Source organism: Burkholderia sp. 4M9327F10 (assembly GCF_005503145.1).
In the GTDB taxonomy this organism is placed as follows: Bacteria; Pseudomonadota; Gammaproteobacteria; order Burkholderiales; family Burkholderiaceae; genus Paraburkholderia.
Window position 1 is genome coordinate 1 of the sequence record NZ_SCNV01000059.1, and the last position, 52,006, is coordinate 52,006.

Annotated in this window: 45 protein-coding genes and 2 pseudogenes; 20 read left to right on the forward strand and 27 right to left on the reverse strand. The window is 63.0% G+C overall.

All coding sequences use genetic code 11. The features are described from left to right. The 9 genes and pseudogenes from FFS45_RS33780 to FFS45_RS33820 form a co-directional block, all read right to left on the reverse strand. Positions 1-488 (reverse strand): annotated as a pseudogene (locus FFS45_RS33780) (hypothetical protein); the annotation flags it as partial. Between the two features lie 551 nt (positions 489-1,039). Then, on the reverse strand, positions 1,040-3,193 hold the full coding sequence (locus FFS45_RS33785) for an ABC transporter ATP-binding protein (RefSeq protein WP_137958980.1): 2,154 nt from the start codon (positions 3,191-3,193) through the stop codon (positions 1,040-1,042). Further along, positions 3,190-4,053, reverse strand: a complete 864-nt coding sequence (locus tag FFS45_RS33790) for an ABC transporter permease (RefSeq protein WP_137958981.1) — start codon at positions 4,051-4,053, stop codon at positions 3,190-3,192. The genes FFS45_RS33785 and FFS45_RS33790 overlap by 4 nt, the downstream gene beginning before the upstream one ends. Next, on the reverse strand, positions 4,050-5,060 hold the full coding sequence (locus FFS45_RS33795) for an ABC transporter permease (RefSeq protein WP_137958982.1): 1,011 nt from the start codon (positions 5,058-5,060) through the stop codon (positions 4,050-4,052). The genes FFS45_RS33790 and FFS45_RS33795 overlap by 4 nt, the downstream gene beginning before the upstream one ends. A gap of 37 nt (positions 5,061-5,097) precedes the next feature. Continuing rightward, positions 5,098-6,762, reverse strand: coding sequence for an ABC transporter substrate-binding protein (locus FFS45_RS33800; RefSeq protein ID WP_137958983.1), 1,665 nt, complete (start codon positions 6,760-6,762; stop codon positions 5,098-5,100). A 372-nt stretch (positions 6,763-7,134) separates the two neighbouring features. Continuing rightward, complete coding sequence (gene fusA, locus FFS45_RS33805) at positions 7,135-9,240, reverse strand: elongation factor G (protein ID WP_137958984.1); 2,106 nt, start codon at positions 9,238-9,240, stop codon at positions 7,135-7,137. 249 nt (positions 9,241-9,489) lie between these two features. Further along, a complete protein-coding gene (locus tag FFS45_RS33810) occupies positions 9,490-9,996 on the reverse strand; it encodes a DUF192 domain-containing protein (RefSeq protein WP_137958985.1) in 507 nt (168 codons plus the stop codon). A gap of 157 nt (positions 9,997-10,153) precedes the next feature. Next, complete coding sequence (locus FFS45_RS33815; protein WP_137958986.1) at positions 10,154-10,348, reverse strand: hypothetical protein; 195 nt, start codon at positions 10,346-10,348, stop codon at positions 10,154-10,156. A gap of 383 nt (positions 10,349-10,731) precedes the next feature. Further along, entirely contained in the window at positions 10,732-11,337 is a 606-nt protein-coding gene (locus FFS45_RS33820) for a pseudouridine synthase (RefSeq protein ID WP_171029828.1), read from the reverse strand. A gap of 353 nt (positions 11,338-11,690) precedes the next feature. Between FFS45_RS33820 and icd the strand changes: the two genes are divergently transcribed. From icd to FFS45_RS33840, 4 genes are all read left to right on the forward strand, one after another. After that, entirely contained in the window at positions 11,691-12,947 is a 1,257-nt protein-coding gene (gene icd / locus FFS45_RS33825) for an NADP-dependent isocitrate dehydrogenase (protein WP_137958988.1), read from the forward strand. 497 nt (positions 12,948-13,444) lie between these two features. Next, positions 13,445-14,251 (forward strand): hypothetical protein, encoded by an 807-nt coding sequence (locus FFS45_RS33830; protein WP_137958989.1) that lies wholly within the window; start codon positions 13,445-13,447, stop codon positions 14,249-14,251. Between the two features lie 78 nt (positions 14,252-14,329). Further along, the gene (locus FFS45_RS33835; RefSeq protein WP_137958990.1) at positions 14,330-14,692 is read left to right on the forward strand and encodes a hypothetical protein; all 363 of its coding nucleotides are present in this window, start codon (positions 14,330-14,332) and stop codon (positions 14,690-14,692) included. A 149-nt stretch (positions 14,693-14,841) separates the two neighbouring features. Then, positions 14,842-16,575, forward strand: a complete 1,734-nt coding sequence (locus tag FFS45_RS33840) for a multicopper oxidase family protein (protein ID WP_137958991.1) — start codon at positions 14,842-14,844, stop codon at positions 16,573-16,575. Positions 16,576-16,737: 162 nt separating this feature from the next. On the opposite strand, the gene cspD is transcribed toward FFS45_RS33840, so the two are convergent. Then, positions 16,738-16,944 carry a cold shock domain-containing protein CspD gene (gene cspD / locus FFS45_RS33845; RefSeq protein WP_017776809.1) on the reverse strand — a complete coding sequence of 69 codons (207 nt, stop codon included), beginning with the start codon at positions 16,942-16,944 and terminating at the stop codon, positions 16,738-16,740. Positions 16,945-17,524: 580 nt separating this feature from the next. Here cspD and clpS point away from each other — a divergent pair. Both clpS and clpA read left to right on the forward strand, forming a co-directional pair. Continuing rightward, entirely contained in the window at positions 17,525-17,839 is a 315-nt protein-coding gene (gene clpS, locus FFS45_RS33850) for an ATP-dependent Clp protease adapter ClpS (RefSeq protein ID WP_074300583.1), read from the forward strand. Further along, complete coding sequence (gene clpA, locus FFS45_RS33855) at positions 17,836-20,133, forward strand: ATP-dependent Clp protease ATP-binding subunit ClpA (RefSeq protein ID WP_137958992.1); 2,298 nt, start codon at positions 17,836-17,838, stop codon at positions 20,131-20,133. Before clpS ends, clpA begins: the two co-directional genes overlap by 4 nt. Positions 20,134-20,260: 127 nt before the next feature. Here clpA and dut read toward each other — a convergent pair whose 3' ends face one another. The 6 genes from dut to FFS45_RS33885 all read right to left on the reverse strand — a co-directional run bounded on the left by dut (position 20,261) and on the right by FFS45_RS33885 (position 27,596). After that, entirely contained in the window at positions 20,261-20,707 is a 447-nt protein-coding gene (dut, locus tag FFS45_RS33860; protein ID WP_137958993.1) for a dUTP diphosphatase, read from the reverse strand. A gap of 62 nt (positions 20,708-20,769) precedes the next feature. Further along, positions 20,770-21,771, reverse strand: coding sequence for an LLM class flavin-dependent oxidoreductase (locus FFS45_RS33865; RefSeq protein WP_137958994.1), 1,002 nt, complete (start codon positions 21,769-21,771; stop codon positions 20,770-20,772). Between the two features lie 63 nt (positions 21,772-21,834). Beyond that, positions 21,835-23,049 carry a bifunctional phosphopantothenoylcysteine decarboxylase/phosphopantothenate--cysteine ligase CoaBC gene (coaBC, locus tag FFS45_RS33870; RefSeq protein WP_137958995.1) on the reverse strand — a complete coding sequence of 405 codons (1,215 nt, stop codon included), beginning with the start codon at positions 23,047-23,049 and terminating at the stop codon, positions 21,835-21,837. A 38-nt stretch (positions 23,050-23,087) separates the two neighbouring features. Then, positions 23,088-23,588 (reverse strand): signal peptidase II, encoded by a 501-nt coding sequence (gene lspA / locus FFS45_RS33875; RefSeq protein ID WP_137958996.1) that lies wholly within the window; start codon positions 23,586-23,588, stop codon positions 23,088-23,090. After that, entirely contained in the window at positions 23,588-26,425 is a 2,838-nt protein-coding gene (gene ileS / locus FFS45_RS33880) for an isoleucine--tRNA ligase (RefSeq protein ID WP_137958997.1), read from the reverse strand. Before ileS ends, lspA begins: the two co-directional genes overlap by 1 nt. Positions 26,426-26,600: 175 nt before the next feature. Next, entirely contained in the window at positions 26,601-27,596 is a 996-nt protein-coding gene (locus tag FFS45_RS33885) for a bifunctional riboflavin kinase/FAD synthetase (RefSeq protein ID WP_137958998.1), read from the reverse strand. A gap of 164 nt (positions 27,597-27,760) precedes the next feature. On the opposite strand from FFS45_RS33885, the gene purN reads away from it, so the two are divergent. From purN to nadC, 6 genes are all read left to right on the forward strand, one after another. Then, positions 27,761-28,426, forward strand: a complete 666-nt coding sequence (purN, locus tag FFS45_RS33890) for a phosphoribosylglycinamide formyltransferase (RefSeq protein ID WP_137958999.1) — start codon at positions 27,761-27,763, stop codon at positions 28,424-28,426. After that, complete coding sequence (locus tag FFS45_RS33895; RefSeq protein WP_137959000.1) at positions 28,423-29,682, forward strand: RsmB/NOP family class I SAM-dependent RNA methyltransferase; 1,260 nt, start codon at positions 28,423-28,425, stop codon at positions 29,680-29,682. Before purN ends, FFS45_RS33895 begins: the two co-directional genes overlap by 4 nt. Before the next feature lie 89 nt (positions 29,683-29,771). Continuing rightward, positions 29,772-31,124, forward strand: coding sequence for a mechanosensitive ion channel domain-containing protein (locus FFS45_RS33900; protein ID WP_137959018.1), 1,353 nt, complete (start codon positions 29,772-29,774; stop codon positions 31,122-31,124). A 283-nt stretch (positions 31,125-31,407) separates the two neighbouring features. After that, on the forward strand, positions 31,408-32,604 hold the full coding sequence (locus tag FFS45_RS33905; RefSeq protein WP_137959001.1) for an acyl-CoA desaturase: 1,197 nt from the start codon (positions 31,408-31,410) through the stop codon (positions 32,602-32,604). Between the two features lie 171 nt (positions 32,605-32,775). Continuing rightward, positions 32,776-33,915 carry a quinolinate synthase NadA gene (gene nadA / locus FFS45_RS33910; RefSeq protein WP_137959002.1) on the forward strand — a complete coding sequence of 380 codons (1,140 nt, stop codon included), beginning with the start codon at positions 32,776-32,778 and terminating at the stop codon, positions 33,913-33,915. After that, positions 33,915-34,835, forward strand: a complete 921-nt coding sequence (nadC, locus tag FFS45_RS33915; RefSeq protein ID WP_137959003.1) for a carboxylating nicotinate-nucleotide diphosphorylase — start codon at positions 33,915-33,917, stop codon at positions 34,833-34,835. The genes nadA and nadC overlap by 1 nt, the downstream gene beginning before the upstream one ends. Before the next feature lie 34 nt (positions 34,836-34,869). Here the strand turns inward: nadC and nadB are convergent, their stop codons facing one another. The 4 genes from nadB to radC form a co-directional block, all read right to left on the reverse strand. Beyond that, the gene (nadB, locus tag FFS45_RS33920; RefSeq protein WP_137959004.1) at positions 34,870-36,468 is read right to left on the reverse strand and encodes an L-aspartate oxidase; all 1,599 of its coding nucleotides are present in this window, start codon (positions 36,466-36,468) and stop codon (positions 34,870-34,872) included. Between the two features lie 216 nt (positions 36,469-36,684). Then, entirely contained in the window at positions 36,685-36,852 is a 168-nt protein-coding gene (rpmG, locus tag FFS45_RS33925; protein WP_137959005.1) for a 50S ribosomal protein L33, read from the reverse strand. A gap of 10 nt (positions 36,853-36,862) precedes the next feature. Beyond that, positions 36,863-37,096 carry a 50S ribosomal protein L28 gene (gene rpmB, locus FFS45_RS33930; RefSeq protein WP_007180631.1) on the reverse strand — a complete coding sequence of 78 codons (234 nt, stop codon included), beginning with the start codon at positions 37,094-37,096 and terminating at the stop codon, positions 36,863-36,865. A 263-nt stretch (positions 37,097-37,359) separates the two neighbouring features. Beyond that, positions 37,360-38,169 carry a DNA repair protein RadC gene (gene radC, locus FFS45_RS33935; protein WP_249363034.1) on the reverse strand — a complete coding sequence of 270 codons (810 nt, stop codon included), beginning with the start codon at positions 38,167-38,169 and terminating at the stop codon, positions 37,360-37,362. 189 nt (positions 38,170-38,358) lie between these two features. On the opposite strand from radC, the gene FFS45_RS33940 reads away from it, so the two are divergent. From FFS45_RS33940 to FFS45_RS33970, 7 genes are all read left to right on the forward strand, one after another. Continuing rightward, positions 38,359-38,814, forward strand: coding sequence for a peptidylprolyl isomerase (locus tag FFS45_RS33940; protein ID WP_137959006.1), 456 nt, complete (start codon positions 38,359-38,361; stop codon positions 38,812-38,814). A gap of 2 nt (positions 38,815-38,816) precedes the next feature. Beyond that, on the forward strand, positions 38,817-39,776 hold the full coding sequence (ispH, locus tag FFS45_RS33945) for a 4-hydroxy-3-methylbut-2-enyl diphosphate reductase (RefSeq protein ID WP_137959007.1): 960 nt from the start codon (positions 38,817-38,819) through the stop codon (positions 39,774-39,776). A 541-nt stretch (positions 39,777-40,317) separates the two neighbouring features. Continuing rightward, the gene (locus tag FFS45_RS33950) at positions 40,318-41,247 is read left to right on the forward strand and encodes a hypothetical protein (RefSeq protein WP_137959020.1); all 930 of its coding nucleotides are present in this window, start codon (positions 40,318-40,320) and stop codon (positions 41,245-41,247) included. A gap of 229 nt (positions 41,248-41,476) precedes the next feature. Beyond that, positions 41,477-42,427 (forward strand): branched-chain amino acid ABC transporter permease, encoded by a 951-nt coding sequence (locus FFS45_RS33955; RefSeq protein WP_137959008.1) that lies wholly within the window; start codon positions 41,477-41,479, stop codon positions 42,425-42,427. 12 nt (positions 42,428-42,439) lie between these two features. Then, entirely contained in the window at positions 42,440-43,609 is a 1,170-nt protein-coding gene (locus tag FFS45_RS33960; protein ID WP_137959009.1) for an ABC transporter ATP-binding protein, read from the forward strand. Positions 43,610-43,635: 26 nt separating this feature from the next. Then, positions 43,636-44,412: an ABC transporter ATP-binding protein gene (locus FFS45_RS33965; protein WP_137959010.1), complete on the forward strand. Its 777-nt coding sequence runs from the start codon at positions 43,636-43,638 to the stop codon at positions 44,410-44,412. After that, positions 44,412-45,128, forward strand: a complete 717-nt coding sequence (locus FFS45_RS33970; RefSeq protein ID WP_137959011.1) for an ABC transporter ATP-binding protein — start codon at positions 44,412-44,414, stop codon at positions 45,126-45,128. Before FFS45_RS33965 ends, FFS45_RS33970 begins: the two co-directional genes overlap by 1 nt. Before the next feature lie 180 nt (positions 45,129-45,308). Here FFS45_RS33970 and FFS45_RS33975 read toward each other — a convergent pair whose 3' ends face one another. From FFS45_RS33975 to FFS45_RS33985, 3 genes are all read right to left on the reverse strand, one after another. After that, positions 45,309-45,809 (reverse strand): GNAT family acetyltransferase, encoded by a 501-nt coding sequence (locus FFS45_RS33975; RefSeq protein WP_137959021.1) that lies wholly within the window; start codon positions 45,807-45,809, stop codon positions 45,309-45,311. A gap of 22 nt (positions 45,810-45,831) precedes the next feature. Continuing rightward, positions 45,832-47,016: an acetylornithine transaminase gene (locus tag FFS45_RS33980; protein ID WP_137959012.1), complete on the reverse strand. Its 1,185-nt coding sequence runs from the start codon at positions 47,014-47,016 to the stop codon at positions 45,832-45,834. Between the two features lie 316 nt (positions 47,017-47,332). Continuing rightward, positions 47,333-48,364: a CDP-6-deoxy-delta-3,4-glucoseen reductase gene (locus FFS45_RS33985; protein WP_137959013.1), complete on the reverse strand. Its 1,032-nt coding sequence runs from the start codon at positions 48,362-48,364 to the stop codon at positions 47,333-47,335. Positions 48,365-48,431: 67 nt separating this feature from the next. Between FFS45_RS33985 and FFS45_RS33990 the strand changes: the two genes are divergently transcribed. Beyond that, positions 48,432-49,490 carry an NAD-dependent epimerase/dehydratase family protein gene (locus tag FFS45_RS33990; protein ID WP_137959014.1) on the forward strand — a complete coding sequence of 353 codons (1,059 nt, stop codon included), beginning with the start codon at positions 48,432-48,434 and terminating at the stop codon, positions 49,488-49,490. A gap of 67 nt (positions 49,491-49,557) precedes the next feature. Here the strand turns inward: FFS45_RS33990 and FFS45_RS33995 are convergent, their stop codons facing one another. From FFS45_RS33995 to FFS45_RS34010, 4 genes and pseudogenes are all read right to left on the reverse strand, one after another. Beyond that, positions 49,558-49,746, reverse strand: a complete 189-nt coding sequence (locus FFS45_RS33995) for a hypothetical protein (protein ID WP_137959015.1) — start codon at positions 49,744-49,746, stop codon at positions 49,558-49,560. Positions 49,747-49,947: 201 nt separating this feature from the next. After that, a complete protein-coding gene (locus FFS45_RS34000) occupies positions 49,948-50,652 on the reverse strand; it encodes a 16S rRNA pseudouridine(516) synthase (RefSeq protein ID WP_137959016.1) in 705 nt (234 codons plus the stop codon). 110 nt (positions 50,653-50,762) lie between these two features. Continuing rightward, on the reverse strand, positions 50,763-51,584 hold the full coding sequence (locus FFS45_RS34005; RefSeq protein ID WP_137959017.1) for a glycine betaine/L-proline ABC transporter ATP-binding protein: 822 nt from the start codon (positions 51,582-51,584) through the stop codon (positions 50,763-50,765). 116 nt (positions 51,585-51,700) lie between these two features. Next, positions 51,701-52,006, reverse strand: a pseudogene (locus FFS45_RS34010) (proline/glycine betaine ABC transporter permease); the annotation flags it as partial.

Genomic DNA, 52,006 nt, shown 5'->3' on the forward strand with positions numbered 1-52,006 from the left:
CCACTACCGCCACCTTTACCACCCGCGTTCGAGCCGCCACCACCGGCACTGGCCCCACCTCCGCCACTGTCCGATCCGGTGCCGGCATTCGCTCCCGTACTGCTCGGTCCGGCTCCACCGCTGGCGTTTGCTCCCGCGCTCGAAACCCCCGGGCCGCTAGCGCCGCCGCGCGGGTGCTGCACGCAGTTGCCTGATTGGTCGCCGCGGCACTCGCGGTTCGGATTCTGGAAGATCGCAGCCACGTCGTCAGCCGCCGTCGCTGCATAAGCCTCAGGGCTCGTTGCCGACTCGTCGTCCTGCGCGAGCTGGGTTGTCGCGGGCGCGCCGCTGGCGGGCAACGGAGCGCCCGCTGCAACCGCCAGTCTCACGACGTCATCGGCAGGCGCCGCATAGACTCCATGCGTCACCAGCAATCCCGTGCCAGCAGCCATCACAGCAAGCCCTCTGGCAATCCCGTAGTAGTACTGATCTAATCTTGTGGTTTTCATTACTTCTCTCCCGCGGAAACGTCAGCGCCTCGTCGCCAGCGTCTCTCAAGCTGAGCCTTGCGCAATGGACCTGTCGAGCTGCGGGTCTCATCGCTTCCCCGAATTCGCTCTGCGCAGCGCATGCCGACAAATAACGCACGCGATGCGCGCCGAACGCTGTCACCGTTCCGCCGATCCTTCGTGGCTCCGGCTCGTGTGATTGATTCCCCCTCCCTCACGCGAGATGGCCGATGCGCCGGTCGCCCGCGCGTCGGTGGCGCGTGATGTCGACGCTGCGCTGTGGGCCGTACCGATCCATTTGTATGGAGGTCAGCGCGACAGTGCGCACGCGGCTGGATCGTTCATCGCGGGCCGGATACCGCTTCTTCTATAGCGATATCCATGCCATTGCCCGCAAAGGCCCGTCTGATGTGGCATCTGTGTGACGGTCCTGCTGCGCAGTGCGGAGAATCGACTGAAAACGTTTCGCTCGTGAAACGCGCCCTATGAGTCGGCGCGGGGACGGCGTGGGATCGGCACAGGGCCCGCCCGCGCAAGGCCTCGATGCGCGATCAGGCCTCGTGCGGCGCGTCGCCGGCGGTTTCGTTGTGAGCAGCGCCGTTCGCACCCTGCAGCGTGCGCAGGTCTTCAATGGGAATGTGGCAGCGGATCTGGTGACGCGCTCCCGCCGCAGCGAATGGCGGGTCCTGCTCTTCGCAGATAGCGCCGAGCTTGCGCGGGCAACGCGTATGGAACACGCAGCCTGAAGGCGGCGAGGCTGCACTCGGCATTTCGCCGGAGAGGCGGATCCGTTCGCCTTGGGCAGGCGCACCGAGCGCAGGCGCCGAAGACAATAGCGCCTCGGTGTAGGGGTGATGCGGGCCGTCGAAGACAGCGCCAGCCGGACCGACTTCGAGCAGGCGCCCGAGATACAGCACGGCGATGCGATCGGACAGGTAGCGCACCACGTGCAGGTCATGCGAGATGAACACGTAGCTCACGCCGCGTTCGCGCTGCAGGTCGGCGAGCAGGTTGAGGATTGACGCCTGCACCGAGACGTCGAGCGCGGAGGTCGGTTCGTCGCAGACCACCACGCGCGGTTCGCCGGCGAACGCGCGGGCTATCGCGACGCGCTGCTTGAGACCACCTGACAATTGCCGGGTGCGGGCGCCAAGATAGCGATCCGGCAAGCGCACGGCGGTCGTGAGCGCCGCGAGCCGCTCGTCCTGCGCGGCGCCGCGCAACGCCGCGAGCCGTGACAGCGCGCGGCCGATCAGCCGTTTCACGGAATGGGCACGGTTGAGCGCCGAGTCCGGGTTCTGGAACACGATCTGCAGCGACTTGACCTGCTCGCCGTTGCGGCTCGTCACGCGCGCCGGCAGCGGTGTGCCGTCGAGTTCGAGGATACTGCCGGCATCCGGTGAGAGCAGGCCGAGCATCAGCTTGGCGAGCGTCGTCTTGCCGCTGCCCGACTCGCCGACGAGGCCGAGGGTTTCGCCGCTCGCCAGATCGAGCGAGACGTCGTCGACGGCCCGCAGTGCGACGCCCGCGACGTGGAAGGTCTTCGAGACCCGTTCGGCACGCAGCACGTGCGCGCCCGGCGCTGCACCGCTCGCCGCATCCACCGGCACAGAGGCCGTGCCGTCAAGGCCGCGCGGCGCCGGCGCCTCGGTGCTGGTGCGCGGCAGCTCCATAGCCCGCTCGTGATAGTGGCAGCGCGACATCTGATCGCCGTGCGCGCCTGCGACCCGATGCGGCGGCGGCGCCTCACGGCGGCAGCGTTCGTCGGCGAGACGGCAGCGGTCTGCGTAGATGCAGCCCTGGGTCAGCGAGCCGGGGGCGGGCAATTGTCCCGCGATGGTATCGAGCCGCTCGCGTTCCTTGCTGCGCCCGGGGCTCGGCAGGCAGCGCAGCAGGCCGACCGTGTACGGATGACGCGGCCGCGCGAACACGTCTTGCGTTGCGCCTTCTTCCACCAGCCTGCCTGCATACAGCACGCCGACGCGCTCGCACATGCGCCCGATGACCGCGAGGTTGTGGCTAATGAAGAGCACGGCGGTGCCGAGCTCCTTGCGCAACTGCGCGACCAGGTCCAGCACTTCGGCTTCCACTGTGGCGTCGAGACCGGTGGTGGGCTCGTCGAGAATCAGCAGGGCAGGGTTCGAGGCGAGCGCCATGGCGATCACCACCCGTTGCTGCATGCCGCCTGACAATTGATGCGGATAACTATCCATCACCCGCTCAGGGGCCGAAATGCGCACACGCCGCAGCATCTCCAGCGTGCGCGCCAGCGCCTCGCTGCGGCTGGCGCCGGCCGCTTCGAAGGCTTCCGCCACCTGGCGCGCGATCGTCATGGACGGATTGAGCGCGCGTCCCGGGTCCTGGTAGACCATCGAAATCGCGGTGGCGCGCATCGTGCGCAACGCGTCGGCGTCGAGCGCCTGCACGTCCTGTCCGGCTATCAGGATCTTGCCGGCCTTTGCCTTGCCGTTGCGCGGCAGGTAGCGCAGGATCGCCATCGCCACGGTCGACTTGCCGCAGCCGGATTCGCCAACGAGGCCATACGCCTCGCCACGCCGCACGCGAAATGACACGTCATGCAAGACCTCGCGGTCGCGGCCGCGAATCCGGTAGGTGACAGTGAGGCCGACGAGCGTCAGTGCGTCGGTGCGGTCGCTCTTCGAAACGTCGAAGGCGGGGAACGAGGCGGGAGGAGGGCCGTTCATCGGTCGAGCACGCCCTGGATGCTATCGGCGATCAGGTTCACACCCACTACCAGCGAAGCGATCGCGGCGGCGTCGAACACCACGGTCCACCACGCGCCGCCCGCCATCAGCGTATACGACTCGGACAGCGCCAGCCCCCAGTCTGCCGACGGCGGCTGGATGCCAAAGCCGAGGAACGACAGCGTCGCCACCGCGAAGATCGCATAGCCGAGACGCACAGTGGCTTCGACGATGATGGGCGGCAGCACGTTCGGCAGGATCTCGGCAAACATGATGTACGGTGCGCGTTCGCCGCGCAGTTGCGCCGCGGCGACGTAGTCGAGATGGCGTTCGGCGAACACGGCGGCACGCACGGTGCGCGCCGTGATGGGTGTGAAGGTGATGCCGATCACCAGAATCACCGTGAAATTCGATGCGCCCACGGCAGCCAGCGCGAGCAGGGCGACGATCACGAGCGGCAGCGCGAGAACCGCGTCGATGGCGCGTCCGACCACGTTGTCGACCCAGCCTTCGAAGTAGCCGACCACGAGGCCGAGAGCGGTGCCTGCCACAGTGCCGAGCAGCGTGGCGAGCGGTGCAATCGTGAGAATGTCGCGTGCCCCGACGATCACGCGCGAGAACACGTCGCGGCCCAACTGATCGGTGCCGAACCAGTGCGTGTGGTCGGGCGGTGTCAGCGAATTGAGCGGGTCGGACGCGTAAGCATCGAGCGGCGCGATCCACGTTCCGGCAATCGCACAGATCACCCACCAGACGACGATCACCGTGCCCACCACGAAGGTGGGCGAGCGCAGCAATACACGCAACTGATCGAAGCGCGGTTCGTGCGTTTCGCGGGCGGCAGGAATAATCGTGCTCATTCGCCGCTCCTCACACGCAGGCGCGGATTGAGCAGCACTTGTAGCGCGTCGGCCGCGAGATTGGCTACCGTGTACACGACGCCGATCGTCAGCACGCCGGCTTCGAGCATCGGAAAGTCCTTCGCCTTGGCGGCGTTATAGATCAGCGAGCCAATACCCTGATAGTGAAACAGTGTCTCCACCACCACGAGACCGCCAATCATGTACCCGAGTTGGGTTGCCGCAACCGTAATGGTGGGCAGTAGCGCATTGCGCAACACGTGGCGCCAGATCACCACATGTTGCGGCAAGCCCTTGAGAATGGCGGTGCGCGTGTAATCGGCGTCGAGCGCTTCAACGGTGCCGGCGCGCGCCATGCGGGCGATGTAGCCGAAGAACACCAGCACGAGCGGCAGCACCGGCAGGATCAGATGCCTGAGCTGTTCGAACACGCTGGCGTCGGGCGGGTACGACGCTTCGATCGGCAGCCAGCGCAACCACACACCGAAGATCAGGATCAGTGCGATCGAGGAAACGAATTCGGGCACCACCGTCGCCGACAAGCCGGCGATGCTGATGGTGCGGTCGAGCCAGCGCCCGGCGTGCATGGCGGCCCATACGCCGCCCGCGATACCGAGCGGCACCACGACAATGAAGGCGAGCATGCCGAGCTTCGCCGAATGCGCCAGCGCGTCGGCGATAAACGGTCCAACGGGTTCCCGGTACGCGTACGACAGGCCCATATCGCCGCGCACGAAATGCGCGATCCATTCGACGTATTGGGTCAACAGCGGCCGGTCCGCGCCGAGCTGATGACTGAGCGCGGCAACGGCACGCGCGTCCGCGAGCGGCCCGAGAATCGAGCGGCCGATGTCGCCCGGCAGCAACTGGCCGCCTGCGAACACGATCACCGAGAGCAGCCACAACGTAATCAACGAGAGCGCGAAACGGGTCGCAAGAAACCGCGCGACCCGTCCCGCGTTACCGTTGGCAACGCGAGGGGTGGCGGGCGTGAGCGCGGTGGACATGGGCGGCCTGTTGCGGCGGACGATTCGGCGCTGAGGCTCAAGCGCTGAGCGTGACCTTATCGAAATACAACTGCGCCAGCGCGGTAAACCGCATGCCGTTGACACCCGCACGCATGGCGATCAGTTGATCGTAGAAGAACGGAATGATCACCGGCGTCTCGTCGAGCAACAGTGTCTGGATCTGGCCGGACAGCTTGCGCTGCGACGTGAGATCGACCGCGGCGACAAACTGCGCGACCAGTTGATCGTATTGCGGATTCTTGAAGTGCGCTGCGTTCCACGTGCCGTCGCTCGTCAACGGCGCATTCAGGAACACGTTCGGCACGCCGCGATGGCCGTAGTCGGTGATGCCGAGCGGCGAGTCGAGCCAGTCCGACTTGCCGGGCGTGCCCGCGCCGTAGTACAGCGACTGGCTCTCCACTTTCAGATTCACCCGCACGCCGATGGCCTTCGCCGCGTTCTGCACGACGACGGCGAGATCGGGGATCTCCATGTACTTTTCGGTGGTGAGCGTCACGTCAAAGCCGTTCGGGACACCCGCCTGGGCGAGCAGTTGCTTCGCTTTCGCAATGTCGATCTTGCGTTGCGCCACACCCGCATCGGAGGACGGAAACACCGGTGCGAACGGGCTGTCGTTGCCGAGTTGCGCCTTGCCGTGAAACAGGCCGCGCACGATCACGTCGCGGTCGAGCGACAGCGCCATGGCCTGGCGCACGCGCTTGTCCTTGAACAGCGGATTGTCGTTGCGCATGTGGATCTGGCGGTGCGCGCTCGACTTCACGGCCTTCGCCTTGAACTCGGGGTTGTTCAGGATGCCTGCGCCGCCCTGTACCGTGAAGGTGCCCATGACGTCGGCCTGGTGTCCCTGCAGTGCGAGGATCTGGGCTGGCTCGTCGGCGTAGAACGAGAATTCCAGGCGCTGCGGCAAGGCCTTTTCGCCCCAATAGTCTGGATTGCGTACGAATGAGGCGCCCACCTTCGGCGTGTACTTTTCGAGCTTGAACGGCCCGGTGCCGATAAAGCTCTTTTCGTAGTTGCCCGCGTAGTTTGCCGGCAGCAGGATGGCGTTGTAATTGTCCGAGGAAACGTAGTACGGGAAGTTGCCGTTCGGCGCATCGAGATGGAACGCGACCGTGTGATCGTCGATGGCCTGGGTGCCGCCCTTGGACAGCACGCCCTTTAGCACCGATAGCGCCGCCGAGCCGCTCGCGGGATCGGCGAGGCGATCGAAGGTGGCGACCACGTCCTTGGCCGTGAAGGGTTGGCCGTCGTTGAACTTCACGTTCGGGCGCAACTTGAAGGTCCAGACGTCGCCCTTGTCATTGGGCTTCCACGACAGAGCGAGGGCCGGCTTTAGCTGCAGACGCTCGCCGTCGTCGTCGATCAGGAATTCGCCGGTCTGCACCAGCATCGTAATGCCGCCGGCGTCGGTGATGGTGAGCGGGTCAATCGCGCCGGCCGGCGTCAGGTGGGCGACGCGGACGGTTGCATTCGCCGCGCCGGCTGTACCTTGCGCACGCGCTTGCGGCGGGGCGAACAGGCCGCCGCCGGCAAGCGACAGGCCGATCACGCTGGCGTAGCGCAGCAGTTCGCGGCGCGACAGGCGGCCTGCGAGGAATTCGTCGAGCGCGTGATTGCCATACTGATCGGCATTGCGCCGTGCCGTTTCGAGCGCGAGGAGTCGGTCCGCGGGAGTTTTCATCGATGGGGTGTCCAGTCCGTTCTGATGGGTGCCGCGCGGCTCGCGCGCAGCAGGGGCGACGGTATTGCGATGACGAAAAGCGGTTTCAGTGTAAGCGATTGACCGCCGATTCGGAACGTCTGGGGCGGTCATGGCCCGGCCAGGCGCGTTTAAAAGGGTCAACATGTATCGCGCTGACAACGTTGCGCGCCCGGCCGCCTGGGGCAAGGCCGCGGCCGTATAACTGTTGCCGATGCGGAGGCAGAAGAACTGCTGCCACGACGGCATCTTTACCGGTTTGCGGCCGGCTGCGGCGGAGAAGCCGGACGAAAAAAAGCCCGTCCAGTCTGGACGGGCCTTGCTTTCGTGCGATCCCGCGCGAACCTTCCGCGCTTACTTCTGCTTGGCGTTGATCACGGCTTCGGCGACGTTGGACGGCGTTTCAGCGTAGTGCTTGAACTCCATCGTGTAGGTCGCGCGGCCCTGGGTCGCCGAACGCAGCGAGGTGGAATAGCCGAACATCTCCGCGAGCGGCACTTCGGCGCGTACCAGCTTGCCGCCGCCACCGGCGATGTCTTCCATGCCCTGCACCATGCCGCGACGGCTCGACAGGTCGCCCATCACGTTGCCCATGAAGTCTTCCGGCGTTTCCACTTCGACCGCCATCATCGGCTCGAGCAGCACCGGCTTGGCGCGGCGCATGGCTTCCTTGAAGGCCATCGAACCGGCCATGCGGAACGCGTTTTCGTTCGAGTCCACGTCGTGGTACGAACCGAAGGTCAGCGTCACCTTCACGTCCACCACCGGATAGCCGGCCAGCACGCCTGCCTTCAGCGTTTCCACAATGCCCTTGTCGACGGCCGGGATGAACTCGCGCGGAATCACGCCGCCCTTGATGGCGTCGACGAATTCGTAGCCCTTGCCCTGTTCCGACGGTTCCAGCGTGATTACCGCATGGCCGTACTGGCCGCGGCCGCCCGACTGCTTGACGAACTTGCCTTCGACGTCCTCGACCTTGTTGCGCACCGTTTCGCGGTAGGCCACCTGCGGCTTGCCGACGGTGGCCTCGACGCCGAACTCGCGCTTCATGCGGTCGACCAGGATTTCCAGGTGCAGCTCGCCCATCCCGGAGATGATGGTCTGGCCGGATTCTTCATCCGTTTGCACGCGGAACGACGGGTCTTCCTGAGCGAGACGATTGAGCGCAATGCCCATCTTTTCCTGGTCGACCTTGGTCTTCGGCTCGACGGCCTGCGAGATCACCGGCTCGGGGAAGATCATTCGCTCGAGAATGATCACGTGGGCCGGGTCGCACAGCGTGTCGCCCGTGGTGGCTTCCTTCAGGCCGACTGCCGCGGCGATGTCGCCCGCGTAGACTTCCTTGATTTCCTTGCGCTCGTTCGCATGCATCTGCAGGATCCGGCCGAGGCGCTCCTTCTTTTCCTTGACCGCGTTGTAGACGGTGTCGCCCGAATTCACCACGCCCGAATACACGCGGAAGAAGATCAACTGGCCGACGAACGGGTCGGTCATGATCTTGAAGGCGAGTGCCGAGAACGGATCGTCGTCGCGCGGGTGGCGCTCGATTTCCTTGTCCTGCTCGTCGTGCCCCGTGATGGCGGGCACGTCGACCGGCGACGGCAGATAGTCGATCACCGCGTCGAGCATGGCCTGCACGCCCTTGTTCTTGAACGCGCTGCCGCACAGCATCGGCACGATTTCGTTGGCGATGGTGCGCGTGCGCAGGCCGGCCTTGATTTCCTCTTCGGTCAGCACATGGCCGTGCAGGTACTTGTCGAGCAGTTCCTCGCTGGCTTCGGCAGCCGACTCGACCATCTTGTCGTGCCATTCTTTGGCCGTGTCCGCGAGTTCGGCAGGAATGTCCTGGTACTCGAACTTGATGCCCTGGCTCTCGTCGTCCCAGACGATGGCCTTCATCTTGACGAGATCCACCACACCCTGGAAATGATCCTCGGCGCCAATCGGAATCTGGATCGGCACGGCCACGCCTTTCAGGCGATCGCCGATCTGCCGTTGCACGCGGAAGAAGTCCGCGCCCACGCGGTCCATCTTGTTGACGAACGCAATGCGCGGCACCTTGTACTTGTTCGCCTGGCGCCACACGGTTTCGGACTGCGGCTGCACGCCGCCGACCGAGTCGTACACCATGCAGGCGCCGTCGAGCACGCGCATCGAGCGCTCGACTTCAATCGTGAAGTCGACGTGGCCCGGGGTGTCGATGATGTTGATACGGTGTTCCGGATAGTTGCCGGCCATGCCTTTCCAGAAAGCAGTCGTGGCAGCCGATGTGATCGTGATGCCGCGCTCCTGCTCCTGCTCCATCCAGTCCATCGTCGCCGCACCGTCGTGAACTTCACCGATCTTGTGAGTCACGCCGGTGTAGAACAGGATGCGTTCGGTGGTGGTGGTTTTGCCGGCATCGATGTGAGCGCTAATGCCGATATTCCGGTAACGCTCGATGGGAGTCTTGCGGGGCACGTGAATCTCCTTGGAGTGGCTCGCCGGTGAAGGGTGCCGCGCGACGCGCGACGCCGCCCGGACGATCTCGGTGCTGCTGTGAGACTATAAATATAGCGCTTGGCACCCGCTTTTGCAGGAATCTTGCTAACGCCCCGACATATGCAAAAAAGCCGGTGACCCTGGCAAGGCACCGGCTTTCGCGGCAAACAGCGCTTGGGGCGCGGTTTCTCGCCAGGCCTCTGGCGCCGCGCCTGCATCGGATGGAGGCTATTGCGCTGCGGGCAGCCCCTGAATCGTCATACCCGGCTTGATACCCTTCGACTCGAACCAGTTCTTGCTCATTTCCAGCGCATACACGCCGTTGTTACGCGGGCAATGATTGTTGGTCGTTTCGGCGTCCATCTCGTCGATGTCGGTGATCGTGCCGTCGGCGCGCATGAAGGCGATCGACAGCGGGATCAGCGTGTTCTTCATCCAGAAGCAGTGCACCGCGTTCTCGTTGAACACGAACAGCATGCCTTCGTTGGGCGCGAGCTGCGAACGGTACATCAGGCCTTGCTCGCGATCCGGATCGTTAGCGGCGACGGCGGCGTCGATCACGAACATGCCCACGGTCAGCTTGGCGCGCGGGAAGTCGCCCGGCTGTTTCGCACCGGGCGGCATCTGCTGCGCGTAGGCATTGTGAGCGGGGGCGAGCGTGAACGAGGCGGCTGCCAGCGGCAACGCAACAGCAAACATAAAGCGCGCGAGCAACGAGCGCAGGGAGATTCGCACGGCAAGACTCCTGGGTGGGAAATTAACCCGCGAATGTTACGCGAGCGCGTCAAAGCACGTCAAAAACAAAAAGGCAGATCGCCTTGCGGTGATCTGCCTTTCAACGCCGTAAGAACGGCAACTGCTGCTAGTTCTTGACTGCGTTTTTACAACAAACTTACTCCGAAGCGCCCGAAGCTGCTGCTGCAGCTGCTGCCTTCTTGTGCGCCTTCTTGTGTGCCTTCTTCGTGGTCTTCTTTGCCGACGAAGCTGCTGCTGCCGGAGCTGCCGAAGCTGCCACCGGTGCCGATGCTTGTGCGAATGCTGCCGTTGCGAAGAGGCCAGCGACCAGAGCGGCGATCAGTTTGTTCATTTTGTGAATCCTCAGCTTTAGTTAATTAACCAAATGACCCGGTTATATATGAGTCATGTCGGTAAACGTGCCATCCACCTTTCGGTTGACAGCCGCATCAAACAATTTTTTTGACGCGTCTGCTAGCGCTCGGACTGCCCGCACTGACCGCAAGAACGGCTTGTACAAAGGCCCTCAAGGCTGAATGCCGGATAGCTTCGGGCGGCATCTGCGTCGAATAACGCGTGAGCTCGCGACGCGGTTGACGCAAATTTTCGGGAATGTTTATTCGCTGCTTTATTGGGCGTTGACCCTCTTCGATGAAGCATTGCAATCGCTTCGCATTGCAACAGAAATGCTTGCGGATACAACGGCTTAGCGTGGTCGCGCCTAAAGATTGAGCATCATTTGAGGCCGTCCCACGGCGCCCCGGGAGGGAGTTCGAGCGAGGCGCCTGGCTGCAGCCCCAGCGAAAAAATATCGAGCGCACCGATACCCACACGCACGAGACGCAGAGTAGGGAAGCCGACCGCGGCCGTCATGCGGCGCACCTGGCGGTTCTTGCCTTCGGTGATGGACAGTTCTATCCAGGTGGCCGGGATGGCAGCGCGATATCGGATCGGCGGATTGCGCGGCCACAGCGCTCCGCTATCGTTACCGGTGGCGGCGTCGGCGCCGGCTTCAGCCGGCTCGATCAACCTGGCCTGACATGGGCGCGTCACATAGTCGCCGAGATCGACGCCTCTCGCGAGCGCGCTCAGCGCGGTCTCGTCCGGTGCGCCTTCGACTTGCGCCCAGTAGCGCTTGACGAGCTTGTGGCGAGGCTCGGCAATGCGCGCCTGCAGCGCGCCGTCATCGGTCAGCAGCAGCAGGCCTTCGCTATCGGAATCGAGGCGGCCGGCCGGATAGACGCCGGGTACCTTGACCCAGTCGGCCAGCGAGGCGCGAGTTTCGTGCGGCGAGAACTGGCAGATGGTGCCGAACGGCTTGTTGAGAGCGATGAGACGCATGCGGGATCCGGCGAGCACCGGCCCGGTCACAGGCGTCACGCCGGTACCGGCTGGTACCCGCGCGACGCCCGGCTGGGCAGGTTCTGTGGCAAATGGCGGGATAATAATGCATAATCGCCAACGGCAGATCTTATGTCTTATATAAGACATAAGAGAAGGAGGCTGCCACCCGCTGCATCCGGCGGTTTGCTCTGTCTCAAAACCGGCGGCATGGCCGGCACGCGCTGGCGTCGGCGTGGGCTAGAATAGCCGCTCGGCCGCTTGCAGGCGTTCGGCATTGCGCGTAACGAGAAGCGCCCAGTTCCGCAGTCCCCATCTGCTTCAACCAGAACAGCCATCACTGGAGTCCGATCATGCCGTATCAGCACATTAAGGTTCCGACGGGCGGAGACAAGATTACCGTCAACGCAGACTACTCGCTCAATGTTTCCGACCAACCGGTCATTCCGTACATCGAAGGCGACGGCACGGGCGTCGACATCACGCCGGTCATGATCAAGGTGGTGGACGCGGCGGTCGAGAAAGCCTACGGCGGCAAGAAGAAGATTCACTGGATGGAAGTCTATGCCGGCGAGAAGGCCACCAGGGTCTATGGCCCGGATGTGTGGCTGCCGGAAGAAACGCTGGCGGTGGTGAAGGACTATGTCGTCTCTATCAAGGGACCGTTGACCACTCCGGTGGGTGGCGGCATCCGCTCGCTGAACGTGGCGTTGCGCCAGGAACTGGACCTGTATGTCTGCCTGCGCCCGGTGCAGTACTTCAAGGGCGTGCCTTCGCCGGTGCGCGAGCCGGAAAAAACCAATATGGTGATCTTCCGCGAGAACTCGGAAGACATTTACGCCGGCATCGAATGGGCCGCGGGATCGGAGCAGGCCAAGAAGGTCATCCACTTCCTGCGCGAAGAAATGGGCGTGAAGAAGATCCGCTTCCCGGAAACGTCGGCTATCGGCATCAAGCCGGTGTCGCGCGAAGGCACGGAACGTCTGGTGCGCAAGGCGCTGCAGTACGCTATCGACAACGATCGCCGCTCGCTCACGCTGGTGCACAAGGGCAACATCATGAAGTTCACGGAAGGTGCGTTCCGTGATTACGGCTATGCGCTCGCGCAGAAGGAATTCGGTGCGGAGCTGGTGGACGGCGGCCCGTGGATGAAGTTCAAGAACCCGAAGACGGGTAACGACATTGTCGTCAAGGACGTGATCGCCGACGCGTTCCTGCAGCAGATCCTGTTGCGTCCGGCCGAATACGATGTGATCGCCACGCTGAACCTGAACGGCGACTATATTTCGGACGCACTGGCCGCGCAGGTTGGCGGGATCGGCATTGCACCAGGCGCGAATCTGTCGGATTCGGTGGCAATGTTCGAAGCCACGCACGGCACTGCGCCGAAGTACGCGGGCAAAGACTATGTGAATCCGGGCTCGGAGATTCTCTCGGCGGAAATGATGCTGCGCCACCTGGGTTGGACCGAGGCGGCGGACGTCATCATCAAGGCGATGGAAGCGTCGATTCTGCAGAAGCGCGTCACGTACGACTTCGCACGTTTGATGGAAGGCGCGACGCAAGTGTCGTGCTCGGGCTTTGGGCAGGTGCTGATCGAGAATATGTGAGTCTTGCGCTTAACCCTTGGCGCTTAGCCCCTCGCGGCCAGCCCTTTAAGGGCTGCGTCGAAAACCCCGGCAGACGATTCGTCGCCGGGGTTTTTCACTTTCAACTCCCAGGTTGCGATTCGGGCAATCGGCCAACTGTGTAAATACGTCCGGGTTAACTGCGACGAATCGTCGCATCGCGTGTAGTGTCCTCTATCCCACAAATAATGCTTATCGGTTAAGCGCGATTGTCCTGTCTTGGCCAATGCGTTCGGATGGTCATCTTAGTGCGTTGTAGGAAAACGAAAATCATTCGGTATTCTGAATTTTTTTGTCGAATCCGATACGACGTCCGACAGCCGAAATTTTCATCTTGAAAAGGCATCCTGAGCAACGCCGGTGCGTCAATCAATATGGTTCGAGAAGAATCCCTCTGATATAAATTCGCCGCTTTGACAAATGCGTCGTCGGCAACAGGCTGGGTGCACTGCGACGCGCACGGTATTCGAGAGGTCACGATGAGCGGCGACAAAATACACGCGAATGTTTATGTGGCGACACCGAGTTACGGCGCGGTAGTCACAACCGACTATGTGCTGGGTCTTCTTGACCTGTACGACGCATCTTCAAAGCATGGATTCGGCTTGCGGACGCACTTCAACAGCTTCGACAGCCTGGTTACCCGTGCGCGCAACACCATGGTGGCCGAATTTCTCGCGGACAGCCGCTTTACGCATCTGATGTGGATCGACGGCGACATCGGATTTAAAGGAGCCGACGTGGTTCGACTGCTGAGAGCCAATCGGCCCGTCGTGGCGGGCGTATATCCGCTGAAGTCCGAGGGCTGGCCGCGCTCCGGGTTGCCCGAGGCGCTGGCGGCCGGGACCACCAAGGCCGATTTCGAGGCGCGTTTTGCGACCTATCCGGCGGTGGCGGAAACCGGCAAGCTAAGCCCCGACGCGGACGGCTTTCTCGACGTTCTTTATGCACCGACCGGGTTCATGCTGATCAAGCGAGAGGTATTTCGGGCTTTGATTCAGCACTTTCCCGAGCTTCAGTGCCGCACCTGGTTGAAGGATCGTGAGGATGACGACGCGGCTGTGCTGGGGTCGCTGCACTACGCGTTCTTCGACACGATGATCGATCCGCAGACTCGCACGTACCTGTCCGAGGACTACGCGTTTTGCCGGCGCATCGCAAGCATCGGCATCACCCCGGCGGTGGATACGCGATCTAATTTTAGCCATCAGGGTGTCGCTGTTTTTCGCGGCGATCTGACGCGCAGTCTGGAATTGCAGCGAGATGCGAGCTGTCACACTACGTAGCTTCTCGGGAAGCTTCGCGGCCTGCGCTATGATGTCCCGACCGACGGTCATGCGCGATTCGCGCTAACTCGCACACTCATGCTCTTCCTGAAGCGCCTCCTCATTTTGCTTTCGCTTGCGCTGTTCACCGCGCAAGGCGCTTTCGCGCATGAGCATGCGGGGCGGATGGTCAGCATGACGATGTCTTCTGCCGCAGATGGGCAGTCCACCACTTCCAGTACAGAAGCCCATTGCGAGGATGCATCTGCTTCGGGCCAACCGTGTGGCGGCGCGCACTTGCTCTGCTGTTGCGCGGCCGCTTGCGGCATCCATTGCGCGGCGCTGTTCGCCGCTTTCCAGTTTGAGCCGCATGGGTCCGGTCCAGCGCTGCCTCAATTGCTTTCCGAAGTGCGTCGTGAAGGCCTAACCCACGCGCCGCCCGTGCGTCCCCCGATCGCCTGATGGCTCGATGCGTTGTGCCCGTTCTCATGACGGCTGCAACGCGCTCCAGTCATCACGGCTCGGGCTGCGGTTGCCGCAGCCCGAGCGTTTAGCGATTGCGCGCGGCGAGCCACAAGCGCCGCCGCGCGCTCCACGTCAGGAAGCAATCCATGATCCGCAGGGAATTTCTGGTCCGCGCGCTGAGCGCGGCCACAGCGTCGCTATTCGCGCGTCGCGTAGTTGCACAACAGGATGCGCGTGGGATGCACGACACGCCGGCTATGAGTGGCATGTCCGATATGCCCGCCATGCCCGTCAACCGCATGCCCAGGGCAGTCGAGCTGGCGGCGCCCGAGGCGTTGCCGTCCGGTGCGCCGTTGGCGGTCTTGCGCACGCTCGCGAACGAAAGCCGTGAGCCGGGCCTGTTTCGCGCAACCCTCGTCGCGCAGCCGTCCCGGCACACGTTGATTGCCGGACATCCGACTACGTTCTGGCAGTACAACCCCGACGGTAATCCGCCCGATTCTGCCGAGTTGCATGGCCCCGTTGTGGGGCCACTGATCGACGTGCGTGAAGGTGATACGGTCGAGATCCGTTTCGTGAACCGTCTGCCGCAACCGTCGACGATTCATTGGCATGGCCTGCCGGTGCCGCCTGACCAGGACGGCAATCCATCGGATCCGGTTGCGCCCGGCGGCTCGCGTGTCTACCGCTTCACGCTGCCGCGCGGCAGCGCCGGCACCTACTGGTACCACCCGCATCCGCATGGGCAGTCGGCCGAGCAGGTGTTTCGCGGGCTCGCCGGCCCGTTCGTAGTGCGCGCCGCGGACGATCCGCTCGCCGGCTGGCCCGAGCGGCATCTGTTCTTCTCCGATCTGAAGCTCGCGAGCGACGGCACGATTCCGGCGAACGACACGCTGGACTGGATGAACGGCCGTGAAGGGCAGTTCGTGCTGGTGAATGGCGCGCGCCGTCCGCGCATCGTTGTCGTGACCGACGAGCGCTGGCGAGTCTGGAACGCGTGCAATGCGCGTTATTTGCAGTTGTCGCTGGGTGAGGACCGTGTGTTTGCCCAGGTTGGCACGGATGGCGGCTTGCTGGAGCAGCCGCGCACCGGGCTGACGACGCTGCTCCTCGCGCCCGGTGAGCGTGCGGAACTGATTGTTTCGGCCGCCGGAGCGTCGGCAGCTGCCGCGCAGACGGGGAAATCCACACCATCCGGCCGGTCGGTTCAGCCTCGCGAGGCCGCCCAGGCGGTGCTGACCGCCGAGGTCTACGACCGTCGCAAGATGGCGATGTCGCACGGCGGCTTGCCGCCCAGTCCCTCGCTGCCGCTCGCCGATGTGCAGTTCGAACCGCGCAAAGCGGAGCCCAGCCAGGCCGCACGTGCGCTGCCTGCGTCGCTGCGCACCATCGCGCCGCTCGGGGCGCCTGCCGCACGCAAATCCGTGCTGTTTTCCGAACGTATGGACGTGGCCGCCATGCACCACGCCGACCAGCCGGTGAATGGGATGCCAGCGGGGGCGCCCGCAGCGCTTCCGGTGGGGCTTCCGGTCGGGCTCCCAACTGGCATGGCCTTCATGGTCAACGGCGCGACCTTCGATCCGCGCCGCATCACGCTGACCAGCCGGCGCGGCGAAGTCGAACACTGGTCGATTGAAAACCGCACGGATATGGATCATCCGTTCCATCTGCACGGCACGCAATTTCAGGTGCTGGAGCGCGAAGAGGGGGGTGTCGTTGCTGCGGAGGCGTATCGGGCGTGGCGCGACACCGTCAATGTGCAGCCGGGTGAGACGGTGCGCATCGCAGTAGTTCAGGAGCAGGCCGGAGAGCGTATGTTCCACTGCCACATCCTCGAACACGAGGACCTCGGCATGATGGGCACCCTTAAGGTGATCTGAGGATGATCTGAGCGATCTGAATGCGCTGAAGGCTATCCGAAAGCAAGGCGCGGATACCGGGCCAGATTCGCCGGCGCGGGACGGCGGGGCGCACATTCGGCGTCCCAGAATGAAGAAACCCGGCACGAAGCCGGGTTTCCAGGGTACGGGTATCGAACAGACTCAGGCTGCGGCCTGGATGTTCGATGCCTGCTTGCCTTTAGGGCCTTGCACGACCTCAAAGCTGACCTTTTGACCTTCCTTCAGGGTCTTGAACCCATTCATCTGGATGGCCGAAAAGTGTGCAAACAGATCCTCACCGCCTTCGTCGGGCGTAATGAATCCGAAACCTTTCGCGTCATTGAACCATTTGACCGTACCAGTTGCCATACCTACTTCCCCTGTAACTCATGACACCACCACGAGCCCTCGAAAAGCATAACGGCTGCGGGTATGCAGCCGCTCCCTCCTCACAAGCTCACCTTCGGCATTTTTTCGAATATGTGGCTGACTGAAAAAAGTGCCAGCTTGATTGTTGAGGCTCTTTATTCGAGTGTCAAGAAAATTTTGAGAGGCGTTCTGGTGCGTTGCAAACACCCCATTTCCAGGGTTTTTCCCGCTTTTCTTATGTGCGCTGGCGCAACCGCCCCGTCTTGAAAAGTCGCATAATCGACTCACATGCAGTTCCGTGGGCCGGTGTTCCCGCAAGTATTACCGTATGACAGCGAGGTGACGCACGCGGCCCTCGTGCAAGCGATCAGCTTGGCACGGCAGGTTGTGCGATACTCGATCCAACTGCACTGCAACAGCAGTGGCAACAACTTCAGGAGGGCCGGCTCCGCAATCGGCTCCGTGCAAGACGCACGCGTGACAGGCAGCGCCGTTACGTGGGGACGAACAAGGGATCGCCGGACTGCCGGTGGGGTTTTGACAGGATTGCGGGCCTGTCCGAGTTGTTTAGAATGGGTGTATGGCAATTATCCCGGACAAGCAGGACGGCACCGTACTGGAGCGGCAGGAAAAAAAGCTGAAGCCGCCCTCCATGTATAAGGTGGTGCTGTTGAACGACGACTTCACGCCAATGGAATTTGTCGTGATGATCGTGCAGGAATACTTCAATAAAGATCGTGAAACCGCAACGCAGATTATGTTGAAGGTGCATCGCGAAGGCAGGGGAGTTTGTGGGGTCTATACGCGGGACATCGCGTCGACCAAAGTCGAGCAAGTCGTTACCCACGCACGGCAGGCCGGGCATCCGCTGCAGTGTGTGATGGAGGAAGCATGATTGCCCAGGAACTGGAAGTCAGCTTGCACATGGCGTTCATGGAAGCACGCCAGGCGCGGCACGAGTTCATTACGGTCGAACATCTTTTACTGGCCCTGTTGGACAATCCGACGGCAGCAGAGGTGTTGCGCGCATGCGCGGCCAACATCGAGGATCTGCGCCAGAACCTGCGCAACTTCATTCATGACAACACGCCGACCGTGCCGGGCACGGACGACGTCGACACGCAGCCCACGCTGGGTTTCCAGCGCGTGATCCAGCGTGCCATCATGCATGTGCAGTCCACCTCGAATGGCAAGAAGGAAGTGACCGGCGCAAATGTGCTGGTGGCGATCTTCGGCGAGAAGGACTCGCACGCCGTCTACTACCTGCAACAGCAGGGTGTGACGCGTCTCGACGTGGTGAATTTCATCTCGCACGGTATCGCCAAGACCAGCAGCACCGACGCCGCCAAGGCGAGCGATGCGAATGCCGAGTCTGACGAAGCCGCCGCGCAGAAAGAAACGCCGCTGGCCCAGTTCACGCAGAACCTGAACCAGATGGCGAAAGACGGCCGCATCGACCCGCTGATCGGGCGCGAATCGGAAGTCGAGCGCGTGGTGCAGGTGCTGTGCCGCCGGCGCAAGAACAATCCGCTACTGGTCGGCGAGGCCGGTGTCGGCAAAACGGCGATCGCCGAAGGGCTCGCCTGGCGCATTACGCGCGGCGAAGTGCCGGATATCCTGGCCGATGCGCAGGTGTACTCGCTCGACATGGGCGCGCTGCTCGCCGGTACGAAATACCGCGGCGATTTCGAACAGCGCCTGAAGACGGTCCTCAAGGAATTGAAGGAACGCCCGCACGCCATCCTGTTCATCGACGAAATCCATACGCTGATCGGCGCGGGCGCCGCATCGGGCGGTACGCTGGATGCATCCAACCTGCTGAAGCCGGCGCTGTCCTCGGGCACGCTCAAGTGCATTGGCGCCACGACGTTCACCGAATACCGCGGCATCTTCGAAAAAGATGCGGCATTGTCACGCCGCTTCCAGAAGGTCGATGTGACCGAGCCGACCGTCGAGCAGACGGTGGCGATCCTGCGTGGCCTGAAGTCGCGCTTCGAAGAGCACCATGGCGTGAAGTACTCGTCGGGTGCGCTGTCGGCGGCGGCTGAATTGTCGGCGCGCTTCATTACGGATCGTCATCTGCCGGATAAGGCGATTGACGTGATCGACGAAGCGGGCGCGGCGCAGCGCATCCTGCCGAAGTCGAAGCAGAAGAAGACCATCGGCAAGGGCGAGATCGAGGAAATCATCTCGAAGATCGCACGCGTGCCGGCGCAAAGCGTGTCGCAAGACGACCGCAGCAAGCTGCAAACGCTGGATCGCGACCTGAAGAGCGTGGTGTTCGGGCAAGACCCGGCTATCGACGCGCTGTCGGCGGCGATCAAGATGGCGCGCGCAGGCCTCGGCAAGCTGGACAAGCCGATCGGCGCGTTCCTGTTCTCCGGCCCGACCGGGGTCGGCAAGACCGAAGTGGCCAAGCAACTGGCGTTCACGCTGGGTATCGAGCTGATCCGCTTCGACATGTCCGAATACATGGAACGTCATGCGGTGAGCCGTCTGATTGGCGCGCCGCCGGGCTATGTCGGTTTCGACCAGGGTGGTCTGCTGACGGAAGCCGTGACCAAGAAGCCGCATTGCGTGCTGCTGCTCGACGAAATCGAGAAGGCGCATCCGGACATCTACAACGTGCTGCTGCAGGTTATGGACCACGGCACGCTGACGGACAACAACGGCCGCAAGGCGGATTTCCGCAACGTCATCATCATCATGACGACGAACGCGGGTGCCGAGGCCATGGGCAAATCGGTGATCGGCTTTACCACGCGCCGCGAAACCGGCGACGAGATGGTGGACATCAAGCGTATGTTCACGCCGGAGTTCCGCAACCGTCTGGACGCAACGATCAGCTTCCGCTCGCTCGATGAAGAAATCATCATGCGCGTGGTCGACAAGTTCCTGATGCAACTGGAAGATCAGTTGCACGAGAAGAAGGTCGACGCGTTGTTCACGGATGCGTTGCGCAAGCATCTCGCCAAGCACGGTTTCGATCCGCTGATGGGCGCGCGTCCGATGCAGCGTCTGATCCAGGACACGATCCGTCGTGCGCTGGCCGACGAACTGCTGTTCGGCAAGCTGATGAACGGTGGCCGCGTGTCGGTGGATGTGGATGCCGAAGACAAGGTGCAGCTCACGTTCGACGAAACCCCGGCGCCGCGCAATCCGAATCCGGAAGCAGTCGAAATCGAGTAAGGGGTTTTCTGGCTGTACTTTAGCGGCTAAGTAAAAACGGCGTGGACCATTGAGGTCCACGCCGTTTTTTTATCCGGGCCGCAACGCTTTGCGTGCGCGTGAAAGAGCTTTAAAAAAGCCCCGTGCTTCAGTGCTTGCCCGTGCTGCCGAAGCCGCCCGCGCCGCGTTCACTCTGCTCGAAATCGTCGACGATATTGAATTCGGCCTGTACGACCGGCACGATCACGAGTTGCGCGAGCCGCTCCATCGGATTCAGCGTGAACGTGGTCTGCCCGCGATTCCACGTCGAAATCATCAGTTGGCCTTGGTAATCCGAGTCGATCAAACCCACCAGATTCCCCAGCACGATGCCGTGCTTATGGCCCAAGCCCGAGCGCGGCAGGATCAGCGCCGCGTAGCCGGGATCGCCGACGTGGATCGCGAGACCGGTCGGCACCAGCGCCGTTTCGCCGGGCTGCAGCGTCAGCGGTTCATCGAGGCACGCGCGCAGGTCGAGGCCGGCGCTGCCGGTCGTGGCGTAGGCGGGGAGTTGGTCGCGCATGCGCGCGTCGAGAATCTTCAGGTCAAGTTTCATGCAGTTCGGATAAGTGGATAGAGGGCCAAAAAAGCGGGATAAAAGCTCGGCATGTGACCGGTTTAGCGGCCAAGCTGCAACGCGTCGGCGAGCAGTTCGTAGGAGCGCAGCCGCGCGCGGTAACTGCCCGCCACGGTCAGCACCACGAGTTCGTCGGCCTGGAATTGCTCCTGCAATGCGAGCATGCGTTCGGTCACGCTCTGCGGCGTGCCGATAATGCTGCGCGGTTTCTCGCGGTCAATCACCAGTTGCTCGCGCTCGCCGTATTCCTGGGCGAGGCCTTGTTCGATGTTGGGAATCGGCGCGTTCAGGCCGTAGGCCATCTGCACGCGGCGCAGGTCGACGGCCTTCTCCAGGTCCGCCGCCTCCTGTTCCGTATCGGCACAGATCACGAACACCGCCGCTGCAAGATACGGCTGCGCTTCGTTGCCCGCCTTGAAGCGCTCGCGATACGCCTGCGCGACCTGATGGCCGAAGTGTGCGTTGATGAAGTGCGCGAACGCGAAACGAATGCCCAGTTGCGCAGCCAGCAAACCGCCGAATTCGCTCGAACCGAGCATCCAGAGTTGCGGACGGGTTTCGACCTGCGGCTGCAGCAGCACGCCGTTCGCTAGATGATCGGCGGGCAGTGTGCCATTCAGCAGGCCGACCAGATCGGCTACCTGCTGGGGAAAGATCTCGCCGCGGTTATAGTCGCCCGCGGCCACCGCTTGCGCGGTGCGCATGTCGCCGCCCGGCGCACGGCCGACACCCAGGTCGATGCGGTTCGGAAACAGCGCTTCGAGCATCATGAACTGCTCGGCAACCTTGAACGGGCTGTAGTACGGCAGCATGATGCTGCCGGACCCCAGGCGAATGCGTTGGGTGACGCTGCCCAGGCGCGCCAGCATCACCTCGGGACTGGGATTGGACACGCCGCGCAGCCCGTGGTGTTCGGCGCACCAGTAGCGCGTATAGCCGAGATCGTCGGCCAGTTGCGCCAGTTCGACGGTGGCGGCAATCGCGTCCGCCACCGAGTGCCCGTCGATCACGGGCGTTTGATCGAGCACGGAAAGTAGCGTCATGACAGTACTGCTCCAAGATGACTCGAGGTTCCGGCAAGGCGAGCGCGTTCGTTGCCGGATCTTTTACCGGATCAGGCTCGTATCCGGCAGTCGCTTCGCGATTTCGGCGATCAGGGCGCCCGCGAGGGTCCGTTTGTCCGCGCGCGGCAGCTTCGTCGCGCCGCCCGCTTCGAACAGGACGACTTCGTTGTCGTCGAGGCCGAAGGTGAGCGGACCAAGATTGCCGATCAGAAGCGGCACATTCTTGCGCACGCGTTTTTCTTCGCCGTGTACTTCGAGATCGCCGCTCTCCGCCGCAAAGCCGACGCAGAACGGTGGGTGCGGCAGCTTCGCCACGGCTGCCAGAATGTCCGGGTTTTCAACAAAGTTGAAGGCCGGGATGGCGCGCCCGGCGGTCTTCTTGATCTTGTGGTCGCTGACATGATCGACGCGCCAGTCGGCCACTGCCGCCACGCCGATGAAGATGTCGTAGTCAGGCACCGCGCGCATGACCGCGTCATGCATCTGCTGGGCCGTTTGCACGTCCTCGCGGAACACGCCCCACGGCGTTTCCAGCGCAACCGGCCCGGCGATCAGATGCACGTCGGCTCCGGCCTGCTGGGCCGCACGCGCCAGCGCAAAACCCATTTTGCCGCTCGAGCGGTTGGTGATGCCGCGCACCGGATCCAGCGGTTCGAAGGTCGGGCCGGCGGTCAGCAGGACACGGCGGCCGGCAAGAATCTTCGGCTGGAAAAACGAGGCAATTGCTTCGTAGGTGGCGGCAGCCTCCAGCATCCGGCCGTCGCCGACTTCGCCGCAGGCTTGCGCGCCGGAATCCGGGCCGAGCACCTGGATGCCGTCGGCACGCAGTTGCGTGACGTTGCGCTGCGTGGCCGGGTTCTGCCACATCTGGCGGTTCATCGCCGGCACGACGAGCAAGGGGCAATCCCGCGCCACGCAAAGCGTCGAGAGCAGGTCGTCGGCCATGCCGTGCGCCAGCTTGGCGAGGAAATCCGTCGAGGCGGGCGCGATAACAATCGCATCGGCTTCGCGCGACAGATCGATATGCGCCATGTTGTTCGCGATGCGCGCGTCCCACTGGCTCGTGTAGACCGGACGGCCCGAGAGCGCCTGCATGGTGACGGGAGTGATGAACTGCGTGGCCGCTTCGGTCATGACGACCTGCACGGTGGCGCCTGCCTTGGTGAGCAGGCGCGTGAGTTCGGCGATCTTGTAGCAGGCAATCCCGCCGCTCATGCCGAGGACGAGATGTTTGCCTGCAAGTTCTGCGGTTGCCAACGAAAGCCTCCGAGACAAAACAACAGCGAGCAACAGCGTTAGCGCGAGCTGCGGACGCGCCGTAATTCGTCGAGCACGAGCAGGATCGCGCCGATCGTAATCGCACTGTCGGCGAGGTTGAACGCCGGCCAGTGCCAGTTGCCCACGTGGAAATCGAGGAAGTCGATCACGTGGCCATAAGCCAGCCGGTCGATCACGTTGCCGAGCGCGCCGCCCAGAATCAGCGCCAATGCTGCGCAGAACATTTTCTGCGCGCCGTGGCGCTTGAGCAGATAGCAGATCACCAGCGCTGCGACGATGCCAAGGCCCGTGAACGCCCAGCGCTGCCAGCCGCCGGCCATGGCTAGGAAGCTGAAGGCGGCGCCGCGGTTGTACACGAGGATGAGGTTGAAAAACGGCGCAATCTCATGCGGTACACCGTAGGCAAACACCTTCTGCACTGCGATCTTCGTGAGCTGATCGAACAGGATCACGATCAGCGCCACGCCGAGCCACGGCGCCAGCGAACCGCTGGCAGGTTTCGACAGGGTTCTTGCCATTATGCCGCGCTCCTCGTTTCGCCGCTGCCAAACAGATTGCTAAAGCACCGGCCGCACAGCGACGGATGTTCGGCGTTCTCGCCGACGTCGGCGCGGTAGTGCCAGCAGCGTTCGCATTTCAGATATTTCGATGCGACCACTTCGACGCTTTCGCCTGCTTCGCTATCCACCTTCACGACCGTTGCCGCGGAGGTGATCAGCACGAACTTCAGATCTGCGCCGAGGCTCGCCAGCGCGTCGTGGCGCGCACCGCTCGCGCGGATTTCGACTTCCGCCTGCAGCGACGAACCGATCAGGTTCGCCACGCGGGCTTCTTCCAGCGCCTTGGTGACGTCGCTGCGCACCGCGCGCAGCAGCGTCCACTTCTCGAGCAGGGCGGCGGCGTCCGCGACTTCCGGATAGGCGTGATAGGTCTCGGTGAAGATCGTTTCGCTACCCGGCTGGAACACCTTCCACGCTTCTTCTGCGGTGAACGACAGGAACGGCGCCATGATGCGCAGCAGACCCTGGGCGATGTGATACAGCGCAGTCTGGGCGGCGCGGCGCGCAACGGAGTCCGCTGCCGTGGTGTACAGGCGGTCCTTCAGCACGTCGAGGTAGAAGCCGCCGAGATCTTCCGAGCAGAACGTCTGCAGCTTGGCCACGACCGGGTGGAACTCGTACTTGTCGTAGTGCGCGAGGATATCCGTCTGCAGATTGGCCGTCAGCGCCACCGCATAGCGGTCGATCTCAAGCCAGTCTTCGACCGGGCGCGCGTGCTTCTCGAAGTCGAAGTCCGACAGATTGGCGAGCAGGAAGCGCAGCGTGTTGCGGATGCGGCGATAGCTCTCCGTCACGCGCTTGAGGATTTCCTCCGAGATCGCCAGTTCGCCCGAATAGTCGGTCGAGGCGATCCACAGGCGGATGATTTCCGCGCCCAGGCGGTTCGCCACTTCATGCGGGTCGATGCCGTTGCCGAGCGACTTGCTCATCTTGCGGCCTTCGCCGTCCACGGTGAAGCCGTGCGTGAGCAGCGCGTTGTAGGGCGGACGGCCGTCGAGCATCGAGGCGGTCAGCAGCGACGAATGGAACCAGCCGCGGTGCTGGTCCGAGCCTTCCAGATACAGGTCGGCCGGGAACTGCAGTTCGTCCTTGTGCGAGCCGCGCAGCACGTGCCAGTGCGTGGTGCCCGAATCGAACCACACGTCGAGCGTGTCGCGGTTCTTTTCATACAGGTTGGCGTCGTCGCCGATCAGCTCGCGCGGATCGAGCGATTGCCACGCCTCGATGCCGGCCTTCTCGACGCGTTGCGCGACTTCTTCGAGCAATTCCAGCGTGCGCGGATGCAGCTCGCCGGTTTCCTTGTGGACGAAGAAGGCCATCGGCACGCCCCATTGGCGTTGCCGCGACAGCGTCCAGTCCGGGCGGTTGGCGATCATGCTGAAGAGGCGCTGCTTGCCCCACGACGGGTAGAACGCGGTGTTCTCGATGCCTTCGAGCGCGGTTTCGCGCAGCGTCTTGCCGCTGTCGTTCGGCTTCACATCCATGCCGGCGAACCACTGCGAGGTGGCGCGGTAGATGATCGGCGTCTTGTGACGCCAGCAGTGCATGTAGCTGTGCTCGTACTTTTGGGTGCGCAGCAGCGAGCCGGCGTTCCCGAGCGCTTCGACGATCTTCGGATTCGCTGCCCAGATCGACAGGCCACCGAACAGCGCGAGCGATTCGATATAGCGGCCATCGCCCATGACCGGGTTGATGATGTCCGAATCGGCCATGCCGTGCGCCTTGCACGACACGAAGTCTTCCACCCCGTAAGCGGGCGACGAGTGAACGATGCCGGTGCCGCTTTCCGTCGTCACGTAGTCGCCGAGATAGACCGGGGCAGTGCGCTTGTAGCTCGGATGCGCGGAAGCAAGCGGGTGATGGAAGCGCAGGTTGGCGAGCTTCGCGCCCGTGGTGGTGGCGACCACATGGCCTTCGAGGCCGTATTGCTTCAGGCACGCTTCGACGCGCTCCTGCGCGAGGATCAGCAGGCCGCGCGGCGTATCCACCAGCGCGTAGACGATCTCCGGATGGACGTTGAGCGCCTGGTTGGCGGGGATCGTCCAGGGCGTCGTGGTCCAGATCACGATGCCGCCTTCGCTGCGCGGCAAGGCGGCGAGGCCGAACGCCTGCGCGGTCTTTTCCGGGTCGGCGAAGGCGAACAGCACGTCGATGGTCGGATCGGTCTTGTCCGCGTACTCGACTTCCGCCTCAGCCAGCGCCGAACCGCAGTCGAAGCACCAGTTCACCGGCTTCAGGCCGCGGAACACGTAGCCCTTTTCAATGATCTTCGCGAGCGCGCGGATTTCGCCGGCTTCGTTCGAGAAGTTCATGGTCTTGTACGGGTTGTCCCAGTCGCCAAGCACACCGAGACGGCGGAAACCGAGCTTCTGCTTTTCGATCTGCTCGGTGGCGTAGGCGCGCGCCTTCTGCATCACCTCGGCGGCCGGCAGCGATTTGCCGAACTGCTTTTCGATCTGGATTTCGATGGGCATGCCGTGGCAGTCCCAGCCCGGCACGTAGGCCGCGTCGAAGCCGGCCATATTGCGCGCCTTGACGACCATGTCCTTGAGGATCTTGTTCACCGCGTGGCCGAGGTGGATGTCGCCGTTGGCATACGGCGGGCCGTCGTGCAGGACGAACTTCTTGCGCCCCTTGGAAGCCGCCCGGATCGTTTCGTAGACCTTGCGTTCCTGCCATTCCTTGACCCATTGCGGCTCGCGCTTGGGCAGGTCGCCACGCATCGGAAACGGCGTGTCGAGCAGGTTGACCGGGTAGCGGGACTGCGGTTTCGAATCGGCTTTCTTGTTGCTCATGGTGTGGTCGCGGTGAATTCTTTCGATGCGCGGTAAGTGCGCGATTTGCGCACGAAGCGCGGGGCGTTGGGCGCGCCCGGCAGGCCTGTTCCGTGATCCACGGACGCCCTTCGATGCGCGCGGCGAGGGCGCGTGCTGCGCTCAATCCTGAGAGCGCCGGCACGCACCGCGGCGGCTATCTAATTCGATCCGTGGCTGAAGTCGCGAAGCCGGTCGAGCGGCTGCCCGGCGTGCCGGTGCCTACCGCCGCAAACCACGCACGCGCGTTGGCGACGTCGCGGGCGATGGCGGCGGTTAGCGTTTCGAGGTCGATGTACTTTTCCTCATCACGCAGCTTCTTCAGGAATTCGACCCGTACGAGTTTGCCGTAAGCGTCGCCATGCCAGTCGAGCAGATGGACTTCAAGCAGCACGCGGCCGGAATCGTCGACGGTAGGGCGCAGGCCGAGGCTTGCGACGCCCGGCACCGGTTCTGCCTCGATGCCGTGTACGCGCACCACGAAAATGCCCGCCAGCGCCGGGCGCTTGTGGGCGATCGGCAGGTTCAGCGTGGGAAAGCCGAGGTCGCGGCCGAGCTTCATGCCGTGCACCACGTGGCCGCTGATCAGGTAATCGCGGCCGAGCGCGGCACGCGCGGCGTCGAGATCGCCCGCCACCAGCGCCGCGCGCACACCCGAGCTGGAGATGCGCGCGCCGGACGGGTCTGCGACGGTCGCCATCTGCTCGACTTCAAAGCCGTGCTGCTCGCCCGCCGCTTTCAGCGAGCCGAAGTCGCCCGCACGCTTCGCGCCGTAGCGGAAATCGTCGCCGATCATCACCCAGCGCGCATGCAGGCCGTTGACGATGATCCGTTCGACGAAGGTATCCGGCGACTGGCTGGCAAAGGTGTGATTGAAGTGCTCGACCACGACCCGGTCCACGCCGTTGGTGCGCAGCGCCTCCAGCTTGTCGCGCAGCATGGCGATGCGCGGCGGCGCGCCGGCCGGATTGAAGAATTCGCGCGGGTGCGGCTCGAAAGTCATCACGCAGACGGGCAGCCCGCGCGCGTCGGCCGCCGCCCGCACATGGGCGAGCAGAGCCTGATGGCCGCGGTGGACACCGTCGAAGTTGCCGATGGTCAGGGCGCAGGGCGCACGGCTCTCGGCATTGGGAAGACCGCGGAAGACTCTCACAATAGCGGGTTGGGCGACTTTTTAAATGTGGGGCAGCGTGTAACCAGCCGGCCTGCGCGGATGCCGCATGCGCGGACGCTGCAAAACAAACGATTATAAACGCTCAAAGCGGGACGGGGCGGCGCAGCGCCGTTCCGGCGTCCCCCGAATGATAAAATCCGCGGATGAAAAAACTTGTCATCCTGATTTCGGGGCGGGGCAGCAACATGGAAGCCATTGTGCGCGCCTGCTCGCACGAAGGCTGGCCGGCGCAAGTCGCCGCCGTGATTGCCAACCGCCCAGACGCCGCGGGCCTTGAGTTTGCCGCGTCACACGGCATTGCCACAGCGGTGGTCGACCACCGCCAGTTTCCCGACCGCGAGTCGTTCGACGCCGCTCTTGCGCGCCAGATTGACGCTTTCACGCCGGATCTGGTCGTGCTCGCCGGCTTCATGCGCGTGTTGACGTCCGGCTTTGTCGACCACTACGCGGCGCGTATGCTGAACGTGCATCCGTCGCTGCTGCCGAGCTTCGCGGGCCTGAAAACCCACCAGCAGGCGCTCGACGCCGGCGTGCGCCTGCACGGCGCTTCTGTCCATTTTGTCACGTCACAGCTCGATCATGGGCCTATCGTGATCCAGTCGGCCGTGCCGGTGCAGGACGGCGACGACGCTGCGGCGCTCGCCGAGCGCGTGCTGGCTACCGAACACGTCATTTACCCCCGCGCGGTGCGCTGGTTCGTCGAAGGGCGCCTCGCGCTCGACGGGCTGCGCGTCACGCTGACGCCGCCGGAGCCGCAATGGCTCTTTGCCGACATCAATAGCAACAAGATCGCCGGAGAGGGCGTATGAGACTGCATGGATTTCTGATTGGACAAACCGAAACGCTGCTGGCGGACGTGCTGAAGCTGGCCGGCCCCGCCGACGCGGCCACCAGCCGGTTTTTTCGCGCCCACCCGAAGCTTGGGCACGGCGAGCGCGGTGTGATCGCTGAAGCGGTGTTCGCGGTGCTGCGCCGGCGCATGGAGTTCGCCCACCTGGCCGAAAGCGGCACGGGCAGCCCGGCACGCCGGATGGCCTTGCTCGGCCTGATGCAAACGGCGGGGCGCTCGGCCCTGAAGCCGTTTGTGTCCGATACCGAGTCCAACTGGCTCGAACACGTCGCGAAGATCGACCCGGAAAGTTTGCCGCTGCGGATTCGCATGAATCTGCCCGACTGGATCTATCAGGCGCTGTCGCAGCGCTTCGAGGCCGAAGAGCTGGCGCAGCTGGCCGCCGCGCTGAACTACCCGGCGCCGCTGGACCTGCGCGCCAACCCGATCAAGGCGACCCGCGACGACGTGCTGGGCGCGCTCTCGAAGGCCGGCATCGAGGCAGGCGCGACGCCGTTTGCGCCGCTGGGCGTGCGGGTGGTCGGCAAACCGCCGCTCACCAAGCTCGACGCGTTCCAGAACGGCTGGGTCGAGGTGCAGGACGAGGGCAGCCAGTTGCTGTGTTCGCTGGTCGCGCCCCGGCGCGGAGAAATGATCGTCGACTTTTGCGCCGGCGCGGGCGGCAAGACTTTGGCGCTGGGCGCGATGATGCGCTCCACGGGCCGTCTGTACGCGTTCGACATCTCCGAGCGGCGCCTCGCCAAGCTCAAGCCACGCCTCGCGCGCAGCGGGCTGTCGAACGTCAACCCGGTCTTGATCGACAGCGAGCATGACGCCAAGATCAAGCGCCTTGCGGGCAAGATCGACCGCGTGCTGGTGGATGCGCCGTGCAGTGGCCTCGGCACGCTGCGCCGCAATCCGGACCTGAAATGGCGTCAATCGCCGGAATCGATCGCGGAACTGGCGCCCAAGCAGTTGTCGATCCTGACGAGCGCGGCGCGCCTCGTGAAGGTCGGCGGGCGTCTGGTGTATGCGACCTGCAGCATTCTGGAAGCGGAGAACGAAGCGATCGTCACGCAGTTCCTCGCCAATCATCCGGGCTTCGCGCTCGTGCCGGCGCGCGACGTGCTGGCTGAGCAGCGCGTCGAGATCGAGATGGGCGACTACCTGTCCCTGTGGCCGCACCGCCACGCCACCGACGGCTTTTTCGCCGCCGTGCTGGAGCGCCGCGCTTAAGGCGCAGCAAGCGCCGCGGGCGCGCCGGCTGCCTTGATTTGATGTAATTGTCATGGCAGTCGCGCCGCGCCGGGCGCCACAACGACACCATGCACAACCGGATCTTCTCCCACCTGTTCGGCGACGTTGCCCACGACTTTGGCCAGCCCGTGATGCTCTGGCAGGTGGGCCTGCTGCTCGGCACGCTGGCGCTTGCTTGGGGGCTCGCCTGGCTGCTGCGCCGCACGCTAGATCTGCGCCGCCAGACGCGGTATCAGGCGCTGCGCTTCGGCGCGGAAAGCCTGAACCGCGCATTTTTTCCATTAATCGGCGCGGGTCTGGTCTGGATTGCGCAGGCGGTCGCCGGCCCGTTCATGCACACCGCGCTGCTCGACCTGGCGCTGGTGCCGCTGTTCGGCATCGGCCTGATCTACGTGATGTTTTTCTTCGCCCGCCGCGTCTTTGCGAGCCATGGCGAAGCGCATACGTGGCTTTTCTTCGGCGAGAAAATCGTTTCGCTGATCGTCTGGATCGGCATGGTGCTCACCGTGATGGGCATTCAGGACGACGTGCTCGACTGGATGGCCAGCGTGCATTTTCGCGTCGCCAATGCGCATATGACGCTGCTGTCGCTCTCCACCGGCCTGCTGTGGGTCTGCGTGACGATGATCGTGGCGATGTGGCTCGGCTCGGCATTCGAAGAACGGCTGATGCGCTCGCGCACGCTCGACGCGAATCTGAAAGTGGTGGTGGCGCGGGTCGGCCGGGCGTTGTTCATGCTGGCCGCGGTGCTGATCAGCCTGTCGCTGGTCGGCATCGACATCACCGTGCTCGGCGTGTTCGGCGGCGCGCTGGGCGTGGGGCTCGGCTTCGGCCTGCAGAAGATCGCCAGCAACTATGTGTCCGGCTTCATCATCCTGATCGACCGCTCGCTGCGGATCGGCGACACCATCAACACCGGCGGTCTGCAGGGCATGGTCACGCAGATCCGCACCCGCTATACGGTGGTGCGCGGTCTCGACGGCATCGAAACGCTGATTCCGAACGAAAAGCTGATTACCGACGTCGTCCAGAACCAGTCGTCGTATCTGACGCGCGGCTACGCGAAGCTTGCGGTGCAGGTCGCTTATACCTCGGACGTCGAGCAGGCCATGAGCTTGCTCGCGCAAGCGGCCGCCGGGGTGGAGCGGGTGCTGCGGGACCCGGCGCCCACGCCTTATCTGGCGGGCTTTGGGCAGGACGGGATCAACCTCGAGCTGGGTTTCTGGATCGAGGACGCCGCGACCGGTACCGCCGGCGTGCGCTCGGCGATCAACCGCAATATCTGGCGCCTCTTTAGCGAAAACGGCATTTCGATCCCGTTCGCCCAACGCGAAGTGCGTATTGTGGGCGCGAGCGACATACTGTCGCGACCGGCAAATATGACCGAAGGGGTGGCTGGCGAGCCGGACGGCGCCGCCTGACGGGGCGCCGGCGTCACGCCGGCGTATCAAAAAAGCGCGCCAGCGTGTTTCCCCCAGGTTGATGCGCCACAAAAAATCCCCAATTGTTACAAACACTTGGAACGGTTCAAGTAGAATAACGTCCAATCTGGCCGTATGCTTTCACTTTCTTGACGCCGCGTTTTTGATCATCCCTTTGGTTACTTTGGTTAGCCGTTTCCTGGTTATCTTTGGTTGCCGTTCGGTTGTTGTGTGCGCGTTGTCTTCAGGTGTCCTGTCACTCTCGTTTCACAGGTAAATTGCCTTGCTGAATTCCTTGCTTGATTTTCTTGCCCACGGTCTGCTGCGCTTCTCCTGGTGGCAACTCGTGGTGTACACGCTTGTGGTGACGCACATCACCATCGTCGGCGTTACGGTGTATCTGCACCGCTGCCAGGCGCACCGCGCCCTTGACCTGCATCCCGCAGTCAGTCATTTTTTCCGCTTCTGGCTGTGGATGACCACGGGCATGCTGACCGGCCAATGGGCCGCGATTCACCGTAAGCATCACGCCAAGTGCGAAACCGAAGAAGATCCGCATAGCCCGCAAACGCGCGGCATCTGGAAGGTTTTGCTGGAAGGCGCCGAGCTGTATCGCACGGAAGCGAAGAACGAAGAGACCATGCGCAAGTTCAGTCACGGCACGCCGAACGACTGGATGGAACGCAACGTTTACACGAAGTACCCGATTCTGGGCGTGAGCCTGATGATGGTGCTGAACGTGGCGCTGTTCGGCCTCGTCGGCCTGACGGTCTGGGCCGTGCAGATGATCTGGATTCCGTTCTGGGCGGCCGGCGTCGTCAACGGTCTCGCGCACTTCTGGGGCTATCGCAACTTCAACTCGTCGGATGCGAGCACCAACATCTTCCCGTGGGGCATCCTGATCGGTGGCGAAGAACTGCATAACAACCACCACACGTATGCGACTTCGGCCAAGCTGTCGAACAAGTGGTACGAGTTCGATATCGGCTGGATGTACATCCGCATCATGTCGGCGTTCCGCCTCGCCAAGGTGAAGAAGATTGCGCCCACGCCGCGCCTGACCACCGGCAAGCTGGTGCTCGACCAGGACACGCTGCAAGCCGTGCTGGCCAACCGCTATGAAGTGATGGCCCGCTACGGCAAGGCGCTCAAGCGCGCTTATCGCCAGGAACTGGCGCATCTGAAGGAAGTGGGCGCGCGCGAAAAGTATCAGTTGATGCGCGGTGCACGCAGCTGGTTCCACAAGGAAGAAGCCGGCCTCGACGAACCGCAGAAGCGTCAGTTGCCGCAGATCTTCGCGAACAGCCAGAAGCTGCGCACTTATATCGAACTGCGTAATGAGCTGGCCGCCATGTGGGAGCGTTCGAACGCTTCGCGTGAACAGTTGCTGGTGCAGTTGCAGGATTGGTGCCATCGCGCGGAACAAAGCGGCATCAAGGCTCTCCAGGAGTTTGCAACGCGCCTGCGTCGCTATGCATAAGCACGAAATCTATTAAAATTTAGTTACGTCACAAAACCCCGCGTTGGCGGGGTTTTGCTTTTTTGGGCCGCCAAAAAACGTCGGACGTGACGCGTAGCGCGCGCACCGTAGCACGTGCATACGAGCATCACGCACGGCCATCCGCGGCGAATCAGCAGGGCAGAGGGGATCATGAATCAGCAGGCGATCAGGAGCGTCGAATACGACCGGCCGCAGGCGCAGGGCCTGACGTGCGGTATCGGGCAAGCGTGGGCAAAGGTGCCGGACGCGCCATCGGCAGAAGAAAAGCTCGCGCTGAAGGCGCGTATTCGCGAGTTGCTGGCGCGTGAGAAGGCGGTGCTCGTCGCGCACTACTATGTGGACGCGGAGCTGCAGGAACTTGCCGACGAGACCGGCGGCTGCGTGGCGGATTCGTTGGAGATGGCACGTTTCGGCCGCGATCATGAGGCAAAGACACTGGTGGTGGCCGGCGTGCGCTTCATGGGTGAGACCTCGAAGATTCTCAGTCCCGACAAGCGTGTATTGATGCCGGATCTCGATGCGACCTGCTCGCTCGATCTCGGCTGCCCCGTCGATGAGTTTTCCGCGTTCTGCGATGCGCATCCGGATCGCACGGTAGTGGTCTACGCCAACACCAGCGCGGCCGTGAAGGCGCGGGCAGACTGGATGGTGACCTCGTCGATCGGACTAGAGATTGTCGCTGACCTGCATGCGCGCGGAGAAAAGCTGATCTGGGCGCCGGACCGGCACCTGGGTAGCTACATTCAGAAGAAGACCGGCGCGGACATGCTGCTGTGGCAGGGCTCGTGCCTCGTGCACGACGAATTCAAGGGCATCGAACTCGATCTGCTGCGCGAGCAATATCCGGATGCGAAGGTGCTGGTGCATCCCGAGTCGCCGGAAAGCGTGGTTGCGCAGGCAGATGTGGTGGGCTCGACGACGCAACTGATCGATGCCGCGCAACGGCTCGATGCGAAGCACTTCATCGTCGCAACGGATCTGGGCATTCTGTACAAGATGCGGCTTGCCGCGCCGGGCAAGACCTTTATCGAGGCGCCCACGGCCGGCAACAGCGCGACCTGCAAGAGCTGCGCGCATTGCCCGTGGATGGCGATGAACGGACTGGCAAACCTGGCTGACGTGCTGGAGCGCGGTCACAACGAGATCTTCGTTGACCGCGCGGTGAGCGAGCGCGCCCGCGTGCCGATCGACCGCATGCTGGACTTTGCTGCACGGCGCAAGACGCGTGTGCAGGCAAGCGGTGATCTGGCGAAGGACACGGCCTTGTTTTCGAACGTGGGGGCGGCGTAATGGCGGTAGCAGATGTAGCTGAGCAGGATCAGGTGCAGTATCCGGCTGACGCGGTCTCGCCATTGTTTGCAGAGGTGCGGGCGCAGTACGGCGCGGCGTTTGATGCAGCACTCGCGCGCAACGTTGCGGACGCGCTGGCGGAGGATGTTGGCGCCGGCGATCAAACGGGGCGCCTTGTGCCGGCCGACGCGCTGCGCGACGCGCGCATCATCGTGCGTGAAGACGCCGTGCTGTGCGGCGTGCCGTGGTTCAACGCAGTGCTGCACAGTGTCGATCCGCGCATCGAGGTGCGGTGGCGTTATCGTGAAGGCGAGCGTATGACGGCGGATAAGCCGGTGTGTGAGCTGCGCGGCCCGGCGCGCGCGTTGCTGACCGCCGAGCGCAATGCGCTCAATTTCCTGCAGATGCTCTCAGGTGTTGCGAGCGCAACGCGGCGCTACGTCGACGCGATTGCTCATACCCGGACGCGTATTCTGGACACGCGCAAGACCTTGCCTGGGCTGCGGCTCGCGCAGAAGTATGCGGTGCGCGTGGGCGGCGGCGCCAACCAGCGGCTCGCGCTGTATGACGGCATTCTCATCAAGGAGAACCACATCGCAGCGGCGGGCGGCGTGGGGGCGGCAATGGATGCTGCGCTTGCCTTGAACGCAGGCGTGTCGATCCAGATCGAGGTCGAAACGCTCGAGCAGCTTGAGATGGCACTCTCGCATCGCGCGCAATCGGTGCTGCTCGACAATTTCTCGTTCGATGCCATGCGTGAAGCGGTGCGTCTCACCGCGGGACGCGCCGTGCTCGAGGTCTCGGGCGGCGTGAACTCCGAGACCGTGCGGACGATTGCCGAGACGGGTGTCGATCGCATTTCGATTGGCGCCTTGACGAAGGACGTGCGCGCAACGGATTACTCGATGCGGATCGTCTGATTCCGGTTTCGATCCGATTCAGCCCCGTTGTGCGTCAGACATTGCGGTTGCGCACATTCTCCGGCGACAGCACAGTCGGCAACGCCTTCGGCAGCGCGGCAGGCCAGTCGCGGCTGAAGTGAAGGCCGCGGCTTTCGCGCCGTGAACGGGCGCTGTCCACGATTAGCGATGCCACGTCGACCAGATTGCGCAGCTCGAGCAGATCGCGGCTCACCTTGAAGTGCGCATAGTACTCGTGGATTTCGTCGCGCAGCAGTGCGAGACGATGCTTCGCGCGCGTAAGCCGCTTGTCCGTGCGCACGATGCCGACGTAATTCCACATCAGGCGGCGCAGCTCATCCCAGTTGTGAGCGACCACCACCTCTTCGTCCGGATCGGACACGCGGCTTTCGTCCCAATCCGGCAGCGGCGCGTGGACGGCGGCGCTGAAGCCTTCCCCTTCGATCGCTGCAGCGGCGGAACGACCGATCACGAGGCACTCCAGCAGCGAATTGCTGGCAAGGCGGTTGGCGCCATGCAATCCGGTGCAGGACGTCTCGCCGACCGCGTAGAGGCCCGCCAGATCGGTGCGGCCGGCCAGGTCCGTGACAACCCCGCCGCACGTGTAGTGCGCGGCCGGCACGACCGGGATCGGCTCCTTGGTGATGTCGATGCCGAACGCGAGGCAGCGCGCAAGAATCGTCGGGAAGTGCTCTTGCAGGAAAGAGGCCGGCTGGTGGCTGATATCGAGGTACACACAGTCGATGCCGCGCTTCTTGATCTCGAAGTCGATCGCACGGGCCACGATATCGCGCGGCGCGAGTTCGGCACGTTCGTCGTGCTGTGGCATAAAGCGGGTGCCATCCGGCAGCTTGAGAATACCGCCTTCGCCACGCACCGCTTCCGAGATCAGGAACGATTTGGCGTACGGATGGAACAGGCAGGTCGGGTGAAACTGGATGAACTCCATGTTGGACACGCGGCAGCCGGCCCGCCAGGCCATGGCGATGCCGTCGCCGGTGGCGGTATCCGGGTTCGTGGTGTAGAGGTAGACCTTGCCTGCGCCGCCGGTTGCGAGCACCGTGTGCGGTGCTTCGATGGTGACCGTGCGGCCGCTTTCGAGATCGAGCGCGTACAGGCCATGGCACCGGCGCCCCGGCAAGCCCAGGCGATCCGACGTGATCAGGTCGATCGCATAGTGGTTTTCGAGCAGCGTGATGTTCGGATGGCGGCGCACACGCTCGCTCAGAGTGGCGACCACCGCGTGACCGGTCGCGTCCGCGGCATGAATGATGCGGCGATGGCTATGGCCGCCTTCGCGCGTGAGGTGAAAGCCGAGTTCGGCCGCATCGTCTTTGGTGAACGGCACGCCTTGGGCGATCAGCCATTCAATGGCCTCGCGTCCGTGCTCGACAATGAAACGCGTGGCGGCTTCGTCGCACAGGCCGCCGCCGGCGATGAGCGTGTCGCTGACATGGTTTTCGATGCTGTCCGCGGAGTCGAGCACGGCTGCGATACCGCCTTGCGCCCAATCGCTGGCGCCTTCCGTCATTGAAACCTTGGCAATTACCGCGACCCGCCGCGTCTCCGCCAGATTCAGTGCGACACTCAGACCCGCCAGGCCACTGCCGACAATCGCCACATCAAAATTCATTTCCTGCGTCTCCATCGCTTGATCGGCCGTTGCGACTTGTGTCGCCGCTCACCGATAAACGAGCAAGGATACGCGCCGGGCGACCTGAGGGAAAGCTGGCCGGATGGCCGATGTGGAGCAGCAAGCTGCCAGGGGCGCTGAAAAGGCCTGAAATGCAAAAAGCCCCGCACAGGTGCAGGGCTTTTTTGTCTTCGTCAACAAGCAGGAGGCAAGATCTTATTTGATCTTGGTTTCCTTGTACGGCACATGCTTGCGAGCGACGGGATCAAACTTGCTGATCTCCATCTTTTCCGGCATGTTGCGCTTGTTTTTCGTCGTGGTGTAGAAGTGACCCGTACCAGCGGTCGATTCCAGCTTGATCTTGTCGCGTGCGCCCTTGGCCATGATTTACTCCTTAGGCTTCACCGCGTGCGCGCAGGTCTGCGAGCACGGCGTCAATGCCGTTCTTGTCGATCAGACGCAGGCCGGCGTTCGAAACGCGCAGACGCACCCAACGGTTTTCGCTTTCCACCCAGATACGGCGGTTTTGCAGGTTCGGCAGGAACCGGCGCTTGGTTTTGTTGTTCGCGTGGGAAACGTTGTTGCCGCTCATCGGCGCTTTCCCAGTTACTTGGCATACGCGTGCCATATGAGAGCACTCCTAATACGCTAATTCTGAGTTCGGACGCCGCGAAAGTTATCCGGAAGGGCCGCGATGGTCGCTGATGGCGTTCAGTCGCTTATCTCCCGAAAGACCTTTGATGGCTTCGGAACAGGGTTGGAAACAGGCAAACCGGAATTCTAGCAGAAAAAAAGCCGATAAATCAAACCTTATTTGCGGCTGACCATGCGGGACGGGATAGCGCCGCAGCCGCAATGCGGCGGGTGCCGCGGCGCTGACCGCTCGCCGATTTACGACCATCCAGCTCTGGCAAACGAAAATGTCTCATGCGTGCCGATCACAAGGTGATCGACCAGTTGAACGTCGATCAGCGCGAGGGTATCGCGCAGCACCTGGGTCAGCCGCCGGTCGCTGGCGCTCGGTTTGACCGCCCCGGAGGGGTGATTATGCGCCACGATCATGCTTGCCGCGTTGGTTGTCAGCGCCCGGCGGACAATTTCCCGCGGATAGACCGCCATGCGCGTGAGCGAGCCACGTGAGCTTTCCTCGGTGCTGATCAACCGGTGGCGAGCATCCAGAAAAAGGCAGACGAAAACTTCGTGGGGCCGCGAGCCGATCAGCAGGCGTAAATAATCCTCGACCGCTTCCGGTGAGTCGATCAGCGGTTTTTCGCGCATTTTTTCGACGAGCGAGCGCCGCGCCAGCTCAAGAATGGCGAGCAACTGCGCCGTTTTGGCGGGCCCGATGCCCGGGAGTCCCTTGAAATCCTCTGGAGTGGCGTCGAGCATCGCGCGCAGCGAGCCAAAGCGCTTCAGCAGTGATTCGGAGATGCCGAACACGTTGTGCCCCGGTAATCCGGAGCCCAGTACCAGCGCGACCAGTTCGGCATCGGTCAGTGTACCTGGCCCGAATTCGAGCAGGCGCTCGCGTGGCATATGGCGTTTGTCGCGGTGGCTGCGCTTGTGTTTGCGCACGAGCCGCGGCGGCTGGGGCGCGGTCGCCACCTGCGCCCGTCGCGGGGCGGAGCGTCCGGGGGCGGTTGTCGTAGCCATGTCCCCCGCAGCATTTGCCGTCGTTCCTACGCTGGCGTAATAGTCCATGTCATGGTTCTCCGGTTTGTGGGTGAGAACGCCTCACCCTTAGCGGCCTTGCATACGACGCTCGCGAGCCGCCGCTGGATATGTGGCTTACAATAGAACTTTTGCGCACGGCGCCATGACGGTTTGCCACCCGCACAGGCAGCGCCCAAGGCGCCCGCGTGCAGCGCGTCCCGACTGAACGAGTACTGCATGAGCATCATCGACATCTCTGAAGTGAAACCCGGTTCGCACGTCACGCTCCATTACCGGCTTTCGCTTGCCGATGGCGCCGAAGTCATCAACACCTTCACGGAAAAGCCGGCCACGCTGCTGCTGGGTGCAGGCCAATTGGCGCCGTCGCTGGAAGATATTTTGCTGGGATTGAAGGTCGGCCACCATTCGACCTTTCAGCTAACGCCGGAGCAGGCGTTCGGCCCGCGCAACCCGGAACTGCTGCAGCGGGTGTCGCTTGCCACGCTGCGCGAAAACAGCATGATCGGTGAGGATTTTTCTCCCGGCGATCTCGTCGAATTCAACGCGCCGGGTGGCGGCCGTTACGCTGGCGTGCTGAAGGAAGTGGGCGAAACGTCCGCCCTGTTCGATTTCAATCACCCGCTCGCCGGCCAGGCGTTGGCGTTCGAAGTGAAAATCATCGGGATTCTGTAAACATGAGCACCACGGATACGACTCTGACCGAAGCCGAGATCCTGTTGGCGCAACCGCGTGGTTTTTGCGCGGGTGTCGATCGGGCCATCGAAATCGTCGAACGCGCGATCAAGCTGCACGGCTCACCTATCTATGTGCGTCACGAGATTGTTCACAACGCCTATGTGGTGGAGGATCTGCGCAAGAAGGGTGCGATCTTTATCGAGCAGTTAGAGGAAGTGCCGGCCGGCAATACGGTGATCTTTAGCGCCCATGGTGTCTCGAAGACCGTGCGCCAGGAAGCCGAGTCGCGCGGCCTGCGCGTTTATGACGCGACTTGCCCGCTCGTCACCAAGGTGCACATCGAGGTCGCGAAGATGCGCCAGGATGGCTTCGATATTGTGATGATCGGCCACAAGGGGCATCCGGAAGTCGAGGGCACGATGGGGCAGGCAGGCGAGGGCATGTATCTCGTCGAAGATATTGCCGACGTCCAGGCACTCGCGCTCGCCGATCCCGAGCGCATTGCGTTCGTGACGCAAACCACGCTGTCGGTCGACGACGCGGCGGAGATCATCGCTGCGCTCAAGGCCAAGTACCCATCCATTCGCGAACCTAAAAAGCAGGACATCTGCTACGCCACGCAGAACCGCCAGGACGCGGTGAAGTTCATGGCGCCGCAGTGCGACGTGGTGATCGTGGTGGGAAGCCCGAACAGCTCGAACTCGAACCGCTTGCGCGAAGTCGCCGAGAAGCGCGGCATTCCTTCCTATATGGTGGATTCACCCGACCAGATCGATCCGGCCTGGATCGTCGGCAAGCGCCGCATCGGTGTGACCGCTGGCGCCTCCGCCCCGGAAGTGCTGGCGCAAGCGGTGATTGCCCGTTTGCGCGAACTGGGTGTGCGCAACGTGCGCGCACTCGAGGGCATCGAGGAAAATATCGCATTTCCGCTGCCGCGGGGCTTGGGTTTGCCAGCCTGACAATCAGCCGACGTTTCTGTAAGAAAAGCGCGCCTCGGGCGCGCTTTTTTGTTGTTCAGACAATAGCTTCACGTCCTTTAAATAAGTGTCAGATCATACAAATGGACCGTTTTGCGACGCTCGGAACGTAAAAATTTTGCCTCCCGGTGATTTTATTTAATCTATCCGGCAATGATCGATCCCCATTTAATGAGGGGATATTCTCCACTCGCGATTTTTGATGCACTAACATTGTGCGTCGTACTGCCGATATCTCAAAAGGTAGTACTTATCGCTCAGCGCGGTGAAATCAGGGCTGAACCGTATTCGCTGCAACACTTGATGCTGCTTGGGTCTACGATGGTGCAACTGATGCACGAAAAATTGTCGCAACCAGGTTGCGCCTTTATCCGAATATTGTTCTCAAAATGAGGTTGCAATGCAGGAAAACCCTGCCGTTTCAACAATATTGCCCATCGCATAATTGGAGTTACAATGCGCGCGTTCTCAAGGCCTCCGGGCCTCGAACGCTGGATTTAGCAAGGCGCTGGAGACCTACCCAATGCGAGTCAAGTTTGCTTACGCCGTGTCCATCCCGGCCGCGGTTGAGATGCTGACCGCGTGCAGCAAAAAGAGCGTTGGTATGGCAGGCGCGGGCGAATCCGCTGTGACGATGATAGAGGCGCCGGCAAGCAAGATGCCGATCGTCATGATTGGCCATGTGACCCGACTAACGGGAAGTATTGCCCAACTCGGCAAAGACAACGAAAACGGGGCGCGATTGGCGGTTGAGGAGATCACCACGCAGGGGCTGACAGTCGTCTGTCAGAAGATCCAGCCGGAGCTGGATGCGCACCGCATCGCGCCAACGGCCGATGTGGCCGCCGATAGCAAGGGGAGCGCAGGCGAGTCTGCGCATACCGCCAGGGCGAGCAGCGCGAAAACGGTCGCACGGGAAGCGACGCATGATCTGGCCAAGGGTATCCGGGCCATTCTCACCAACATCAAGCGTGTTCAGCCGGACGGCATGAAGTCCGGCCGTATGCACGCAACGGGCGGGCGGCCAGCAAAGCAGACGGCCGCGCCCGGTAGCAGGGCAAAAATCCTTGGCGGCGGCGGCGTGTGTACCGTCAAGGTGGGGGAGCTGGCGGGATCCGCCGGGCAAAACCCGGTCAGTGCGGAGGCGGCATTCGTGCTTTCGGACATGACCCAGGAAACGGCTTTCTACAGGCAGGACGGAGACCGTTTTCACACGCTGGTGCAGAGTGACGCGCCGTTCACGTATGAAGCGTTGTGCGTGAATGTCGATGCAATGAAGCGCGCCCACTCAATCGACGCGCCCGAGGTGCTGGCTGCGATGCCGCGCGCTGGTTACAACCGCATAACCGGCCACATCGCATTCGACGACAAGGGTGATTTGAAAGAAGGCGCCATTACGCTTTACGACTTCAAGGACAGCAACCAGGCGGTCCTCGACGCCGTAGAGATGTAATGACGGGACGTACAGCCTGACGGCACCTGGCCCACCCATTGGTGTCGTTTTTGCATCCGTTTCCGGCAAGCCGGCGACTGCATCCCAGTCGCAAGATGAGCCGGTAGCGGATAACCCTTACCGGTCTTTTACATCAGTACCCGCAGTGCCGTTGCGATTTGTGCGAAGCATCACCGCCCACCGGCTGATGGCGAGCGCAAATCCAGTCGCACGGGCTAAGGAGCATTAAATGGATATCTTCATCCAGCAGATCCTCAACGGACTGGTGCTTGGCAGCGTTTACGCCATCATCGCACTGGGCTATACGATGGTTTACGGCATCTTGGGCATCATCAACTTCGCTCACGGCGATGTGTTGATGGTAGGCGCGATGGTTGCGCTCTCGGCCATAGGCGTGCTTCAGAACCACTTTCCGGGGCTAGGCAATGTGCCGACGCTCATCATCGCGTTGATCATCGCCGCAGCGGTTTGCTCGGTGGTCGGCTATACGATCGAGCGTGTGGCCTACCGGCCGTTGCGCCGCGCGCCGCGTCTGGCTCCGCTGATCACCGCCATCGGCGTGTCGATCCTGCTGCAGACGCTCGCCATGATGATCTGGTCGCGCAACCCGCTGCCGTTCCCGCAACTGCTGCCGACCGATCCGCTCAACGTGATCAAGTCCGGACCCAACAATCCGGGCGCCGTGATTTCGATGACTGAAATCACGATCATCGTGGTGGCGTTCCTCGTAATGGGCGGTCTGCTGCTGCTCGTGCACAAGACGAAGCTCGGCCGTGCCATGCGCGCGATTGCCGAAAATCCGAACGTGGCGAGCCTGATGGGCGTGAACCCGAACTTCGTGATCTCGGCAACCTTCATGATCGGCTCGGCGCTTGCCGCGCTGGCCGGCGTGATGATCGCGTCCGAGTACGGCAACGCTCACTTCTATATGGGCTTCATCCCCGGCCTGAAGGCCTTTACCGCGGCCGTGCTCGGCGGTATCGGCAATCTCGGCGGCGCAATGGTCGGCGGTGTGGTGCTCGGCCTGATCGAACAGTTGGGTGCGGGCTACATCGGCAACCTCACGGGTGGCGTGTTCGGCAGTAATTACCAGGACGTGTTCGCATTCATCGTGCTGATCGTCGTGCTGGTGTTCCGTCCGTCGGGCCTGTTGGGCGAACGTGTTGCAGATCGCGCGTAAGGAGCAGAAAACATGACCTCAATTCAACCGATCGAGCCGTCCACGACGCTCATCCCTGAGAAGAACATGACGAAGACCCTGACGGTCGGCGTCATTACTGCGATCCTGGTTATCGCTGCGCCGTTCATCATCGGCGCAGCCGGCGGCAACTACTGGGTGCGCGTGCTCGACTTCGCGATGCTGTACGTGATGCTGGCTCTGGGCCTGAACGTGGTGGTCGGCTTTGCCGGCCTGCTGGATTTGGGCTACATCGCGTTCTATGCGATTGGCGCCTACACCACGGCACTGCTGTCCTCGCCGCACCTGAGCAACCAGTTCGCATGGATTGCGCATCTCTTCCCGGGCGGCCTGCATACGCCGTTCTGGATCATCGTGCCGATCGCCATGGCGCTCGCTGCGATCTTCGGCGTGCTGCTCGGTGCTCCGACGCTGCGTCTGCGTGGCGACTACCTCGCCATCGTGACCCTCGGCTTCGGGGAAATCGTGCGGATCTTCATGAACAACCTCGACCGTCCGGTGAACATCACCAACGGCCCGCAGGGGATCACGGGGATCGACCCGGTGCAGGTCGGCGGCTTCAGTCTCGCGCAGACCCACAGCTTCCTCGGCCTGCAGTTCACGACGGTGTACATGTATTACTACCTGTTCGTGCTGTGCGCGCTGCTGGTGATCTGGGTGTGTACGCGTCTGCAGCACTCGCGTATCGGCCGTGCATGGGCCGCGATCCGCGAAGACGAAATTGCTGCCAAGGCGATGGGCATCAACACCCGTAACGTGAAGCTGCTGGCGTTCGCCATGGGTGCGTCGTTCGGCGGCCTGTCGGGCGCGATGTTCGGCGGCTTCCAGGGTTTCGTGTCGCCGGAATCGTTCACTTTCTGGGAATCGGTCGTGGTGCTGGCCTGCGTGGTGCTGGGCGGTATGGGCCACATCCCGGGTGTGATTCTTGGTGCAGTGCTGCTCGCTGTGTTCCCGGAATTCCTGCGCTCGACGATGGGTCCGCTGCAAAACGCCATCTTCGGCCATGAAATTGTCGATACCGAAGTGATCCGTCAGTTGCTGTACGGTCTCGCGATGGTTCTCATCATGCTGTACCGCTCGGAAGGCCTGTGGCCCGCACCGAAGCACGAGGACAAGATTGCGAAACTGGCAAAGCGCAACGGCAAGAAGCCGGTGCGCGCCTGAGGCCTGACAGGACTAGGAGAACTTCAATGAGCGACAAACAAATCCGCCTGTCCGTCAAAGGCGTGAACAAACGCTTTGGCGGCCTGCAGGCACTGTCCGACGTTGGCCTCGAAATCAAGGCCGGCGAGATTTATGGCCTGATCGGCCCGAACGGCGCAGGCAAGACCACGTTCTTCAACGTGATCACGGGCCTGTATACGCCGGACTCCGGCGACTTCAAGCTGGACGGCGAGAACTACACGCCGACTGCGGTGTACCAGGTCGCGAAGGCCGGGATTGCGCGGACCTTCCAGAACATCCGTCTGTTCGGCGGCATGACCGCGCTGGAAAACGTGATGGTGGGCCGTCACGTGCGCACCAAGCATGGCCTGCTTGGCGCCGTGTTCCAGACGCCGGCTGAGCGCAAGGAAGAGCGCGAGATCAAGGAACGCGCGCTCGAACTGCTGGAGTACGTCGGCGTGCTGCAATACGCGGACTACACCTCGCGCAACCTGTCGTACGGCCACCAGCGCCGTCTGGAAATTGCCCGTGCTTTGGCAACCGATCCGAAGCTGCTGGCCTTGGACGAACCGGCCGCCGGCATGAACGCAACGGAAAAGGTCGAACTGACCAAGCTGCTCGACAAGATCCGCAGCGACGGCAAGACGATCCTGCTGATTGAACACGATGTGAAACTGGTGATGGGGCTGTGCAACAACATGACAGTGCTCGATTACGGCAAGGTGATCGCCCAGGGTCTGCCGCAAGACGTGCAGAAGGATCCGAAGGTGATTGAGGCATATCTGGGTGCGGGGGTCCACTGATGGCTACGGCAATGTTGAAAATCAAGGGCCTGCAGGTCAATTACGGCGGCATTCAGGCAGTCAAGGGCATCGATCTGGAAGTTGCGCAGGGCGAGCTGGTCACGCTGATCGGCGCGAACGGCGCAGGCAAGACCACGACGATGAAGGCGATCACGGGCCTGAAGGCCTACGCTGCGGGCGACATCGAGTACATGGGCGAGTCCATCAAGGGCCTGCCCGCGCATGAGTTGCTCAAGCGCGGTCTCGCGATGGTGCCGGAAGGCCGCGGCATCTTCTCGCGCATGTCGATTGTCGAGAACATGCAGATGGGTGCTTATCTGCGTAACGACTCGGACGGCATCAAGGCGGACGTCGATCGTATGTTCGGCTTCTTCCCGCGCCTGAAGGAACGCGCTACGCAATACGCGGGCACGTTGTCGGGTGGCGAGCAGCAGATGCTGGCTATGGCGCGTGCGATCATCAGCAAGCCTAAGCTGTTGTTGCTCGACGAGCCGTCGATGGGTCTCTCGCCGATCATGGTCGAGAAGATCTTCGAAGTGGTGCGGGCGATCTCGGCCGAAGGTATGACGGTGCTGCTGGTCGAGCAGAACGCGCGTCTCGCGCTGCAGGCAGCGAATCGCGGCTACGTGATGGACTCGGGGCTCGTGACCATGTCCGGCGACGCGAAGCAGATGCTCGATGATCCGAAGGTGCGGGCTGCTTATCTGGGTGAGTAAGCTGGCTGAATGAGCTGGGTGAGTAACCCGTCACAGGAACTGGGTGGCTGAACAAGCCACTCTGACCTGCGCAAGAAAAAGGCCGCATGCGTCGTTTGAGCATGCGGCCTTTGTTATTTTAGCCGGGCCTCGCATGACGAGGGCGGCCTGGCAGACGGAATCAAGCGGAATCAACCGCAATCAAGCAGCAGAAGGCGACGTTGCTGTTTCAGCCGCACCAGGCGCGGGGTCGGCGAACTGCCCCAGCCGCTTGCCCATGCTGATCACAGCGTCCGCCCGATACCCGAGCGCCTCATAAAAAGCACGGATATCCTCCTTCGCTGACAGCACTTGCAGATTCACCTTCGGACAACCAAGTGCAGTCAGCGCCGCTTCCGCATGCGCGACGAGGCGCCTGGCGATGCCATGCCGCCGATACGCCGTGTCCACCGCGAGCGAATACATCCAGCCGCGGTGGCCGTCATAGCCCGCCATCACCGTGCCGACCACACGTGCGTCGAGCACGGCGACAAAGAACAGCTCCGGCTGCGTTGTCATCTTGTTGGCGATCGACAGGTGCGGATTGCGCTGTGGCCTCGTCACGTCCCGGTACTCCGGAAACGCCTCTTGCCACAACGCGACCACGGCATCGGTGTCGCTGGTTTCGAAGCAGCGGATCGAGAGCGGTGTGGTCGTCGTCATCGTCATGTGTGCTCCGGGCGAATTACAGGGTGTCGAGAATCGAGCGCAGCATGGCCATCATCTGGTCGATTTCTTCGGTGGTTACGTTCAGGGCCGGCATGAAGCGCAACAGGTTCGGACGCGCGGCGTTGAGCAGCAAACCGTCCGGCTGCATGAGGCGGGCCTTCTCGACGATCTGGTTGCCGATGTCCTTGCCGAGCAGCAGCGCACGCAGCAGGCCTTCACCACGTTCGCCCGCAAAACCGCGCTCTTCCGACAGTTCGAGCAGCTTCGCGCGCAGATACTCGCCGCGGGCGCGCACGCCTTCGAGGAAACCCGGCGCGGTCAGTTGCGAGATCACCGAGTAGCCCACCGCCGTCATCAGCGGATTGCCGTTGTAGGTGCCGCCCTGGTCGCCGGCCTCGAACACTTCGACTGCCGCCTTGCAGAGCAGCGCCGCCAGCGGCACGCCGCCGCCGATACCCTTGCCGAGCGTCATGATGTCCGGCTCGATGCCCGACAGTTCGTAGGCGAACAGCGTGCCGGCGCGCCCGCAGCCGCTTTGCACTTCGTCGACGATCAGCAGGATGTTGTGCTTCTGCGTCAGCGCGCGCAGTTGCTGCATGAATTCGCGCGTCGCCGGGATCACGCCGCCTTCGCCCTGGATCGGTTCGAGCATCACCGCGACGGTCTTGCCGTTGATGAGCTTTTCAACCGAGCCGATATCGTTCAGGTCGGCCTTCGGAAAGCCCGGCACTTGCGGTGCGTAGATCGTGTCCCAGCCCGGCTTGCCGCTTGCCGACATGGTGGCGAGCGTGCGGCCGTGGAAGCTGTGATCGAACGTGATGATCTCGTAGGCGCCGTCCTTGTGCTTCTTGCCCCACTTGCGCGCCAGCTTGATCGCGCCTTCGTTCGCTTCGGCGCCGCTGTTGGCGAAGAACACCTTGTCGAAGCAGCTATGTTGTGTGAGCAGGCCCGCGAGCTGTGCCATCGGCGCGTTGTAGAAGGCCGGCGACGGGTTGATCAGCAGTTGCGCCTGCTTGTTCAGCGCCTCGATCATGCCTTCGTTGCAGTGTCCGAGGCTGTTGACCGCCCAGCCCTGGATGAAGTCGAGGTAGCGCTTGCCGGTGTTGTCGTAGATCCACGAGCCCTTGCCGTGCGTGAAGACGATCTCGGGCCGGTTGGTGATGTACATCAGCGACTCGACGGGATACTCATTGAAATTCATGGCGGCAGGCTCCGGGCGTTGCAAGGGTGAAGGAACAAAAAGGGGGCGGAAAAAACAAAAAAGCCACGGCATGCCGTGGCTTTCATGATTCGAACAACATGCGCCTGACTGGCGCGAATCCGTGACGAAGCCGGCGGCGTCCCTAAGGGAGCAGCGAGCGGCGACGTCGAAGTTCGGACTGGATGCGGTTCATGCGCGAAAGAATACGACAACGCGAGCACCGGTGTAAACCATGAATTTCGCCTGCGGCGGATTTTTTAGTCCGCCGGGCAGGCTAGTCAGGCTGATGCAGCCAATCCTGGTAAGGGTTGGCCGGTTAAACCGGGTTCGCGAGGTCGGCTGCGCTCGTGAAGGAATCCGCGTAGAACTCGTCTTCCGGCAGGCCGTGGTGCTGCGTGAAATCGCGCTGCGCCGACTCGACCATCACCGGTGCGCCGCAGGCGTACACCTGATAACCCGACAAGTCTGGCAGGTCTTCGATGACGCTGCGATGAACGAAGCCGGTGCGGCCCGTCCACGCGTCGCTCGGGTCCGGTTCAGAGAGCACCGGTACGAACTTGAAGTTCGGGATCTCGCGCGCCCATTGCTCGGCCAGATCGAGCAGGTAGAGGTCTTTCTTGCGGCGTGCGCCCCAGTACAGCGTCATCGGCCGCTCGAGATTCTTGAACACCGCGTGCTCGACGATAGCCTTCAGCGGCGCGAAGCCCGTGCCGGAGGCGAGCAGCACGATCGGCTTGTCCGAATCTTCGCGCAGGAAGAAGGTGCCGAGCGGCGCTTCGAAGCGCAGGATGTCGCGCTCTTTCATGGAGTTGAAGACGTGATCAGTGAACGCGCCGCCGGGCATATGACGGATGTGCAGCTCGATCGGACCTTCGACGTGCGGCGCATTCGCCATCGAATAGCTGCGGCGCTTGCCGTCCTTCAGGATGAACTCGAGATACTGGCCGGCGAGATATTGCAAACGCTCGTTGGCGGGCAGTTGCAGCTTCAATACGACGACGTCGTCGGCCTTGCGTTCGATCGCGTTCACACGGCACGGCAACTTCTTGACCTGCACGTCGCCCACACCCGCGACTTCACGGATGTCGATCTCCAGATCGGAACACGGCGTGGCGCAGCAGAACAGCGCCATGCCGCGGGTTTTTTCGTCGTTCGACAGGGCTGACGACGAATGCTGGCGCTGTTCGACTTCGCCACTGACCACGGTGCCCTTGCAGGAGCCGCAGGCGCCGTTCTTGCAGCCGTACGGCAGACCGACGCCCTGGCGCAGGGCCGCGGTCAGGACGGGTTCATCGGGTTCTACCTGAAACTGCCGGCCGCTTTGCCGGAGGGTTACATTAAATGCCATAGCGTATTCGAGTTCGAAGAGTCGGTAATCGGTGCGAGCCGCCCCTGACGGCTACAATGCGTCCACCATGAAATCCACACGAAACTTGCGCCGCCGGCGCGTGCTCATTGTGGGCTGCGGCGATGTCGGCATGCGTTGCGCCGCGTTGCTGCAGCCGCGCGCGCATCTGTTTGCGCTTACGACCCAGCCGGCCCGTTGCGCCGAATTGCGCGCGGCGGGCGTAACGCCGCTTGTCGGCGATCTCGATGTCCCCCGCAGCCTGAAGCGGCTGGCGGGCATCGCGCCGATAGTGCTGCATCTGGCCCCGCCGCAAAAGACCGGCGACGACGATCGCCGGACACGGGCGTTGCTTGGCGCCCTTGGCGCCCGCCGCTACGGGCCTGCACGCAGTGCGGTCACGCCGGTAGCGCGTTTGCGCCGCCTTCGCGGTGCATGGATGGAACGCAAAACAGCCAATATTGTACCCGACGGGGTAGGGCGCTCCGCTGCTTCGCGGCCTCCGGTGCGTATGGTTTACGCCAGCACGACGGGGGTATACGGCGACTGCGGCGGCGCGCTGATCGACGAAACGCGTACGGTGCGTCCGGCCAATCCACGGGCGATGCGGCGTGTCTCGGCGGAACAGCAATTGCGCCGCGCGACTGCGCGCGGCGCCGTGCAGGCGAGCATTGCGCGCATTCCCGGCATCTACGCGGGCAACCGCTTGCCGCTGGCGCGGCTGCACAAGCGTACCCCCGCGTTGACCGAAGCCGACGACGTCTACACGAGCCACATCCACGCCGACGATCTCGCCGCGATTCTGGTGCGGATGATGAGGCTCGGCCGGCGCGGGCGGGTGGTGCATGCCGCGGACGATACGACCTTGAAAATGGGCGAGTACTTTGATCTGGTGGCTGACGCGTATGATCTCGAGCGCGCGCCGCGCATTTCCCGGGCGCAGGCCGAGGCGCAGATCGACCCGATGATGTTGTCGTTCATGCGTGAATCGCGGCGGCTCGTGAATGAGCGGATGAAGCGCGAGTTGCGGGTGCAGTTGCGCTATCCGACCGTGGCGGATTTTCTGCAGAGTGCGCACGCTAACGCGATAACCGGCGGACCAATCCCGCCCGCTGATGCAGTGCCATAAACTCCGTAAGCGCCACGTGCGCCGCCGTGTGCACCGCTCTGTGCACCGTAAGGCATGCAGATCAATCTCAGGTGAGCGCCGGCAGTGCTTCCAGCAACAGGAAGCACAGCATGGCGCCGATCAGCGCACCGATCAGGCTCGGATGATACTTGTGGCGCAGATGCATCACGACCAGCAGAACGCCGACCACGACTGCCGCCATGCAGACAAACGCAATCATCGCGGCCGAGATCTCGAACGAAGTGTGGGTGATCATGGCGCTCCTCCCTGAAACCTTTGTACTCGTTGTTTAATCGAGTATAAAGCGACTTGTCAGGAAGGGCATGCTGCGACGCAGCGCAAATAGCGCGGAAAAGGGCTGATAGAGGAAGCCCTCGGTTGGGCTGCGCACGCGGGGCGCCCGACGCTGCGGGGCTGTGCGGTTCGGTTTGCTGCCGGTTACCTGATCGTTACTTGTTTACCCGCTCCGTAAAGATCCGAGGTCGGCTTCGTCGAGCCATTGCCATGCGCCAACGGCGAGCGTCGCAGGCAGGCTGAGGCCGCCGATCCGCTCGCGATGCAGCGCCTCGACGCGGTTGCCTGCCGCCGCAACCATCCGCTTGACCTGGTGGTATTTGCCTTCCAGCACGGTGAGTTCCAGCGCGTGTTCGCTGCGCGCCTGCGCGGCGACCGCGGCAATCGGTTTCGGTTCGCCGTGCAGCAGCACGCCGGTGCGCAACGCGCCGAGTTGCGCATCGTCGAGCGGGTGGCGGGTGGTCGCGACGTAGACCTTCGGCACCTTGCGTTTGGGCGAGGTGAAGGCGTGGACGAACTTGCCGTCGTCGGAGAGCAGCAGCAGCCCGGTCGTATCCTGATCGAGCCGGCCTACGCATTGCACGCCACGCTCGGCGAATTGCGGCGGCAGCAGGTTGAACACGCTCAGGTGGTGCTGCGGTTCGCGCGAGCACTCATAGCCCGCGGGCTTGTTGAGCAGCAGGTAGGCGTGTTCGCGGTAGGGCCAGGTGGTGCCGTCGACCGTGAAGTTGAGCGCCTCGGTCGAGAGGTCGGCATCCGGGTCGTCGTGGACAACGCCGTTAATCGTCACGCGGCCATCGGCGATCAGCGTACGGCATTGACGTCGTGAGCCGAAACCCTGGGTGAAAAGAACGCTTTCGAGATTCATGGGGAGCGAGAGAACGGCAGGGCGAAAAGCAGGCGACGGACCGCAGCCCGTCGCTTCGCGTGCATTCTACCCGTCGTCCGCGCTTCGGCGTCCCGCTCACCGATTGCGGGTCATTGCACGCCCGCGCGCCGCTCCACGAAACGCCGCACATAGTCGTCGGCCGGGCGCGTGAGGATCTCGTTCGGCGTGCCTTCCTGCACCAGCGTGCCGTCGCGCAGGATCGCAATGCGGTTGCCGATGCGCAGCGCCTCGTCCAGGTCATGCGTGATGAACACGATGGTCTTGTTCAGCGTGGCCTGCAACTGCAGCAACTGGTCCTGCATTTCCGTGCGGATCAGCGGATCGAGCGCGCTGAACGCCTCGTCCATCAGCAGCACGTCGGTGTCGGCGGCGAGCGCGCGAGCGAGGCCCACGCGCTGGCGCATGCCTCCCGACAGTTCGTCCGGATAGTGCTCGCCGTAGCCGTTCAGGCCCACCTTGCCGAGCCACGTGCGTGCTTTTTCATTCGCCTCGGCCTTGCCCTCGCCACGGGTGCGCAACGCGTAGGCCGTGTTGTCGAGCACGGTCTGGTGCGGCAGCAGGCCAAAGTTCTGGAACACCATGCTGACCTTGTAGCGGCGCAGCTCGCGCAGGCCGTGCGGGTTGAGCTTGATGACGTCCGAGCCGTCGATCACGATCTCGCCCGCGGTCGGCTCGATCAGCCGGTTGAAGTGGCGCACGAGTGTGGACTTGCCGGAGCCCGACAGGCCCATGATCACGTAGATCTCGCCCGAGCCGATGCTCAGGCTGACGTCGTTCAGGCCGACGTTGCAGCCGGTCTGCGCGAGCACGTCGGCCTTGCCCTTGCCGCCTTTGAGCAGGTCAAGCACGCGTGCGTGGCCGGTCTCGGGGCCGAACAGCTTGTAGACGTGTTTGACTTCGATTGCTGCCATGTCTGTCTCCTGTGTCGACCGGAGTCCGCGCTTTCGGGCGTGGCTCCGGTCCCATGCAACGCGGTCCCTGATTTTCCGGCCGTGGCCGGGGATGGCGGGGCCCGCTGACCGCTGTCTTACTTCGCCGGACGGGTTTCAAGCCCGCTCTGGCCGGCATCGCCGTGAGCGGCTTCGTCCGCCCCGGCTTCGGTCGCCGCGACCTTGTACGGCACGCGCGACACCGCCTTGGCGCGGCGGCGCAGCGACATCAGGCGTCGCGTGCGGCGGTCCTGTCCGTAGCCCTGGCTGATGCGGTCGATCACGATCGCGAGGATCACGATGGCAATCCCGGCCTGCGTGCCCTTGCCGACATCGAGCGTCTGGATGCCCGCCAGCACATCTTCACCCAGCCCGCGTGCGCCGATCATCGAGGCGATCACCAC

Excerpts from the sequence above, each read along its gene's own strand:
- FFS45_RS34005 (WP_137959017.1), bottom strand. The coding sequence starts at position 51,584 with ATGGCAGCAATCGAAGTCAAACACGTCTACAAGCTGTTCGGCCCCGAG.
- FFS45_RS34000 (WP_137959016.1), bottom strand. The coding sequence starts at position 50,652 with ATGAATCTCGAAAGCGTTCTTTTCACCCAGGGTTTCGGCTCACGACGT.
- clpA (WP_137958992.1), top strand. The coding sequence starts at position 17,836 with ATGATTGCCCAGGAACTGGAAGTCAGCTTGCACATGGCGTTCATGGAA.
- FFS45_RS33820 (WP_171029828.1), bottom strand. The coding sequence starts at position 11,337 with ATGCGTCTCATCGCTCTCAACAAGCCGTTCGGCACCATCTGCCAGTTC.
- FFS45_RS33950 (WP_137959020.1), top strand. The coding sequence starts at position 40,318 with ATGCGAGTCAAGTTTGCTTACGCCGTGTCCATCCCGGCCGCGGTTGAG.
- FFS45_RS33900 (WP_137959018.1), top strand. The coding sequence starts at position 29,772 with ATGCACAACCGGATCTTCTCCCACCTGTTCGGCGACGTTGCCCACGAC.
- radC (WP_249363034.1), bottom strand. The coding sequence starts at position 38,169 with ATGGACTATTACGCCAGCGTAGGAACGACGGCAAATGCTGCGGGGGAC.
- FFS45_RS33815 (WP_137958986.1), bottom strand. The coding sequence starts at position 10,348 with ATGAACAAACTGATCGCCGCTCTGGTCGCTGGCCTCTTCGCAACGGCA.
- FFS45_RS33985 (WP_137959013.1), bottom strand. The coding sequence starts at position 48,364 with ATGGCATTTAATGTAACCCTCCGGCAAAGCGGCCGGCAGTTTCAGGTA.
- FFS45_RS33975 (WP_137959021.1), bottom strand. The coding sequence starts at position 45,809 with ATGACGACGACCACACCGCTCTCGATCCGCTGCTTCGAAACCAGCGAC.
- nadC (WP_137959003.1), top strand. The coding sequence starts at position 33,915 with ATGGCGGTAGCAGATGTAGCTGAGCAGGATCAGGTGCAGTATCCGGCT.
- FFS45_RS33960 (WP_137959009.1), top strand. The coding sequence starts at position 42,440 with ATGACCTCAATTCAACCGATCGAGCCGTCCACGACGCTCATCCCTGAG.
- FFS45_RS33970 (WP_137959011.1), top strand. The coding sequence starts at position 44,412 with ATGGCTACGGCAATGTTGAAAATCAAGGGCCTGCAGGTCAATTACGGC.
- cspD (WP_017776809.1), bottom strand. The coding sequence starts at position 16,944 with ATGGCAACTGGTACGGTCAAATGGTTCAATGACGCGAAAGGTTTCGGA.
- FFS45_RS33830 (WP_137958989.1), top strand. The coding sequence starts at position 13,445 with ATGAGCGGCGACAAAATACACGCGAATGTTTATGTGGCGACACCGAGT.
- FFS45_RS33790 (WP_137958981.1), bottom strand. The coding sequence starts at position 4,053 with ATGAGCACGATTATTCCTGCCGCCCGCGAAACGCACGAACCGCGCTTC.
- FFS45_RS33835 (WP_137958990.1), top strand. The coding sequence starts at position 14,330 with ATGCTCTTCCTGAAGCGCCTCCTCATTTTGCTTTCGCTTGCGCTGTTC.
- FFS45_RS33795 (WP_137958982.1), bottom strand. The coding sequence starts at position 5,060 with ATGTCCACCGCGCTCACGCCCGCCACCCCTCGCGTTGCCAACGGTAAC.
- nadB (WP_137959004.1), bottom strand. The coding sequence starts at position 36,468 with ATGAATTTTGATGTGGCGATTGTCGGCAGTGGCCTGGCGGGTCTGAGT.
- ileS (WP_137958997.1), bottom strand. The coding sequence starts at position 26,425 with ATGAGCAACAAGAAAGCCGATTCGAAACCGCAGTCCCGCTACCCGGTC.
- FFS45_RS33865 (WP_137958994.1), bottom strand. The coding sequence starts at position 21,771 with ATGACGCTACTTTCCGTGCTCGATCAAACGCCCGTGATCGACGGGCAC.
- lspA (WP_137958996.1), bottom strand. The coding sequence starts at position 23,588 with ATGGCAAGAACCCTGTCGAAACCTGCCAGCGGTTCGCTGGCGCCGTGG.
- nadA (WP_137959002.1), top strand. The coding sequence starts at position 32,776 with ATGAATCAGCAGGCGATCAGGAGCGTCGAATACGACCGGCCGCAGGCG.
- dut (WP_137958993.1), bottom strand. The coding sequence starts at position 20,707 with ATGAAACTTGACCTGAAGATTCTCGACGCGCGCATGCGCGACCAACTC.
- FFS45_RS33785 (WP_137958980.1), bottom strand. The coding sequence starts at position 3,193 with ATGAACGGCCCTCCTCCCGCCTCGTTCCCCGCCTTCGACGTTTCGAAG.
- FFS45_RS33995 (WP_137959015.1), bottom strand. The coding sequence starts at position 49,746 with ATGATCACCCACACTTCGTTCGAGATCTCGGCCGCGATGATTGCGTTT.
- FFS45_RS33800 (WP_137958983.1), bottom strand. The coding sequence starts at position 6,762 with ATGAAAACTCCCGCGGACCGACTCCTCGCGCTCGAAACGGCACGGCGC.
- purN (WP_137958999.1), top strand. The coding sequence starts at position 27,761 with ATGAAAAAACTTGTCATCCTGATTTCGGGGCGGGGCAGCAACATGGAA.
- FFS45_RS33955 (WP_137959008.1), top strand. The coding sequence starts at position 41,477 with ATGGATATCTTCATCCAGCAGATCCTCAACGGACTGGTGCTTGGCAGC.
- FFS45_RS33940 (WP_137959006.1), top strand. The coding sequence starts at position 38,359 with ATGAGCATCATCGACATCTCTGAAGTGAAACCCGGTTCGCACGTCACG.
- rpmG (WP_137959005.1), bottom strand. The coding sequence starts at position 36,852 with ATGGCCAAGGGCGCACGCGACAAGATCAAGCTGGAATCGACCGCTGGT.
- FFS45_RS33965 (WP_137959010.1), top strand. The coding sequence starts at position 43,636 with ATGAGCGACAAACAAATCCGCCTGTCCGTCAAAGGCGTGAACAAACGC.
- FFS45_RS33895 (WP_137959000.1), top strand. The coding sequence starts at position 28,423 with ATGAGACTGCATGGATTTCTGATTGGACAAACCGAAACGCTGCTGGCG.
- clpS (WP_074300583.1), top strand. The coding sequence starts at position 17,525 with ATGGCAATTATCCCGGACAAGCAGGACGGCACCGTACTGGAGCGGCAG.
- FFS45_RS33980 (WP_137959012.1), bottom strand. The coding sequence starts at position 47,016 with ATGAATTTCAATGAGTATCCCGTCGAGTCGCTGATGTACATCACCAAC.
- icd (WP_137958988.1), top strand. The coding sequence starts at position 11,691 with ATGCCGTATCAGCACATTAAGGTTCCGACGGGCGGAGACAAGATTACC.
- ispH (WP_137959007.1), top strand. The coding sequence starts at position 38,817 with ATGAGCACCACGGATACGACTCTGACCGAAGCCGAGATCCTGTTGGCG.
- FFS45_RS33990 (WP_137959014.1), top strand. The coding sequence starts at position 48,432 with ATGAAATCCACACGAAACTTGCGCCGCCGGCGCGTGCTCATTGTGGGC.
- FFS45_RS33840 (WP_137958991.1), top strand. The coding sequence starts at position 14,842 with ATGATCCGCAGGGAATTTCTGGTCCGCGCGCTGAGCGCGGCCACAGCG.
- rpmB (WP_007180631.1), bottom strand. The coding sequence starts at position 37,096 with ATGGCACGCGTATGCCAAGTAACTGGGAAAGCGCCGATGAGCGGCAAC.